Source organism: Streptomyces sp. Ag109_O5-1, assembly GCF_003814875.1.
GTDB classification, from domain to species: Bacteria; Actinomycetota; Actinomycetes; order Streptomycetales; family Streptomycetaceae; genus Streptomyces; species Streptomyces sasae.
Genome location: NZ_RKQF01000001.1, coordinates 851856 through 908627 on the forward strand (window position 1 = coordinate 851856; position 56772 = coordinate 908627).

Annotated in this window: 50 protein-coding genes and 2 pseudogenes (1 of these 52 cut by a window edge); 23 read left to right on the forward strand and 29 right to left on the reverse strand. The window is 70.9% G+C overall.

Features of this window, described 5'->3' with window-relative positions; all coding sequences use genetic code 11:
- A protein-coding gene (glpK, locus tag EDD90_RS03865) for a glycerol kinase GlpK (protein ID WP_123971746.1) crosses the window boundary here: on the reverse strand, positions 1–999 show its 5' portion. The gene continues 522 nt to the left of window position 1, outside the view; the window shows 999 of its 1521 coding nt (coding positions 1–999); it begins with the start codon at positions 997–999; its stop codon lies off the left edge, out of view.
- Between the two features lie 60 nt (positions 1000–1059).
- Entirely contained in the window at positions 1060–1827 is a 768-nt protein-coding gene (locus tag EDD90_RS03870) for an IclR family transcriptional regulator (protein WP_123971747.1), read from the reverse strand.
- A 199-nt stretch (positions 1828–2026) separates the two neighbouring features.
- On the opposite strand from EDD90_RS03870, the gene EDD90_RS03875 reads away from it, so the two are divergent.
- Entirely contained in the window at positions 2027–2452 is a 426-nt protein-coding gene (locus tag EDD90_RS03875; protein WP_123971748.1) for an ATP-binding protein, read from the forward strand.
- A 62-nt stretch (positions 2453–2514) separates the two neighbouring features.
- Here the strand turns inward: EDD90_RS03875 and EDD90_RS03880 are convergent, their stop codons facing one another.
- Both EDD90_RS03880 and EDD90_RS03885 read right to left on the reverse strand, forming a co-directional pair.
- On the reverse strand, positions 2515–3843 hold the full coding sequence (locus EDD90_RS03880) for a PP2C family protein-serine/threonine phosphatase (protein WP_123971749.1): 1329 nt from the start codon (positions 3841–3843) through the stop codon (positions 2515–2517).
- A gap of 100 nt (positions 3844–3943) precedes the next feature.
- A complete protein-coding gene (locus tag EDD90_RS03885; RefSeq protein WP_123971750.1) occupies positions 3944–4702 on the reverse strand; it encodes an IclR family transcriptional regulator in 759 nt (252 codons plus the stop codon).
- A 327-nt stretch (positions 4703–5029) separates the two neighbouring features.
- On the opposite strand from EDD90_RS03885, the gene EDD90_RS03890 reads away from it, so the two are divergent.
- The 12 genes from EDD90_RS03890 (at position 5030) to EDD90_RS03945 (ending at position 17452) form a co-directional block, all read left to right on the forward strand.
- The gene (locus EDD90_RS03890; RefSeq protein WP_123971751.1) at positions 5030–6097 is read left to right on the forward strand and encodes a glucose-1-phosphate thymidylyltransferase; all 1068 of its coding nucleotides are present in this window, start codon (positions 5030–5032) and stop codon (positions 6095–6097) included.
- A 72-nt stretch (positions 6098–6169) separates the two neighbouring features.
- Positions 6170–6769 carry an acyltransferase gene (locus tag EDD90_RS03895; protein WP_123971752.1) on the forward strand — a complete coding sequence of 200 codons (600 nt, stop codon included), beginning with the start codon at positions 6170–6172 and terminating at the stop codon, positions 6767–6769.
- Positions 6770–7045: 276 nt separating this feature from the next.
- A complete protein-coding gene (locus tag EDD90_RS03900; RefSeq protein ID WP_123971753.1) occupies positions 7046–8215 on the forward strand; it encodes a hypothetical protein in 1170 nt (389 codons plus the stop codon).
- Positions 8212–9003 carry a WecB/TagA/CpsF family glycosyltransferase gene (locus tag EDD90_RS03905; protein ID WP_123971754.1) on the forward strand — a complete coding sequence of 264 codons (792 nt, stop codon included), beginning with the start codon at positions 8212–8214 and terminating at the stop codon, positions 9001–9003. Before EDD90_RS03900 ends, EDD90_RS03905 begins: the two co-directional genes overlap by 4 nt.
- A complete protein-coding gene (locus EDD90_RS03910) occupies positions 9003–10262 on the forward strand; it encodes a nucleotide sugar dehydrogenase (protein ID WP_123971755.1) in 1260 nt (419 codons plus the stop codon). The genes EDD90_RS03905 and EDD90_RS03910 overlap by 1 nt, the downstream gene beginning before the upstream one ends.
- Before the next feature lie 3 nt (positions 10263–10265).
- A complete protein-coding gene (gene wecB, locus EDD90_RS03915; protein WP_123971756.1) occupies positions 10266–11417 on the forward strand; it encodes a non-hydrolyzing UDP-N-acetylglucosamine 2-epimerase in 1152 nt (383 codons plus the stop codon).
- A gap of 51 nt (positions 11418–11468) precedes the next feature.
- The gene (locus EDD90_RS03920) at positions 11469–12350 is read left to right on the forward strand and encodes a chain length determinant protein (RefSeq protein ID WP_123971757.1); all 882 of its coding nucleotides are present in this window, start codon (positions 11469–11471) and stop codon (positions 12348–12350) included.
- The gene (locus EDD90_RS03925; RefSeq protein WP_123971758.1) at positions 12313–13830 is read left to right on the forward strand and encodes an oligosaccharide flippase family protein; all 1518 of its coding nucleotides are present in this window, start codon (positions 12313–12315) and stop codon (positions 13828–13830) included. Before EDD90_RS03920 ends, EDD90_RS03925 begins: the two co-directional genes overlap by 38 nt.
- A 5-nt stretch (positions 13831–13835) precedes the next feature.
- Positions 13836–14945 carry a hypothetical protein gene (locus EDD90_RS03930; protein ID WP_260327613.1) on the forward strand — a complete coding sequence of 370 codons (1110 nt, stop codon included), beginning with the start codon at positions 13836–13838 and terminating at the stop codon, positions 14943–14945.
- Positions 14946–14953: 8 nt separating this feature from the next.
- Positions 14954–15754 carry a glycosyltransferase family 2 protein gene (locus EDD90_RS03935; protein ID WP_123971760.1) on the forward strand — a complete coding sequence of 267 codons (801 nt, stop codon included), beginning with the start codon at positions 14954–14956 and terminating at the stop codon, positions 15752–15754.
- Between the two features lie 43 nt (positions 15755–15797).
- Positions 15798–16475, forward strand: a complete 678-nt coding sequence (locus EDD90_RS03940) for a class I SAM-dependent methyltransferase (RefSeq protein ID WP_123971761.1) — start codon at positions 15798–15800, stop codon at positions 16473–16475.
- On the forward strand, positions 16469–17452 hold the full coding sequence (locus EDD90_RS03945) for a class I SAM-dependent methyltransferase (protein WP_123971762.1): 984 nt from the start codon (positions 16469–16471) through the stop codon (positions 17450–17452). Before EDD90_RS03940 ends, EDD90_RS03945 begins: the two co-directional genes overlap by 7 nt.
- Before the next feature lie 107 nt (positions 17453–17559).
- On the opposite strand, the gene EDD90_RS03950 is transcribed toward EDD90_RS03945, so the two are convergent.
- Together EDD90_RS03950 and EDD90_RS03955 are read right to left on the reverse strand one after the other, a co-directional pair.
- On the reverse strand, positions 17560–18459 hold the full coding sequence (locus EDD90_RS03950; RefSeq protein WP_123971763.1) for a glycosyltransferase family 2 protein: 900 nt from the start codon (positions 18457–18459) through the stop codon (positions 17560–17562).
- A complete protein-coding gene (locus tag EDD90_RS03955) occupies positions 18456–20480 on the reverse strand; it encodes an O-antigen ligase family protein (RefSeq protein ID WP_123971764.1) in 2025 nt (674 codons plus the stop codon). Before EDD90_RS03955 ends, EDD90_RS03950 begins: the two co-directional genes overlap by 4 nt.
- Positions 20481–20548: 68 nt before the next feature.
- Between EDD90_RS03955 and EDD90_RS03960 the strand changes: the two genes are divergently transcribed.
- On the forward strand, positions 20549–21229 hold the full coding sequence (locus EDD90_RS03960; RefSeq protein WP_123971765.1) for a hypothetical protein: 681 nt from the start codon (positions 20549–20551) through the stop codon (positions 21227–21229).
- A 20-nt stretch (positions 21230–21249) separates the two neighbouring features.
- On the opposite strand, the gene EDD90_RS03965 is transcribed toward EDD90_RS03960, so the two are convergent.
- The 8 genes from EDD90_RS03965 to EDD90_RS04000 form a co-directional block, all read right to left on the reverse strand.
- Positions 21250–22296 carry a glycosyltransferase gene (locus EDD90_RS03965; RefSeq protein ID WP_123971766.1) on the reverse strand — a complete coding sequence of 349 codons (1047 nt, stop codon included), beginning with the start codon at positions 22294–22296 and terminating at the stop codon, positions 21250–21252.
- Positions 22297–22369: 73 nt separating this feature from the next.
- On the reverse strand, positions 22370–25843 hold the full coding sequence (locus EDD90_RS03970) for a DUF4082 domain-containing protein (protein WP_260327619.1): 3474 nt from the start codon (positions 25841–25843) through the stop codon (positions 22370–22372).
- Between the two features lie 213 nt (positions 25844–26056).
- Positions 26057–27175, reverse strand: coding sequence for a DegT/DnrJ/EryC1/StrS aminotransferase family protein (locus EDD90_RS03975; protein ID WP_123971768.1), 1119 nt, complete (start codon positions 27173–27175; stop codon positions 26057–26059).
- Entirely contained in the window at positions 27172–27861 is a 690-nt protein-coding gene (locus EDD90_RS03980; RefSeq protein ID WP_123971769.1) for an acetyltransferase, read from the reverse strand. Before EDD90_RS03980 ends, EDD90_RS03975 begins: the two co-directional genes overlap by 4 nt.
- Positions 27858–28997, reverse strand: a complete 1140-nt coding sequence (locus tag EDD90_RS03985) for a DegT/DnrJ/EryC1/StrS aminotransferase family protein (RefSeq protein WP_123971770.1) — start codon at positions 28995–28997, stop codon at positions 27858–27860. Before EDD90_RS03985 ends, EDD90_RS03980 begins: the two co-directional genes overlap by 4 nt.
- Entirely contained in the window at positions 28994–29968 is a 975-nt protein-coding gene (locus EDD90_RS03990; protein WP_123971771.1) for an SDR family NAD(P)-dependent oxidoreductase, read from the reverse strand. Before EDD90_RS03990 ends, EDD90_RS03985 begins: the two co-directional genes overlap by 4 nt.
- 29 nt (positions 29969–29997) lie before the next feature.
- The gene (locus EDD90_RS03995) at positions 29998–31047 is read right to left on the reverse strand and encodes a Gfo/Idh/MocA family protein (protein ID WP_260327620.1); all 1050 of its coding nucleotides are present in this window, start codon (positions 31045–31047) and stop codon (positions 29998–30000) included.
- A 23-nt stretch (positions 31048–31070) separates the two neighbouring features.
- Positions 31071–32510, reverse strand: a complete 1440-nt coding sequence (locus tag EDD90_RS04000; protein WP_123971773.1) for an exopolysaccharide biosynthesis polyprenyl glycosylphosphotransferase — start codon at positions 32508–32510, stop codon at positions 31071–31073.
- 296 nt (positions 32511–32806) lie between these two features.
- Here EDD90_RS04000 and EDD90_RS04005 point away from each other — a divergent pair, with 296 nt between their 5' ends.
- The 4 genes from EDD90_RS04005 to EDD90_RS04020 all read left to right on the forward strand — a co-directional run bounded on the left by EDD90_RS04005 (position 32807) and on the right by EDD90_RS04020 (position 36440).
- Positions 32807–33682, forward strand: coding sequence for a glycosyltransferase family 2 protein (locus EDD90_RS04005; RefSeq protein WP_123971774.1), 876 nt, complete (start codon positions 32807–32809; stop codon positions 33680–33682).
- 25 nt (positions 33683–33707) lie between these two features.
- Positions 33708–35000 (forward strand): MFS transporter, encoded by a 1293-nt coding sequence (locus EDD90_RS04010; protein ID WP_185148906.1) that lies wholly within the window; start codon positions 33708–33710, stop codon positions 34998–35000.
- A gap of 68 nt (positions 35001–35068) precedes the next feature.
- On the forward strand, positions 35069–36091 hold the full coding sequence (locus tag EDD90_RS04015) for a TolB-like translocation protein (RefSeq protein ID WP_123980852.1): 1023 nt from the start codon (positions 35069–35071) through the stop codon (positions 36089–36091).
- Between the two features lie 91 nt (positions 36092–36182).
- Entirely contained in the window at positions 36183–36440 is a 258-nt protein-coding gene (locus tag EDD90_RS04020) for a hypothetical protein (protein WP_260328679.1), read from the forward strand.
- Between the two features lie 86 nt (positions 36441–36526).
- Here the strand turns inward: EDD90_RS04020 and EDD90_RS04025 are convergent, their stop codons facing one another.
- From EDD90_RS04025 to EDD90_RS58500, 6 genes and pseudogenes are all read right to left on the reverse strand, one after another.
- Positions 36527–36796, reverse strand: coding sequence for a hypothetical protein (locus EDD90_RS04025; protein ID WP_123971776.1), 270 nt, complete (start codon positions 36794–36796; stop codon positions 36527–36529).
- 112 nt (positions 36797–36908) lie between these two features.
- Positions 36909–37616, reverse strand: coding sequence for a lytic transglycosylase domain-containing protein (locus EDD90_RS04030; RefSeq protein ID WP_123971777.1), 708 nt, complete (start codon positions 37614–37616; stop codon positions 36909–36911).
- A 94-nt stretch (positions 37617–37710) separates the two neighbouring features.
- Positions 37711–38739 (reverse strand): annotated as a pseudogene (locus EDD90_RS04035) (HAD-IC family P-type ATPase); the annotation flags it as partial.
- Positions 38740–38747: 8 nt separating this feature from the next.
- Positions 38748–39077 carry a cation-transporting P-type ATPase gene (locus EDD90_RS04040; protein WP_123971778.1) on the reverse strand — a complete coding sequence of 110 codons (330 nt, stop codon included), beginning with the start codon at positions 39075–39077 and terminating at the stop codon, positions 38748–38750.
- A complete protein-coding gene (locus EDD90_RS04045) occupies positions 39070–39432 on the reverse strand; it encodes a metalloregulator ArsR/SmtB family transcription factor (protein WP_123971779.1) in 363 nt (120 codons plus the stop codon). The genes EDD90_RS04040 and EDD90_RS04045 overlap by 8 nt, the downstream gene beginning before the upstream one ends.
- 77 nt (positions 39433–39509) lie before the next feature.
- Positions 39510–40577 (reverse strand): TerD family protein, encoded by a 1068-nt coding sequence (locus EDD90_RS58500; protein ID WP_123971780.1) that lies wholly within the window; start codon positions 40575–40577, stop codon positions 39510–39512.
- 291 nt (positions 40578–40868) lie between these two features.
- On the opposite strand from EDD90_RS58500, the gene EDD90_RS04055 reads away from it, so the two are divergent.
- Positions 40869–41252: a BlaI/MecI/CopY family transcriptional regulator gene (locus tag EDD90_RS04055; RefSeq protein WP_185148908.1), complete on the forward strand. Its 384-nt coding sequence runs from the start codon at positions 40869–40871 to the stop codon at positions 41250–41252.
- 8 nt (positions 41253–41260) lie between these two features.
- The gene (locus tag EDD90_RS04060; RefSeq protein ID WP_123971782.1) at positions 41261–42193 is read left to right on the forward strand and encodes a M56 family metallopeptidase; all 933 of its coding nucleotides are present in this window, start codon (positions 41261–41263) and stop codon (positions 42191–42193) included.
- Between the two features lie 43 nt (positions 42194–42236).
- Here the strand turns inward: EDD90_RS04060 and EDD90_RS04065 are convergent, their stop codons facing one another.
- The 4 genes from EDD90_RS04065 to EDD90_RS04080 all read right to left on the reverse strand — a co-directional run bounded on the left by EDD90_RS04065 (position 42237) and on the right by EDD90_RS04080 (position 47542).
- Positions 42237–42860, reverse strand: coding sequence for a hypothetical protein (locus tag EDD90_RS04065; protein ID WP_123971783.1), 624 nt, complete (start codon positions 42858–42860; stop codon positions 42237–42239).
- A gap of 162 nt (positions 42861–43022) precedes the next feature.
- A complete protein-coding gene (locus EDD90_RS04070; protein ID WP_123971784.1) occupies positions 43023–43994 on the reverse strand; it encodes an antibiotic biosynthesis monooxygenase in 972 nt (323 codons plus the stop codon).
- A gap of 6 nt (positions 43995–44000) precedes the next feature.
- Positions 44001–46718 carry a molybdopterin-dependent oxidoreductase gene (locus EDD90_RS04075; RefSeq protein WP_123971785.1) on the reverse strand — a complete coding sequence of 906 codons (2718 nt, stop codon included), beginning with the start codon at positions 46716–46718 and terminating at the stop codon, positions 44001–44003.
- Positions 46715–47542, reverse strand: a complete 828-nt coding sequence (locus EDD90_RS04080; protein ID WP_123971786.1) for an FAD binding domain-containing protein — start codon at positions 47540–47542, stop codon at positions 46715–46717. The genes EDD90_RS04075 and EDD90_RS04080 overlap by 4 nt, the downstream gene beginning before the upstream one ends.
- A gap of 364 nt (positions 47543–47906) precedes the next feature.
- Between EDD90_RS04080 and EDD90_RS04085 the strand changes: the two genes are divergently transcribed.
- Complete coding sequence (locus EDD90_RS04085; RefSeq protein ID WP_123971787.1) at positions 47907–50093, forward strand: SpoIIE family protein phosphatase; 2187 nt, start codon at positions 47907–47909, stop codon at positions 50091–50093.
- 86 nt (positions 50094–50179) lie between these two features.
- On the opposite strand, the gene EDD90_RS04090 is transcribed toward EDD90_RS04085, so the two are convergent.
- Both EDD90_RS04090 and EDD90_RS04095 read right to left on the reverse strand, forming a co-directional pair.
- Positions 50180–51364, reverse strand: a complete 1185-nt coding sequence (locus EDD90_RS04090; protein ID WP_123971788.1) for a type III polyketide synthase — start codon at positions 51362–51364, stop codon at positions 50180–50182.
- A 256-nt stretch (positions 51365–51620) separates the two neighbouring features.
- Positions 51621–52217, reverse strand: a complete 597-nt coding sequence (locus EDD90_RS04095) for a TetR/AcrR family transcriptional regulator (RefSeq protein ID WP_123971789.1) — start codon at positions 52215–52217, stop codon at positions 51621–51623.
- Between the two features lie 108 nt (positions 52218–52325).
- Between EDD90_RS04095 and EDD90_RS04100 the strand changes: the two genes are divergently transcribed.
- Positions 52326–53123 carry an acetoacetate decarboxylase family protein gene (locus EDD90_RS04100; RefSeq protein WP_123971790.1) on the forward strand — a complete coding sequence of 266 codons (798 nt, stop codon included), beginning with the start codon at positions 52326–52328 and terminating at the stop codon, positions 53121–53123.
- A 413-nt stretch (positions 53124–53536) separates the two neighbouring features.
- On the opposite strand, the gene EDD90_RS55085 is transcribed toward EDD90_RS04100, so the two are convergent.
- From EDD90_RS55085 to EDD90_RS04115, 3 genes and pseudogenes are all read right to left on the reverse strand, one after another.
- Entirely contained in the window at positions 53537–53743 is a 207-nt protein-coding gene (locus EDD90_RS55085; RefSeq protein WP_185148910.1) for a hypothetical protein, read from the reverse strand.
- Positions 53744–54485: 742 nt separating this feature from the next.
- Positions 54486–54602 (reverse strand): annotated as a pseudogene (locus EDD90_RS58505) (hypothetical protein); the annotation flags it as partial.
- Positions 54603–55028: 426 nt separating this feature from the next.
- Positions 55029–56039 (reverse strand): NADP-dependent oxidoreductase, encoded by a 1011-nt coding sequence (locus EDD90_RS04115; protein ID WP_185148912.1) that lies wholly within the window; start codon positions 56037–56039, stop codon positions 55029–55031.
- Positions 56040–56178: 139 nt separating this feature from the next.
- Here EDD90_RS04115 and EDD90_RS04120 point away from each other — a divergent pair, with 139 nt between their 5' ends.
- Positions 56179–56724, forward strand: coding sequence for a TetR/AcrR family transcriptional regulator (locus tag EDD90_RS04120; protein WP_123971792.1), 546 nt, complete (start codon positions 56179–56181; stop codon positions 56722–56724).
- Positions 56725–56772 lie beyond the last annotated feature (48 nt).

A 56772-nucleotide genomic window follows, 5' to 3' on the forward strand; every position in this document is an offset into this window, starting at 1 on the left:
CTCGATCTCCGGCGCGCTGTTGATCAGCCCCAGCCGGTCGCGGAACCACTGGACCAGTGCGCCGGTGACGGCTATCGACCCCTCCAGGGCGTAGACCGGGTCCCGGTCGCCGATCTTGTAGGCGACCGTGGTGAGCAGTCCGTGCCGGGACCGTACGACGTCGGTGCCGGTGTTGAGCAGCAGAAAGCTGCCCGTTCCGTACGTGCACTTGGCCTCGCCCGGGGAGAAGCAGGTCTGGCCGAAGAGGGCCGCCTGCTGGTCGCCGAGTGCGGCGGTGATGGGTACGCCGGGGAGCACCGCGCGGGCCTCGCCGTAGGTCTCCGCGTTGGACCTGATCTCGGGGAGCATCGGACGGGGGACGCCGAAGAACGCCAGGAGTTCCTCGTCCCAGGTGAGCGTGTGGATGTTCATCAGCATGGTGCGGCTGGCGTTGGTGGCGTCGGTCATGTGCAGACCGCCGTCCGCACCACCGGTGAGGTTCCAGATCAGCCAGCTCTCCATCGTGCCGAACAGCACCTCGCCGTCCCGAGCGCGCTGTTCCAGGCCTTTGACGTGGTCGAACAGCCAGCGGATCCGCAGGGCCGAGAAGTAGGTGGAGGGCGGCAGACCGCAGCGGTCGAGAAAGAACTCCTCTCCGGGCCGCTGTCTGAGCTCCTCGACCAGGGGCGCCGTGCGGATGTCCTGCCAGACGAGCGCCCGGCCCAGCGGGGTGCCGGTACGCGGGTCCCAGAGCACCGTCGTCTCCCGCTGGTTGGCCAGGCCGATGGCGGCGACCTGCCCCGTGTCGACGGCCGCACCGGCTCCGGACAGGGCCTCGGCCACGACGCGCCGCAGGTTCTGCCAGATCTCGACGGCGTCGTGTTCGACCCAGCCGGGCCTGGGGAAGTGCTGCTGGTGCTCCCGCTGCGCGACGGACACCAGCCGCCCACCCCGGTCGAACAGGATGCATCGGGTGGAATTGGTGCCCTGATCGATGGACATCACATACCGTTCCACCATGATCGGGTCCGCCTTCCGATGGGTCGCGAAGCGAGCACGGGGGCCGGGGGCCGGGGCGATTTACCAACGGGCGGCGCCCAGGTCTCGGGAGATCGCCCGTGCGGCCTCGCGTATCAGCGTGATCAGGGTGGGCCGGGGCCGGCCCTGGCTGTCGCAGACCCGCTCGACCGGCCCGGACAGCCCGATGGCACCGACGACAAGGCCGCCATGTCCTCGGATCGGCACCGCGAGCCCGGCCTCGCCCATGCTCATCTCCTGTACCTCGGCGGCCCAGCCCTGTTCCCGCACCTCGGCGAGCGCCCGGGTGAGCTGCTCGCGGGTGACCAGGGTGTGCCGGGTGTACTCGTCGAGGCCCGCTTCCAGCGCGGGCTCCAGCGGCGCGGTCCCGTAGGCGAGCAGCACCTTGCCCAGAGAGGAGGCGTGCAGGGGCAGCAGCGAACCCACGTCCAGGGTCTGGAGGGAGTCGTCCGGCCGGAACACGTGGTGGACGACCAGGACCATGCCTTCCAGGGGGGTGCCCAGGCGCACCGCCTCCCCGCTGCGGGCGGCCAGGGCGTCGGCCCAGTTGATGGACCGGGACCGCAGTTCGTTGACGTCGAGATAGCTCGTGCCGAGATGCAGCAGGGCGGCTCCGAGCTGGTACTTCCCGGTGGTCGCGTCCTGCTCCACGAAATCCACGTGCTGGAGCGTGCGCAGAATGCCGTGGGCCGTTCCCTTGGCCAGCCCGAGGGAGGCCGCCACCTCCCCGAGCCCGAGTCGGCGAGGCCCACCGGCGAGCAGGCGCAGAATCGCGGCCGCCCGTTCGATCGACTGGACCGGACCGGCCATGAAGCGAGCTTATTACCCCTGGAGACGGTTCGCCGTGCGAGGTGAACGGTGGGACACGCGGGGCGGGACAGCAGCGTTCGGTAATGCCGACCTACGTTCATTGACCGACCCGATACGGCTCCTTAGCGTGCTACGTGGTCCGGCAGTGCGCCGCGGCGCATGATGCGGGGCCGATAACGCTCACCCCTGGAGACACGAGATGACGGTAGAGCTCAACACCCTGGTGCGGGAGGCATACGAACACGTCTTCCCGATGCCGCCCGTTGCCGGTGCCGTCTCGGACGTGCGTCGACGGGCGGGCGCGGCCCTGGCCGCCTGGAAGGTGTCCCCGGAGATCGTCGAGGACGCTCTGCTGGTGGTGTCGGAGCTGCTCACGAACGCGATCGTGCATGCCCTGCCCCCCGCGGTGCTGCGGCTTTCGTGGATCCGGGACGCCGGTTTCGGCACCCTGCACATCGAGGTCACCGACGCGGGTCCCGCACGTACCGCGGGGCAGGCGCCCGAGGGTATCGACCCCGACGAGCACGGCCGGGGCGAGGAGATCGTCCACGCGCTGGCGACTCGGCACGGCATACGCGTCCGCCCCGGCGGCTTCACCCGGTGGGCCGACCTCGTCGCGGTATGAGTCGCGAGGTGAAACGGCGGGCTGCTGGACGGCCGGCTGATGCGCGGCGTGAAACGGGCGGGCTACTGGACTGCGGGCTGATGAGGCGACGGGAACGCGACGCCGTTCCGCTCGGCTGACCGCCTGCCACCCTCCGGGCCGCCCGCGGCGGACCGGGAGCGCGACACCACGGGGACGGAACCCCGGTCGGCACGGCTCCCCGAATCCCGCGGCACCGATTCGATCCCGACCGACTCGGACGCGACCGCTTCGTCCGTGGCCTGCATACGAAGCAGGAGCAGCGCCGCGTCGTCGTGCAGCCGGCCTCCCACATGCGCCAGCAGTTCGTCATGGACGGCGGAGAGGACGTGTTCCGGCTCGTCGGACACATGGCGTGCCACGCCGTCGGCCAGCGGGTAGAACTCGCGGGCCCGGTCGCGGGCCTCGGTGACACCGTCGGTGTAGAGCAGCAGCTGATCGCCGTCGGAGAACGGCAGGATCTCCAGGCAGGGGGGCTCGCCGACGAGGGCGCGCAGGCCCAGCGGCGGAGCCGGACGGGTGGGTTCGACCGCGGCGACGTCTCCCGAGGCGGATATCAGCAGGGGAGCCGCGTGTCCGCAGTTGACCACTTCCAGCTCCCCCGCACGCGGGTGTCCGACGACCACCGCGGTGACGAAGTCGTCGGGACCGAGGTTGCGCGCCAGGCTCCGCTCGATCCTGCCGACGACGGCGAGGAGGTCGGGCTCGTCGTAGACGGCCTCACGGAAGACACCGAGGACGAGTGCAGTGGTCCCCACGGCCGTCAGTCCCTTGCCGCGCACGTCGCCGACGATCAGCCGCACCCCGTGCGGGGTGGGCACCAGGGCGTAGAAGTCACCGCCGATCCGGGCCTCCGCCGCCGCGGCGCTGTAGCGGACCGCCACCCGGAAGGGGCCCACGGTCTGCGGGATGGGCTTCAGAACCGCGTGCTGGGCGGCTTCGGCGACCGAGCGGACGGCGGCGAGCACGCGTTCCCGGCGGGAGCGCAGTGCGCTGGCCAGGGCGCTCGCCAGCGTGACGGCCAGCAGGGACGAGAGGACGACCGCCAGCTGGCGCCCCGGCACCCCGTGCCTGGTGCCCAGCGTCGCGCCCAGCACCGCGGCCAGGAAGCCGACGCACAGGACACCCCGGGCGCCGTTGGTGCTGGCGGCCAGGGCCGGCCCGGCCGCCAGCAACGGCAGCCAGAACATCCCCGAGCCGCCCAGGGCGTCCACGATCACGACGCCGGAGACGACCAGGACGGGCACCACGGGAACTCCGGCGGCCAGCTGGGCGGCGGCGCGCCGGGAGGCCGACGCTCCCCGGCCTGCCGCTCGCTTCGTGAACGGCCACAACGGCCAGTGGTCGCCACCGTGGTCTCGGGCCTGGCTCATCATTACTGTCCGCAATCCTCGCCTGTACGGGGGGTACTCCCGACTTGTCCGTTTCATCCAGGAAACGGGGTTCGGTCAGTACGCCACAAGGAGCGGATTTTCAGATAGTGAGCGAGAGGCCTCTGGTGACGCGGTCGGCGGTGGGGATCAGCCGGTCCCGGATCTCCTGGAGCCGGGAGATCCGTTCCACCGGGAGGGAGACACCCAGCGAGCCGAGGACGTCACCGCGGTAGATGGGCACGGCGACGCACACCGTGCCGAGCGAGTACTCCTCGAGGTCCGTGACCGCCGGGGCCAGCGGGGAGGAGTCGAGCCTGCGGAGCAGTTCCTGGAGGTTGGTGATGGTCCGTGGCGTCAGGTCGGCGAGGTGGTGCCGGGAGAGGTAGTCGCGGCGGGCGTCCTCGTCCAGTTCGCGCAGCACGGACTTGCCGAGCGCGGTGGCGTGTCCCGCGTCCTCGAATCCCACCCAGAGGTCGACCCGGGGCGTACGGGGGCCGTCGACGATCTCGGCGACGCTGATCTCGCCCCCCTCGTAGAAGGTGAGGTAGGTGGCGGTGGCCAGCTCGTCGCGCAGTGCGACGAGGGTGGGCCGGACCCGGCTGAGCAGCGCCTGTGCCTGGCCCGCGGTGTGCAGCGTCTGCAGCTTATCGCCGAGGACGAAGCCGCCGTCGTCCAGTTTCCGCAGGTATCCGTCGTGGACCAGCGTCCGCAGCAGGTGGTAGGCGGTCGCCAGGGGCAGCCCGGTCTCACGGGCGAGCAGCTTCGCCGGCGCGCCGTTCTCGTGCGCGCTCACCGCCTCCAGCAGACGGAAGGCACGCTGCACGGACATGATGAGCGTGGGGCTCTCGTGAACGCTCATGCCACCAGCGTGCGCCGGACATCCGGTACGGGCAAGACGCACGGCTCGTACGTCTCCCCGGAAGGCGCATCCGCGGCCCCCGGGCAAAACCTCCTCACCGCCTCACCCTGCCCCCTCTTCACCTCGTGGCCACAGTGGCGATTTTCTCCGCTCGCCTCATTTCCACCGGTCCGTCATTCCTTTCCACCGGTCCGACGTTCCTTTCCACCGGTCCGACGTTCCTTTCCACCGGTCCGCCGTGGCCGCCCACGACAGACAGGGCAGGCCGACCGTCCCGGTCCACGGAATCGGCCCGCCTGTGCGTCCGGCATAAGTAGGGTGATGCGCATGAAGGCACTTTTGTTGTCTGGTGGCTCAGGTACCCGATTGCGCCCCATAACCCATACCTCGGCGAAGCAACTCGTACCCGTCGCGAACAAGCCGGTGCTGTTCTACGGTCTGGAGGCGATCGCCGAGGCGGGCGTCACCGAGGTCGGGATCGTCGTCGGGGACACCGCCGGGGAGATCCGGGAGGCGGTCGGCGACGGTTCCGCGTTCGGTCTCGACGTCACCTACATTTCGCAGGCAGCACCTCTGGGGCTGGCCCATGCGGTGCTGATCGCCCGTGAGTTCCTGGGCGACGACGACTTCGTGATGTACCTCGGTGACAACTTCGTCGTCGGTGGCATCACGGCGCTGGTCGACGCGTTCCGCTCCGAACGGCCGCACGCCCGGATCCTGTTGACCAAGGTGCCGAACCCGACCGCGTTCGGCGTGGCCGAACTGGACACGGCGGGCCGGGTGATCGGCCTGGAGGAGAAGCCCGCCCGCCCCAAGAGCGAACTGGCGCTGGTGGGCGTGTATCTGTTCAGCCCGGTCATCCATGAGGCCGTACGCGCGATCGAGCCGTCCGGGCGTGGTGAGCTGGAGATCACGGACGCCATCCAGTGGCTGATCGACGCCGGACGCGATGTGCGGTCCACGACGATCTCCGGGTACTGGAAGGACACCGGGAACGTCACCGACATGCTGGAGGTCAACCGCTCGGTGCTGGAGTCCCTGGAGCGCCGGATCGACGGCACGGTGGACGACGACAGCGAGATCATCGGCCGAGTACGGATCGAGCCCGGGGCGAAGGTGACCGGCAGCCGGATCGTCGGTCCGGTGGTCGTCGGCGCCAACACCGTGATCACCGACTCGTACGTCGGCCCGTTCACGTCGATCGCCGGCGACTGCCGTATCGAGGACAGCGAGATCGAGTACTCGATCATGTTGCGCGACTCCTCGATGAGCGGTGTCCGGCGGGTGGAGGCCTCCCTCATCGGCCGCAACGTCGAGGTCACTCCCGCGCCCCGCAAGCCCGCCGCCCACCGGTTCGTCCTCGGCGACCACAGCAAGGTGCAGATCGCGTCATGAGGAAACGTGCGGCGCACTGATCGTGGGGCACGACACGGACGGGACGAATGACGAGAAGAAAGGTTTCACACGGTGAACTTCAAGGTGCAGCCGACCGCCCAGGTCGACGGGACGGCCACGATCGGTGACGGTACGACGGTCTGGGACCTGGCCCAGATCCGGGAGGACGCCCGGCTCGGCAGCGCCTGCATCGTGGGCCGGGGAGCCTATGTCGGCCCGGGGGTGCGGATCGGCGACAACGTCAAGCTCCAGAACTACGCTCTGGTCTACGAACCCGCGGTGCTCGGTGACGGGGTGTTCGTCGGCCCGGCGGCGGTACTCACCAACGACTACTTCCCGCGCTCGGTGGATCCGCAGGGCAAGCTGAAGCGCGGCGGCGACTGGGAGGCCGTGGCCGTGGTGGTCGCCGAGGGTGCCTCGCTGGGCGCCCGTTCGGTGTGTGTGGCGCCGGTGCGCGTCGGCCGCTGGGCGCTGGTCGCCGCGGGTGCCGTGGTGACCCGGGACGTGCCGGACTTCGCGCTCGTGGCCGGTGTGCCGGCGCGCCGGATCGGCTGGGTGGGGCGGGCCGGCGTACGCCTGGTCGAGCGGGAGGGCGAGCCGGGCGCGTGGGAGTGCCCCGAGACGGGCGCGCTGTACGACGAGAAGGACGGGGAACTCACCGAACACGCATGACAGCTGTTTTCAGCTGTTTCCCTCAAAAGGCAATTCCTCGAACATCTGCAGGCATAACATGTGCGCGAACTGTGCAGACCAAGCACAATGAGCACACAAGCCATGAGTGCCCAGGGGGGGTTACGGGTGGTGGGGACACCTATGCCTGCAGCCAGGAGCGACACCCGCTCCGACGGCTGACTTCTGCCTTGATCTGTTCCGCCCGGCCGTCGGCGCCGCGGCGCTCTCAAGTCTGCGCACGAAAAGGACCCACAGGGGGGTTGGTGTGCCCAAACGATGACCACCACACGTCTGGCGGCGCTCGGTCATGAGGACCCGCCGCTGTTCGCGCTGGCCCAACGGCTCCTCGCGGTAGCCGAGTCGGGGCTGCCGTCGATGCTGCTCCCGGGTGGCGAGGCCTTCGCCTTCACCATGGCCGGGCACCAGGAACCCGACGGCTCCTGGACCCTGGAGCGGCGCGGGATCAGCACCCGCTACGCGGCCATCACCGTGCTGGGCGCCCAGTACCTGCCCGAGGACCGCCAGCGCGCGGTGCTCGGCGGGCACACGGCACAGGAGTTCGCGGGACTCCTGGTCGAGTCGCTGCCCGCGGTGACCAACCTCGGGGACGCGGCGCTGATCGCCTGGGCCGCCGCCGAGACCGAACACCCCAAACTCTCCGACGCCCTCGGACGGGTCGAGGCGCTGGACGTGCCGGGCCGGCCGCAGTACACGGTCGAGGCCGCCTGGGTGCTGTCCGCCCTTGCGGCGGCCCGCTCCACGGTCGATGTGGAGAGACGTTTCACCGCAGCGCGCGACCGGCTTCTGCGGGCCCGGATCGGCGACAGCCCGCTGTTCCCGCACGCGACCGGACCGGGCCTGGTGTCCTGGTACCGGGCCCATGTCAGCTGCTTCGCCGACCAGACGTACCCGCTCCAGGCCCTGGCCCGCGCCCATGCCAGCGGCGACGGTGAGGGCGATCCGGAGGCGCTGGCCGCGGCGGAGGCGTGCGCGGCCCGCATCTGCGAGCTGCAGGGCGACGGCGGGCAGTGGTGGTGGCACTACGACGCGCGCACCGGCGGTGTCGTGGAGGGCTACCCCGTCTACAGCGTCCACCAGCACGCGATGGCGCCGACCGCCCTGTTCGACCTCGCCGACGCCGGCGGCAGCGGCTTCGGCGCGGCGATCCGCCGGGGCCTGCGCTGGATGACGGACGTACCCGAACTGGCGGGCTCGGAGCACCGCGAACCGATGGTCCTCGACGAACTCGGCGCCACCTGGCGCAAGGTCTACCGGGGCGACCCGAAGAAGGCCGTACGCGCCGCCCGGGGTCTGTCCACCCGGGTCGCGCCGGGCCTGCGGCTGACGGCCCTGGACCGGGTGTACCGCCCGCTGTCCGTGGACCGCGAATGCCGGCCGTACGAGTTCGGCTGGATGCTCTACGCCTGGCAGGGGGGCCGGAAATGACCGGAAGACAGACGCTGTTCGGGGTCGAGCTGGACCCGCTGACCATGGACGAGACCGTGGCGCGCTGCCTGGCGGCGGTGCGGGACGGCAGCCCGCTGGAGATCGGTGTGGTCAACGCCGCGAAGCTGGTGAACATGCGGCGGGACGACCGGCTCGCCAAGGCCGTGTCCGGCTGTGATCTGGTCCTCGCCGACGGGCAGGCCGTGGTCTGGGCGGGCCGCGTGCTGCGCGCCCCGCTGCCGGAACGGGTCGCGGGGATCGACCTGTTCCTGCGGCTGCTGGCCGAGGCGGAGACCTCCGGCATCCCGGTGTACTTCCTCGGCGCCGAGGAGGAGGTGCTGGAGCGGATGCTGCTGCGGGTGGCCGACCGCTTCCCCGGTCTGAAGGTGGCCGGCAGCCGGAACGGCTACTTCGACGACTCCGAGCAGGCGGAGATCGCCGACGGTATCGCCCGGAGCGGCGCGCAGATGCTGTTCCTCGGCATGACCTCGCCGAAGAAGGAGATCTTCACCGCCGCCTACGGCACCCGCACCGGCGCCTCGGTCGTGCACGGCGTCGGCGGCTCCTTCGACATCCTGGCCGGTGTCACCAAGCGGGCCCCCGAATCCTGGCAGCGGCTGGGTCTGGAGTGGCTCTACCGCGCGCTGCAGGAGCCGCGCCGCCTGGGCCGCCGTTACCTCACCACCAACGCCTCCTTCCTTCTCATGACGGCGCGCGAGTTCGTCCGGCCCACCCCGTCGGCCGCCGCTTCCTCTGCGTCGACCGCTTCCACGAACAGGAGCCGCTGATGCGCGTCGTCGTGGTCGGACAGGGATATGTCGGCCTGCCGCTGGCGATTCGCGCCGCCGAGGTCGGGCACGAGGTGATCGGCTACGACGTCGACACCCGGCGGATCAAGAGCCTCGCCGCCGGTGAGTCCTTCGTCGAGGACGTCTCCTCCGAGCGGATCCGGGCGGCGCTGGACAACGGCTCGTACCGCCCGACCGAATCGGCCCGCGACTGCGGCGGTTTCGACGTGGCCGTGGTGACCGTCCCCACCCCGCTGCACGAGGGCACCCCCGACCTCCGCTACATCAGGGAGTCGGCGGTCACCCTCGCCCGCTACCTGCGCCCGGGAGCCACGGTCGTCCTGGAGTCGACGACCTATCCCGGCACCACCCAGGAGCTGTTCGCGCCGATCCTGGAAGAGGGCTCGGGCCTCACCGCGGGCTCGGACTTCCACCTCGGCTACAGCCCGGAGCGGATCGACCCGGGCAACACGGTGTGGGGCTTCAAGGAGACCCCGAAGGTCGTCTCCGGCGTCAACGAGGCCTCCCTGAAGGCCGTTCAGAGCTTCTACGCCCAACTCGTCGACACCACCGTGCCGGTGAGCTCGCCCAAGGAGGCCGAGCTCGCCAAGCTGCTGGAGAACACCTTCCGGCATGTGAACATCGCGCTGGTCAACGAGATCGCGATGTTCGCCCACCACCTGGACATCGACGTCTGGCAGGCCATCGACGCCGCCTCCTCCAAGCCCTTCGGCTTCATGAAGTTCACGCCCGGACCGGGCGTCGGCGGCCACTGCCTGCCGATCGACCCCTCGTACCTGTCCTGGCGGGTGCAGCGCGAACTCGGCCAGAGCTTCCGGTTCGTGGAGCTGGCCAACGACATCAACAGCCACATGCCCGAGTACGTGACACGCCGGATCAGCGACCTGTTCAACGAGCGGCGCCGTTCCGTGAACGGCTCCCGGATCCTGCTGCTCGGTCTGGCGTACAAGAAGAACACCGGCGACGCCCGTGAGTCGCCCGCCCTGCGCATCTCCCAACTGCTGCTCGACATGGGCGCCCAGGTCAGGGCGGCCGACCCGCACGTCGTCGAGAGCCTGCCGGTGGACTCCCGGCTGGTGCGGGTCGAACCGACGCAGCGGGAGCTGGCGGACGCCGACGTGGTGGTCCTGCTCACCGACCACGACGGCTTCGACTACGAACTCGTCGCCGAACACGCCCCCTTCGTCCTGGACTGCCGCCGCCGGCTGCCGTCCGGACCCACCATCGAGGTGCTCTGAACCATGCGAGTCGTCTGTGTGGCCGGGGCACGCCCCAACTACATGAAGATCAAACCGGTGATGGACGCCCTGGAGCGCCGCGGCGCCGAGGTGCTCCTCGTCCACACCGGCCAGCACTACGACCCGGCGATGAACGACGTGTTCTTCGCCGACCTCGGCATCCGCCCGCCGGACCGCTTCCTCGGGGTCGGCTCCGGCAGCCACGCCGAGCAGACCGGACGCGTGATGACCGCGTTCGAGCCGCTCCTCGACGAGGTGTCCCCGGACGTGGTGGTCGTGGTCGGCGACATCAACTCCACGCTGGCCTGCGCCCTGGTGACCGCCAAGGCCGGGCCGCTGCTGGCCCATGTGGAGGCCGGGCTGCGCAGCCGCGACTGGAGCATGCCGGAGGAGGTCAACCGGGTCGCCACCGACCGGGTCAGCGACTATCTGCTGGCCCCCTCCCCCGACGCCGTCGACAACCTGCGCGCGGAGGGGTACCGGGAGGACCAGATCCACCTGGTCGGCAACGTCATGATCGACACGCTGCTGGCCAACCTGGAGCGGGCCCGGGCCTCGGACGTCCTGGGCCGATTCGGCCTGGCCAAGGGCGAGTTCGGTCTGGTCACGCTGCACCGGCCCGCCAACGTGGACGACCCGGAGGTCCTCACCGGACTGCTCAAGGCCCTGGGCGAGATCGCCGGCCGCCTTCCGCTCGTGCTGCCCGTGCATCCGCGCGCGGCCGGACGGCTGGCCGAGATCGGCGTCCCCGGGGGCGTCCGGCTCGTACCGCCCGCAGGTTATCTGGACTTCATCGCCCTGCAGGACTCCGCGCGCGTCGTGCTCACCGACTCCGGCGGGGTGCAGGAGGAGACCACCGCGCTGGGCGTGCCGTGCGTGACCCTGCGGGACAACACCGAACGGCCCGTCACCGTGGAGCAGGGCACGAACGTGCTGGCGGGGCGGGATCCGGCGCGGATCACCGCCACCGTGAACGCGGTACTGGACCGGCCGCCCGCCCCACGCCGGCCCGACCTCTGGGACGGCCGCGCGAGCGACCGTATCGCCGAGGTGCTGCTGGCGGGAGGCACCGCGAGCACCCGGCCGAGACCGACCGACCAGCCCACGGACCAGTCCACCACTCAGCCCACCGAGGACCGAACGTTCCCCATATGATCCGCTTGCAACTTATGCTCGTCGAACGTTTGGTCGCGAGGGGGGACCGTCATGGATCTCGCTGAGATCTTCCGGGTCATGCGCAGGCGCTGGTACGTGCTGTTGCCGGGACTGCTGCTGACCGCCGGCCTGATCGCCGCCGTGATCGTGCTGGTCCCGGTCACCTACCAGTCGCAGAGCACGGTGGTGCTGCTGAACTCCCAGAAGGCCACCCAGGCTTACGACGGCAATCCCTTCCTCAGCACCCAGACCTCGCTCACCGGCATGGCCGACAGCCTGGCCCGCAACCTGAACTCGGACGACTCGCTGCGGGATCTCAAGGCCCGTGGCGCCAAGGGCACGTTCGCGGCCAAGCTCGCCGACAACGCGCAGGGGCCGCTGATGTGGCTCACCGTCACCGGCACCGACAAGGCCTCCGTCCTGTCCTCGGACAAGACCCTGACCGCGTACGCCAAGGAACGGCTGGACCAGTTCCAGAAGGAGCAGTCCGTCGCACCGAAGGCCATGATCCGGATGACGACGATCGTGCCGCCGCAGAACCCGGTGGCACAGACCAAGACCCGGCTCGAGTACATGATCATGGCGGGGGGCCTCGGGCTGGTGCTCACCCTGGCCGCGGCCTTCTACGTCGAGGCCCGCAAGAGGTCCGCGCACACGCCCGAGCCGGCCGCCGGGCCCGCCGGACCGGCGGAGGAGGCCGAGGCGGAGCCGGCAGAGGCGGCCGGCCCCGTCCGCTCGGCCGGGGAATCGGTCGTGGAGGAGACGCTCGCCCTCCGGCAGCCGCCCCGCTGGTCGCAGTCCTCCGGGGCCGGGGCCGCCGCCGCAGAGCCCGACGCACCACGGCACGCCATGGCCGTGGCATCCGCCGCAGAGCCGCTCGACGAGGAGTCGACTCATGGACATCGCCCGCGCACCGGACAGCGGGACCGGTGAGACGAGCGACGCACCCGCTCCTCCCGACCCCGTAGTACCTCCCGCTGCTCCCTCCTCCCTCGGCCGCAAGGTGCGTTCCGCGGCCCGGTGGAGTCTGATCAACACCGTCGTCCTGCGCCTGGGCAACTTCGCGACCGGCATCGTGCTGGCGCGTTTCGCCCTGGGCCCCGCGGAATGGGGCGTGTACGGCATCGCCCAGACCGTGCTGCTCGTCCTGCTGTCCGCGAACGAGCTGGGCGTGGGCCTGGCCATCGTGCGCTGGGAGGGGGACGCACGGCGGTTCGCGCCGACCGTGCTGACCCTCAGCACCCTCTCCAGCGGTCTGCTGTACGTGGCGCTGTTCGCTGCCGCGCCGACGGTGGCCGGCCTGCTCGGCTCGCCCGACGCCGCGAACGTCCTGCGGGTGATGTGTCTGTGCGTGGTGATCGACGGGGTGGCGCAGGTCCCCGGCGGCTTTCTCACCCGTGAGTTCGCCCAGGGCAGGCGGATGGTCATCGACGGGCTCAACTTCGTGCTCGGCACGGCGGTGACGCTGGTACTGGCCTTCGAGGGCCGGGGCGCGATGAGCTTCGCCTGGGGCGCGGTCGTCGGGAACGTCGTCACGCTGATCGGCTGCGCGCTGGCGGCCCCGGGCACCCTGAAGTTCGGCTGGGACCCCGGGCAGGCCCGGGCGCTGCTGAGGTTCGGGCTGCCGCTGGCGGGGGCGAGCATGCTGGCCCTCGCGGTGGTCAACGTCGACACGATGGTGGTGGGCGCGACGCTCGGCAACGTCGCGCTGGGGTTCTACGTGCTCGCCTTCAACATCTCCGGCTGGCCCGTGCGGATCATCTCCGAGGCCGCCCGCCGGGTCTCCTTCGCCGGGTTCTCCCGGCTGGCCGCCTCACCGCAGGCGCTCGCCCAGGGTTTCAGCCGTGCCCTGGGTGTGGTGATCACCGGCACCGTCCCGCTGTGCGTGCTGCTGGCCGGTCTCGCGGAGCCGGCCATCCGGCTGATCTACGGCAGCCAGTGGACCCCCGCCGCCGCGGCGCTGCCCTGGCTGATGGCTCTCGGCCTGATCCGGATCGGCAGTGAACTCGCCTACGACTGCCTGGTCGCGGTAGGACAGCGCCGCTCGCTCTTCCTGGTGCAGGGCCTGTGGCTGGTGGCCCTGGTCCCGGTGCTTCTCCTCGCCGCCCGTCTGAACGGGATCGTGGGAGTGTCCCAGGGCCATGTCCTGGTCGCCGGCGGTCTGGTGGTGCCGGTCTTCCTGATCGCCCTCCGCCGTGGCGGCATCGGCCTCGGCCGGATCGCACGGGCCTGCGCGTGGCCGTTCCTCGGCGGGGCCGTGATGGCCGTCGTCATCCTCGGTATGGAGCGCCTGCTCGGCGACGGGCGGCTCGCGCTCCTCGCCATCACCACCGTGGCCCTGGCCGGATACGTGGTGTGCGTGCTGCCCAGCCTCGACTTCCTGCGGGGCGTCGGCCGACAGGACATGAGGTGAGCCCGATGTCACGGCGTACCGGCCGGAGCGCGCTCGTGTGGCCGCTGCTCGCCGCCCTGCTGGCGGTCCTGGGGACGGCCTGCTCGGGGTCGGACAAGTCCGCGCTGCCGGACTGCCCGGACTCCGCGCTGACCTGCCCCGCGAGCGGGTCCTCGGCGCCCACGGGCAGCGATCCGCCGACCACGCCCGGCGAGACGACGGCGACCCCCTCCGCCACCTCGTCCACGACGGCGCAGCCCACCGCGACGGCCGGCGGCACGAGCAGCACGTCCGGGAAACCCTCGTCCCGGGCCGCCTGCACCTCGCCCGGCGCCTGCGGCTTCCCCGACACCCGCACCACCGGCCCCCGTATCCCGCTCAAGCCCCACAAGACCGGCTACCTGGCCGTCCGTACCGACGGGACGGTCATCCGGGGCTGGGACATCACCGGCTCGCTCGACATCTACGCGAACGACGTCACCGTGATCGACACGAAGATCACCTCGGACAGCTGGTGGGGCGTCAACCTGCGCGCCGGCTACCACGGGCTGCGGGTCCTGCACTCCACCATCACCGCCGTGCCCGGCAAGGGACCGGACAACGGCGGGGTGGACTACGCGGTGTCGAACATGGGGGGCAGTTCCGTCGAGGTGGGCTGGTGCGACGTCTCCGTGTTCGGCGACGCCCTGTCCATGGGCCAGGGGATCATCCACGACAACTACGTCCACGACATCGTCCCGTTCGTCAACCAGGGCGGCGAGTGGCAGCACACCAACGCGGTGATCAGCGGCGGCGGCAACACCGGGCAGCTGATCATCCGCCACAACACGCTGCTGAACCCGACGAGCCTCAAGCAGGGGGCCTCGGGAAGCATCGGCCTGTTCGCGGACACCGGTGTCGTCCGCAACGTCACCGTCGACGGCAACTGGATAGCCGGCGGCGCCTACGCCCTCTACGGCGGTGACACGGGCGCCACCGACATCAAGGTCACGAACAACGTCTTCTCGTCGCAGTACCACCCCGCCTCCGGCGGCTACGGCGTGGTCGCCCACTGGAACGCCGGGGGCGCCGGGAACGAGTGGCGGAACAACCGGATGTCCGACGGCCGCCCGATCACCCCGGAGCCGTCCTCGTGAGCGGCGGCATGACGCGCCGTGTCGCGCGGGCGCCCTGGACGGTGCTCAAGGCGTTGTTCGGCTGGCTGGTGCTCTTCGAGGCCAGGAACAAGGTCCTGCTGGCCCCGACGGCGGTGCGGCTGCGCCGGACCGAGAACGCCGAGGCCCGACGGCTGGCCGCCGGCCTGAAGTCGCCACCCACGGCGCTGGTCGCCACGGTGATCGCCACTCACCGGCGTCCCGAGGCGCTGTGTGCCGCGGTGCGCTCGGCCCTGGACCAGACCGTCCGCGACCAGGTCGTCATCGTGGTCGACGACGGCGCCGGACTGCCCGGACTCCCCGCCGACCCGCGGCTGTTCGCCGTCTCGCTCGCGAGCAACACCGGTGTGGCGGGCGTCGTGCGCAACGTGGGCATCCGCCTCACCCGCTCGACGTACGTGGCGTTCCTGGACGACGACAACCTGTGGGAACCCGACCATCTGGCACGGGCGTTGGCGGTCCTGGAGTCCCCCGGCGGACCCGACGGCGTCTACACGGCGCTGCGCCGCGTCCTGCCCGACGGCAGCGAGAACGACGTCCTGTCGGTGCCCTACGACCGGCGCCGCGCCGCCCGCGAAGCCTTCCTGGACACCAACGCCTTCGTCGCCCGCCGTACCCGCTCCCTGCACTTCAGCCGTCTGCGCCGGACCCCGGAGGTGCTGCCCCGGGAGGACTGGGAGCTGATCCGCCGGTATGGCCGCACGCACCGGGTGCTGCACGTGCCGCACCCCACGGTCCGGTACCTGATGAACCCGGCCAGCTTCTACACCCAATGGCGACAGCCCAGTTGAGGGCTCAGCTTCCCTTCCGCTCCGACCACAGGTGGTTGATCCCGTGCCACGATCCCGCGCCCTCAGGAACAAATTCGTCGACGCTCCGGGCTCGCTCGGCGAACGACTCCGCATCGCCCGCTGGGAACGGTTCCGGCGCTGCTTCCCCGGCATCGAGAACATGAGCGTGGTGGACCTGGGCGGCACGGCCGAGATGTGGCTGCGGGCGCCGGTGCGCGCCAAACACGTCCACCTGATCAACCTGGAGGCACACCCCGCCGAGCTGCCCGACTGGATCACCGCGGAGAACGCCGACGTCACCGACCCGGCGGTCGCCGCCGAACTGAGCGCCAAGGGCGGCTACGACCTGGTGTTCTCCAACTCGACCATCGAGCACGTGGGCGGCCACAGCCAGCGGCAGAAGTTCGTCGCCGCCGTGGAGCAACTGGCGCCGCTGCACTGGATCCAGACGCCGTACCGCTACTTCCCCGTCGAGCCGCACTTCGTGGCACCCGGCTTCCAGTTCCTGCCCCTGTCCGCGAGGGCACGCCTGGTACAGCACTGGCCACTCGTGCACAGCCGCCCGGACAGCCCGGAGTCGGCGATGAACGCCGTGATCAACATCGAGCTGCTGACCCGCACCGAGATGCGCTACCTGTTCCCCCGGTCGGAGCTCCTCAGCGAGCGGTTCCTCGGTGCCCCGAAATCGCTCATCGCCGTGAGAACGGAGTCGGCATGCTGAACAACCTGGTCAACAGACATGACGCGGACCGGCTGCTGCGCAAGGTGCGGAAGCTGGACCTCGACCCGGTGCTGGCCAAGCTGCGGGTGCGGGGCGGTGCGCGCGTGGTCCAGCACTGGTCCCAGGTCGACCCGTCGCTGACCGAGTGGTGGGCGATCCCGGCGGTCATCAAGCGCTGGAACCTGTTGATGACCGGCGATGCGGACACGTCGTTCCCGCAGTACGTGGCCGCCAAGCACTTCGCGCCGCGCACCGATCTGCGCGGTCTGTCGCTGGGGTGCGGCACCGGCGGCAACGAGTTGCTCTGGGCGAAGACCGGCGCGTTCTCCCTCCTGGAGGGCGTGGACGTCGCGCCGGAGCGGATCGACTTCGCCACCCGCGCCGCCGCGGAGGACGGGCTCGCCGACGTCCTGCGCTTCCGGGTCACCGACGTCAACCGGATGACCGCCGACGGTGAGCGCTTCGACGTACTGCTGGGGCTGCAGTCACTGCACCACTTCGACAACCTCGACGAGACGCTGCCGCGGCTCGCCCAACTGATCGAGCCCGGCGGGACGTTCGTGATCGACGAGTTCGTCGGCCCCACCCGGTTCCAGTGGACCGACGCCCAACTGGACGCGGCGAACATGCTGCTCGCCCAGCTCCCCGAGGAGCGGCGGCGGCTGGCCGACGGCCGGATCAAGCACCGCGTCGTGCGGCCCAGCAGGTTGTCGATGGTGCTGGACGACCCGTCGGAGGCGGTCGACGCGGCGGCGCTGCTGCCGGGGCTGCGGCGCGAGTTCGACGTCGTCGAGGAACGACCGTACGGGGGGACGGTGTTGCACATCGCGTTCTCCGGGATCGCGCACAACTTCCGTGACCAGGAGCCGGAGACGCTGGCGCTCCTGGAGCGGTGCTTCGCTGTGGAGGACGCTGCCTTGCCGGAGGTGGGGCACGACTTCGTTGCCATGGTGTGCAGGCCGCGGAGTTCGGACTAAGGGGGTGCCGCGATCTGCCGCCGACCGGCTGCGGCTGCGTCGTGGCTGGTCGCGCCCACGCGGCGGAGCCGCATATCGATACAGCCCCGCGCCCCTGAAGGGGCGCTTCAGGGGCCCGGCGTCGTGAGCAACCGGCCCGGTCGGGCCAAGGCTGCCGCTGCCGCTCTGCTGGCCGGGCGGCCCAGTGCTGCTCGTGAGGTTTCGCGGAGCAGAACGGCCGTGCGGAAGGCGGCCGTTGCCAGGGGGCCGTGGCGGCGGCGGTAGAGGCGGACGCGGTTGAGGGTGAGGAGGGTCCAGAGGCGGGGGGACACCTGGGAGTCGCCTCCCAGGTGGACGGCCTCGGCCGTGGGCTCCAGCTGGGTGGCGTAGCCCCGGTCCCGGGCGCGCAGGCAGTACTCGGTCTCCTCCGAGTAGAGGAAGAAGGACTCGTCCCACGGGCCGCAGGCGGCCAGGCAGTCCCCCGATACGGCCATCAGCGCGCCGGTCGCCCAGTCGGCGCGGGTGGGCCGCCGGTAGGCGGCGGGGTCGGTGACGAGTTCACTCAGGGCCGGGAAGCGCCCGGCCCTGGTGTTGCCGATGACGGCCTCGCCGAGTGCCCGCAGGACGCTCGACTCGCGGCGCAGTGAGTGGTGGGGTGTGTCACTGCCCTCTTCGTAGAGGAGAGGTACGGCGATCCCGACTCCGTCCCCGAGGCTGTCGACCAGGCGTTTGGCGCAGCCCTGCCGCATCCGGATGTCGGGATTGCAGATCAGCACGGTTTCGCAGCCCTCGGTCGCGGCCAGTGCCGCGTTGATCCCGGCCGCGTACCCGGCGTTGTGGCCGGTCTCGACGACGGTGGCGGCCGGGGCCAGCGTCCGGAGCAGCTCGACGGTGTCGTCGGCGGAGTCGTTGTCCGCGACGACCAGTCGGTAGTCGAGACCTGCCATGCCGTCGGGCAGCGCGGCGAGGAACCCGGCGAGCACCGAGGCGCTGTTCCAGGTGACGACGATGACGGCGACGGTGCTCATCGGGACTCCACGAGTTCGGGCGACTTCTTGTCTTCGGTTGCCTGGCGAGGGGCCGGGACAGGGGCGGCGGCCTCGCGGCGGATGAAGCCGAGGTAGCTGCCGCCTGCGCCCAGGGTCAGGAAGAACATCCCGGCGTACATGGGGAAGCTGAGGGCGTCGAAGGTGGCGCTGATGACCAGGGCGACCAGGGCCGAGGCGAGGAAGGCCTGCCCGAGTTCCCGGTCCGACTCGGTGCGGGCGAGCCGGCGGATGGCACCGCCCTGGTGGATCCCGGTGACGAACAGGGCGAGCAGCGCGACCATGCCCGCGGCGCCCATCTCCGCCAGGGTCAGCATGTACTGGTTGTCCGTGAAGAAGTACAGGTCGGGGGTGAAGGTGCCGAACCCCCGCCCGAACCATGGGTGTTCGCTGAGGTAGGGGACGATCGCGCTGTACTTCACGGTGCGGGCCTGGGTGCTGCTGTCGGAGTTGGACAGGAAGGTGGCGAACAGGTTGGTGATGGTTCCGATCAGCCCCGGGATGATCACCTTGAAGCCGGCCACCGAGCCCAGGACGATGCCGATCGCGGCCCAGCGCCGCTGCGGCTTCCAGCGGGGCACCATCACCAGGATCACGATGAAGGCGCCGATGATGGACGTCCGGGACACCGTCAGCGGCAGCGCGCCCGCCATGATCGCCACCGGCCCCCAGCGGCGCAGCGCGCCGGCGTGCCGGCGTACCGGGTCGAAGGCCTGGTGGACGGCGAAGGGGACCAGGATGGCGAGCATCCCGCCGAACTCCAGCGGGTGTGCGGTGGTGGAGCGCGGCCGGGTGAACGAGCCGCGGTCCATGGCGCTGATCCCGGCGGTGCTCGACTGCAGTCCGGGGATGTGGATGGAGTCGGCGATGTTGGTCGCGGCGAAGAAGTCGTAGTAGCCGATCAGGGCGACCACCGTGCCCAGGACGACGAGCCGGCGCATCAGGGTGTCCAGCCGGCTGCGCTCCTGGATGCCGGCCGATGTCAGCACGACGAGCGCCACCCACACGCCGAGCCCGATGAGACCCCGGTCGGCCCCGAGGACCTCCTCGTGCGAGCTCTCCCGGGTCGCGTCCGCGAGGTAGGACAGCAGGACCGCCGCGGCGAGCACGCACATCACCACGCGCGGCAGCCTGGTGCCCTCGGCCGGCAGGACGCGGCCGCCCAGCCAGGTCGCGAGGTACCAGAGCAGTCCCAGCAGGGCGAAGACGTTGGCGGGGGTGCCGACTCCGCCCAGCGCGGGCAGGGTGAGGTTCGACGGGATGAAGTAGGCCAGCACCAGATAGCCGGTGAGGATCGTCGTGGCGTCCAGCCGGCGCACCAGCAGGCCCTTGGGCCGCTCAGGGGGGTCGGCGCGGTGGCGCCGGGGCACGTATCCGGCGACGGCGCGGCCCCGGCGGCGGACCACCGCGACGCCCTCGGCGAGGATGGACAGCAGGAACGCGCTGACCATCCCGGCGATGAGGACCGCGGCGACGTTCTGGTACCGGCTCTTCGACTGCGAGACCGGGGTCTGCGGCAGGACGACCGGCGCCGTCTGCACCACGTACCCCTTCGGCACCTTGGAGGCGGCCTGCAGTGCCTTCAGCTGCTCCCCGGCGAAGTCGGTGAGGGTGGTGGTCTCCCGGAGGACGTTCTCCCGGTCGGTGCCGGTGACGCTCAGGGAGAGCAGCGGGCTGTCCGCCTGCGGCGCGAATCCGACCGTGTACTGGTCCGTGACGCCGCGGGAGCTCAGTTCCTTGGCCGAGTCGCTCGACTGGAGCGTTCTGATCAGCACGTCGGCCGTGACGACCAGCGAACCGCCCGCGTTCGACAGGGGGTTGCCGAAGGTCGGCGCCATGTCGGCGATCGCGGTGGAGTCGAGGAGCGTGACGGAGCTCTGCGACTGGTAGGACACCGGGATGGTGCGGTACAGGTATCCGCCCGCGAGCAGACTGAGCAGGGTGAGGGGCACCATGAAGTACCAACGCCTGCGCATGATCGCCAAAATGTCGGCGAGGCTCATGAGAACTCCCTTTTGGTGGCGGTTCGCCCCGGCGCCTGCGAGGATCGACGAAGACGGAAGGAATCCCTGTGTCGCCTCGTGACGTCGCCGAAGCGCTGCTCCGCCGCTGGTACGTACTGCTGCTCGCGCTCGCGCTGACGGCCGCCGGAGCCTACAAGGTGCTGCATCCCGCCCCGCAGTTCCTGAGTTCGGCGGTGGTCGTCCTCAAACCGCCGGTGACGGGGAACCAGCCGAACCAGCTGACGAACCTCCAGCCGCCGCTCGCCACCCTCTCGTACGGGGTCATCCAGCAACTGGAGTCGCCCGCCGGGCGCAGGGAACTGGACGCCGTCGGCGTGCACGGGACATACCAGCTGATCCCGCGCAACAGCGGAACGAGCGCGACGCCGCGCTATCTGATCCCCTCGGTGCAGGTGCAGGCACAGCGGGGCGACGCCGTGGCGGCCGACACCGCGGTCGGCCGGGTCGTCGAGGTCTACACCAAGCATGTGACGGACCTGCAGGACGCCGAGGGGATCGCCCCCGGATCGCGGATCAGCGCATCCGTCCTGGTCGCGCCGAGCGCCGCCCCGGTGCAGGGCACCAGAACCCGCGCCCTGGCCGGTACGGCGCTGCTGGGGGCCCTCGCCGGGATCCTGGGCGCGCTCTGGTTCGACCAGTACGCGCTGCGCCGCGGGAGGAGGAAAGACCCCCTGGCCGGCCTTTCGGACCCGGTCCGCCACGCCGACGGGGTCGCGGTGGCGGGCTGAGCCGCTGAACTGATCACGCATCAGATGCCGCGGCGCTTCCAGGACTCCCACCACAGCCACTCCCGGCCGCGCTCGGCCACGGCCGACCACACCAGGGGCTGCAGATACGGCATCGTCCTCGGCCCGATCCGTCTGCGCAGCCGTAGCGCGCGGTACTCGGGCAGCGTCGCACAGCCCGGCAGGCACTCCTCGGCGAACGCCACGCATTCGTCGACCGGGACGACTCCGGTACGGCCCCGGTCGTAGGCCCGGTAGGCCCGGCGCAGGGCGTAGCGGGCCAGGCGGGTGTGGACCTGCTCGGCCAGGCGGTCGGCGTGGGGCAGCCGGTCCCCGCACTTGGCGAGCACCGAGTCGAAGGCGACCAGGCGCTGGCGCAGGTCGTCGAGCTGGCCGCCGAAGTCGACGGTGGACATGTTGTTGCCGTGGACGCGGTAGAAGGCCTGGTCTGCGCCGCGGATGTAGCCGACGTCGGCGTGGGCGGCGAGCCGCATCCACATCTCGATGTCGCCGGCGTGCGGCAGGGCGGGGTCGTAGCCGCCGACCTTGCGCTGGAGGTCGGTGCGGACGACGACCTCGGGTGAGGTGATACAGCCGGTGCCCTCGCGGAAGCGGCGCTCCAGCCACCACTGGCCGGGGTAGACGACCGAACCGGTGCTCTGCGTGCGGGCCTTGGGCAGCGGGCCGCCGTGCTGGAAGCGCAGCGGGCGCCCGTAGGCGAACCCGGCCTCGGGGTGGGCGTCCAGGAGTTCGGCCGCCCGGACCAGGGCGCCCGGGACCAGCCGGTCGTCGGCGGACAGGAGGGCCACGTAGTCGCCGTCGGCCCATTCCAGGAGGCCTTCGTTGTAGGTGGCGATATGGCCCTTGTTGGTCTCGTGGACGAGGACCTCGATCCGCGGGTCGGCGGCGGCCAGCTTGAGTGCGGCCTCCGCCGAGTTGTCGGGCGAGGCGTCGTCGATGATGAGGACCCGGACGTCAACGCCGTCCTGCTCGTCCAGGACGCTGCTCACGCAGTCGGCGAGGAAATGGCCGTACTTGTAGCAGGGGATCACAACACTGACGCTGGACATCGGTGGGGAAGCCAATCCCCGTCGGTGGTCCGCGCCCGCCTGGGCGCGGACCACCGACGGTGTGTGGGACGGATCAGTTCTTTTTCTTCTTCTTGAAGGTGGTCTTGCTGGTCAGGGTCCAGCTGTCGGACTTCACCGTGTCGCGGTGCTTGTCCTTCGCCGTGACCGTGACCTTGAACCGGGTGCCGTCCGGCAACGGGGCGGACAGGTGCACGGTGGCCCTGTGGGTCGCCCGGTTGTAGGAGACGACGGCCGTGACATGGAGCTTCCTGGCGGCCTGGGATCCGTCCAGGACGGTCACGGTCGCATCCACGGACGCCACCGCGGCCTTGGCGGGCACGTCCAGGACGAGGGCGCTCGCCGCGTCGGCGGTGTGCGCCACCGAGGACGCGGTCACCTCCGAGGCGGCGACCGACGCCGCCAGGGACGCGCTCGGGTCGTCGGCGGTGAAGACGGGGCCCACCCAGTAGTTCGAGGATCCGTAGGAACCGTTGGGGAAGGCCGAGCCGCTGCCGTACTTGTAGAGCCCGTTGTGGTGCGTGGTGGTGTCGGCCGTGGCGGTGAGCGGATAGGACTTGTGGGCCGCCGCGAAGTAGCCGCCGTCCACCGCGTAGTTGCCGTTCGGCGCGTGGTAGGAGACGACGTAGGCGGTGTCGGCGGTGATCGCCACCGGGGTGGCGAAGGTCAGCGTCTGCCAGCCGGAGGCCGTCTCGTTGGTGAAGGTGCCGCTGGCGAGCAGTGTGCCGTCGTCGGTCCACAGGCTGCCGGTGTGGGTGCCCGTGTTGCCGGTGCCCTTGTAGAAGGTGACTCCGGTGACCCAGCCGGCCGCCGAGGACGTGAACCGGGTGCCCAGCTCCACGGAGTTGGGGTCGGCGGTCATGTCGGTCGTGGCGGGTGTGGTGGAGGAACCCCACAGCGAGCACGGGCAGGTGACCGCGGGCGGTGTGGAACTGGTGGTGAACGACCAGGTCACCGGGGCCGTCATGGCGTTGCCCCACACGTCGGAGGCCTGGACGGACGCCGTGTACGTGGTGTGCAGGTCCAGTTCCGTCGACGGTGTGAAGGTCGCCTTGTTCGACGCGGGGAAGGTCACGGCTCCGGGCACGGTGTTGCCGTCCGCGTCCTTCACGGTGAACGTCACGCTGTCGGTGTCGAGGGCCGAGCTGAAGGTGGCCGACACCGGCGCCGTGATCGACGCGTCGGTCGCCCCGGACGTCGGGGAGAGCGAGGAGACGGTGGGCGGGGTCGTGCTGGCCGCCGAGGTGTCGAGCACCACGTCGACCCAGTAGTTGCTGCCCGAGGACTGCGAGGACGGGAAGGCGCTGGTCGAACCGTAGTGGTAGACGCCGTTGCCGCCGTCGACACCGGTCTGGAGCGCGGTCAGCGGGGCCAGGCCGGCTCCGCTGGAGGCGAGGGTGGTGTCGTAGGAGTATCCGCCGTTGGGGGCGAAGTACGAGGCGACATAGGTGGTGTTGGCCTTGACGGTCACCGGGGTGGCGAAGTTCAGCTGCTGCCAGCCGGAGGCCGTCTCGTCGGTGAAGGTGCCGGTGGCCAGTCGGGTACCGGAGGCGGTCCACAGGCTGCCGGTGTGTGTGCCGGTGTTGGCGGGCGACTTGTAGAAGCGCACGCCGGTGACCGAACCGGCCACGGTGGTACGGAACTTGACGCCGAGCTCCAGCGAGCCGCCGTCGCCGGCGTTGACGGTGCCGGGCACGGCCGAGGCCGGCCAGATGGTGCACGGGCAGGCCTGGGGGCCGACGGTCACCGGGACGGTGGTGACGGCGCCGATGTTGACGCTGTCGTCGACCGCGCGGACCTTGATGGACGCCGAGCCCGGGGTGGTCGGGGTCCAGCTGTAGCTCCAGGACGTCAGACCGGTGGCGGCGTTCCAGGTCGTACCGCCGTCCGTGGACACCTCGACGCGGGCGACCACCCCGCCGGAGTCGGTGGCGGTGCCCTTGATGGTGACCGCCTTCAGCGCCGGGACGGTGACCCCGGAGGCCGGGCTCGTCACGGTGATCGTCGGTCCGGTGGTGTCGGTGGAGGCCGAGGCGGCGACGAGGTTGCTCTGCAGGGTCAGCGGCTGGACGCCCATGTCGGCGAGGATGTTCACCGTCGCCTGCTGCATGCGGGAGTCCTCGGTGACCACCGTGTCGTCGGGGTTGTAGGTGGGGACGTTGGTCAGGCCCCACGACCACTGCACTGTCCCCGACCCGAACACCAGGGCCCCGGAGTCCTGGTCGCGGAACTCGACGAGGTTGTGGGTCGCCGTGCCGTTGCCGTAGATGTTGCCCCAGTCCTGGCGGAGCTTGCCGTCCTCGATGTCGACCGTCGTGGACGACACGTCGATGGCTCCGGCGGGTCTGGTGCTGTTGTCGATGTCGCTGTCCCACTCGTAGCCGAGCGTGCCCGTCGGGAAGGTCGCGGTCTGGCTGGAGCCGAGGCTCGCGATGGAGGTGTTGCGCCAGATGCGGTTCTTGCCGTACGAGCCGGGGACCGTGATGGCGTCGCTGCGGTAGCCGTTCACCGTGAACATGGAGCCCGTGAGGGTGTTCGGCGGCTGGTAGGACTGGCCGTAGTTGGTGCTGGCCGGGTCCATCCAGGTGCCGGTCCAGACGCCGCTGGGGTCGGCGATGCCGTTGCCCTGCGCCATCTTGGTCATCTTGTAGCAGACCAGGGTGCGGTCGGCCGTGCTGGTGCCGTCGATGCTCGGGGCGAGCCGGGTCTTCCAGAAGACCTCGTTGCCGCTGAAGAAGGCCTCCCGTACGCCGGCCTTCCTGGCCGCCAGGACGTTGGAGTACTGGCTCTGCGTCCAGTACTCGTCATGCCCGGACGACATGTACACCTTGTGCTTCTCCAGCTGGGTGGCGCCGCTCGACGACGACACGTCCACGCCGGACGTGTAGGTGACGTCGTAGCCGTTGCGCTCCAGCCAGGACAGCATCATGTACTCGGAGCCGTAGATGCCATTGTCGCCGCCGATGTCCAGCGGCCGGTTGTAGCTGACCTCGTAGGCACGGCCGTCGGGCGCGGGTCCGGTGCCTCCGTACAGGTCCTGGCCGCCGTAGTCGTTGTACGCCTGCCACGTCTGGTCGCTGGTCTGTACGACGATGTTGGCCGTGCTGGAGTCGTTGCGGACGACGAACGGGTACGGCATCAGGCCGTCGCCGTCGGTCTGCGTGAGGTTCGCGATGTACAGGCCGGACACGGCGTCGCTGGGCACGGTCCAGGTCGCGGTCACCGGCCAGTTGCCGCAGTCGACCAGGCCGGTCGTGCTCTTGGTCGTACAACTGGCGGGCTTGGAGTTGTAGTTGGCCGGATACGTCACGGCCGCCTGGGCCGCGGTCGACATCTGGCGGGCGCCGTCGCCGCCGTACCAGCCGAGCCGGTAGATCTGGATGTTGTACGAGACCGGCGACTGGACCTTGAACTGGACGGTGTCCCCGGCCCGGACGCTCTCCTTGGTGGTGAAGCCCTTGATGTCACCGTAGGCGTTGGGCGAGAACCAGTCGGTCTTGGGGCTGCCTGTCTTGGAGTTCTCGCACACGATCGGGTTCGAACCCGACCCGCACGGATCGGACGCCGCCTGCGCGGACCCGGCCAGCGGGAGCACCGCCAATATCAATGCCACTACGACGGCGAGGCGCCCGCCCCGGATCCGTCTGCTCCATTTTCTCATGAGTACCTCTCAGCGGTGCTGTGCAGGGCCGACCCGTGGGGTCGAGGTGATGCGGGGGGTGGCGCTTGAAGCGGGTGTCGATCAGCCGCGGATCGCGTCGGCAAGCGTGTTCACGACGCGCTGCTGCTGGTCAGGGGTGATCTGCGGGTAGAGCGGCAGCGACAGGATCCGGTCCGTCGCCTTCTCGGCGTTCGGGAAGTCGCCCCGGCCGTACCCGAGTTGGCGGTAGGCCGGTGTCAGGTGGACCGGGGCGGGATAGTGCACCCCGGCGCCGATTCCCTCGGCGTTGAGTTTGCCGACGATGTCGTCCCGGTCGGCACCGGCGACCTGGACGACGTACAGGTGCCAGACGTGGACGTTGCCGGGTGCCGTGGCCGGGAGCACGACCCGGCCCGCGGTCGCCAGGTCGGCGAGCATCGCGTCGTAGCGGGCCGCGGCCGCCCGGCGGGCCGCGTTGCCGTCCGCGAGCCGCGACAGCTTCGCCCGCAGGACGACGGCCTGCAGGCCGTCCAGGCGGCTGTTGAACCCGGGCACGTCGTGGCGGTACTTGGCGACCCCGCCGTGGTTGGCGATCGCGCGCACCAGGCCGGCGCGTTCCTCGTCGTCGGTGAGCACCGCGCCCGCGTCGCCGTAGGCGCCGAGGTTCTTGCCCGGGTAGAAACTGGTGGCCGCGATGGAGCCGCTGCCGGGGGTACGGCCGTCGCGGGTCGCGCCCTGGCACTGCGCGGCGTCCTCGACGACCCGTACCCGGTCCGGGAGTCGGTCGGTCAGCGCCGTGACGTCGGCCAACTGCCCGTAGAGGTGGACGGGGACGACCGCGCGGGTGGCCGGGCCGACCGCGTCCAGTGCGGCCTGCGGGTCGAGCAGGTGGCTGTCAGGCAGGCAGTCCGCGAGGACCGGGCGCGCCCCGATCCTGGCCACCGCGCCGACCGTGGCGATGAAGGTGTTGGCGGGCACCACGACCTCGTCGCCGACCCCGACCCCGCTCGCGCGCAGGGCGAGTTCGACGGCGTCGGTGCCGTTGGCGACGCCCACGCAGTGCGCGACACCGCCGAACTGCGCGTACTCGCGCTCGAAGCAGCGCACTTCCTCGCCGCCGACGAACGCGGTGTCGGCCAGGATCCTTTCGAATCCGGCCCGTACCTCGTCGGCGACCTCCTCGTGGGCCGCCTTGAGGTCCACGAGTGGAATCCGGTTCATGTCAGCGGTCCCCCCACTGTTCGTGTCGCCAGTTGTTCCAGCGCGGGCTCGTCCGCCGCGCGCAGCCGTCGGGCCGGGCTCCCCACCCAGACCTCGCCCGGCGGTACATCGCCGAGCACGGCGCTCCCCATCCCGACCAGCGACCAGGCGCCGACCGTCGTACCTTCCCTGACCAGCGCCCCGGAGCCGACGTAGGCGCCCTGTGCCAGCCGCGCTCCCCCGCCCAGGCGGACGCCGGAGGCGAGGGTGGCGTAGTCCTCGACCACGTCGTCATGGGTGAGGACCACATGCGGCATCACGGCGACATGCGCGCCGACCCGCACGGCGGCGGTCAGCACACAGTGCGCGAGCAGGACCGAGCCGGGACCGACCTCCGATGTCCGCGAGGCCGAGGCCGTCGGGTGGATCACGGTGGCGTAGCGCTCCGCGGGAAGGCCGAACCTGTGGACCAGACGGGCGCGGGCCGCGTAGTCCCGGGGGTTGCCCACACAGATCACCACGCCGGCGTCGGTCAGCTCGTGGACCAGGTCGCAGCCGCCGAGGACCGGCACGCCGTCCACCTCGGTGCCGTGCAGGTCAGGTTTGTCGTCGAGGTGCCCGAGCAGCTTGAACTCGCCCGCGTCCTGGACCGCCTGTGCCGTCTCCCTGGCGAAGCCGCCGGCGCCGATGATCACAAGTTCGTTCATCTTCGGGCCTGTTCGCGCAGTGCCGTCACGACGCGGTCCTGCTGCGCCTCGGTCATCGTGTGGAACAGGGGCAGGATCAGCGAGTCGCGGGTGAGGCGCTCGGTGACCGGGAGCGGTGCGTGGGGGTGGTCCGCGTAGGCGGGTTCGAGGTGCGCGGCCATGATCCCGCGCCGGGCGGAGACGCCCGCCTCGGAGAGCGCGGCGAGCAGGTCGTCCCGGCCGACCGGGAAGTCCTCGTCCAGCAGCACCCAGTACGACTGGAAGTTGCTCTGCCCGTGCGCGGGGTCGCCGACGGGGGTGAGGCCGGAAACGTCCCGCAGCAACGCGTCGTAGCGGGCCGCCAGTTCGCGGCGACGGGCGATCATCGCGTCGAGCTTGCCGAGCTGGACCAGGCCGATGGCGGCCTGGACATCCGTCATCCGGTAGTTGAAGCCGACTTCCAAGTAGCTCTCCAGGACCGGCTTGTTGCTGGCGTGGCGGTCCGCGGCCGAGGCGTTCATACCGTGCTCGCGCAGCCGGCGCAGCCGGGCCGCCCACTCGGCGTCGTCGGTGGTGATCATGCCGCCCTCGCCCGTGGTGACGAGCTTGCGGGGGTGGAAGGACCAGGCGGCGAGCAGCGCGCCGTGGCCGACCGGCTTGCCGCCGACCGTGGAGCCGATGGCGCAGGCCGCATCCTCGACCAGAGACAGGTCCCAGTCGGCGCAGGCGGCCCGGAGGGCGTGCACATCGGCCGGGACACCGCCCTGGTGGACGGCGAGCACGGCCTCGGTGCGGGCGGTGCGGACCGCGTCCACCGTGGCCGGGGTCAGGTTGCCGGTGGCCGGGTCGACATCGGCGAACACCGGCTCGGCACCGACGTACCGTACGGCGTTGGCGGTGGCGATGAACGACAGCGAGGGCACCACCACCTCGTCGCCGGGGCCGATGCCCAGCGCGACCAGGGACAGGTGCAGGGCGGTGGTGCAGGAGCTGACGGCGACGGCGTGCTCGGCGCCCACCCGCTCGGCGAAGGCCTTCTCGAAGGCGGCGACCCTGGGGCCCTGGGCGACCCACCCGGACAGGACGGCGTCGGAGGCGGCCTGGGCCTCCTCCTCGCCGAGCCAGGGGATCATCACCGGGATGCGGTCGGTGCTCACTTGGCCGCCTCCCGCTCCGCGCGCCACCACTCGACCAGGTCGCGCAGTCCGGTGCGCAGGTCGATCTCGGCCGTGAAGCCGAGCCGTTCGGCGGCCTGCGAGGTGTCCGCGAGCCGGCGGACCACCGCGTTCACGGTGCGGGCGGGCCCGTGCTCGGGTTCCAGCCCTTCGGCACCCATCGCCTCCAGCAGGCCCTCGGCGAGCTCCTTGAGGGAGGTCTCCGTACCGCTGGCGATGTTGAACACCTCGTCGGTGAGGTCCGATTCGGCGGCCAGGACGTTGGCCCTGGCGATGTCGCGGACGTCGACGAAGTCCATGGTCTGGGTGCCGTCGCCGAGGATCAGCGGCGGCTCGCCCGCCTCGATGCGCTCCATCCAGCGGATGAGCACCTCGGTGTACAGGCCGTGGATGTCCATCCGGGGGCCGTAGACATTGAAGTAGCGCAGGGCCACGTAGTCCAGGCCGTACATGGCGTGGAAGCTGCGCAGCATGCCCTCGTTGAAGGCCTTCGCGGCACCGTAGAAGGTGTCGTTGTTGTACGGGTGGTGGCGCTCGGTCGTCGGGAAGACCTCGGCCATGCCGTAGACGGACGCCGAGGACGAGGCGACCACCTTGGCGACCCCGGCCGCGGCCGCCGCCTCCAGGACGTTGAAGGTGCCGTCGACCAGGACCTCGTTGGCGAGCCGGGGCTCCTCGGCGCACTGGGTGATGCGGATCGCGGCGAGGTGGAACACCAGGTCGGCGCCCTCGGTGACCTTCCGTACCGTGTCGGCGTCCCGGACGTCGCCCTCGACGATCTCCACGGCACCGCTGGGCAGGGCCTGGGCGAGGTTGGCCCGCCGCCCGCGCACGAAGTTGTCGAGTACGACGATCTCGCGGGCGCCGCCCTCGGCCAGGAGGTCGACCAGATTGGAGCCGATGGTGCCGGCTCCCCCGGTGACCAGGATCTTCTTTCCTCGTACGCTGCTCAACTGCTGTGCCCTCTCAGTGGTTTGGTTGCTCAACGGCCGGCGCGCAGGCCGACGACCGCGCCCTTGAACTCAAGGCTTCGCGACGCCGCCTCAAGGATGTCCAGGACCCTGAGGCCCGCGCGGCCGTCGGTGAGCGGCGCCCGGCCCTGTCCGATCGCGTCGCCGAATTCGTCGACCATGCTGCGCAGCGCTTCCTTCTCGCCGATCGCGGGCGCGACCATGTCCCCGGAGCGGTACGAGATGAGCATCTCCCGGCGCTCGTCGGCGCCGATCTCCTGCGGTGCGGCCATGTCCACGCCCCGGTCGTAGACCGAGACCCGCTGCAGGGGGTTGAGGTCGTCCCAGAGCAGGGTGCGCTTGGAGCCGCCCACCATGGTGGTCCGCACCTTGGTCGGGGAGAGCCAGTTGACGTGCACGTGAGCGATGGCACCGGTGTTGAGCTGCAGCGTCAGATAGGCGATGCAGGCCTGTCCGGCGCCGATCGGGTCGGCTCCGTGGGCGGCGACGGCGACCGGTTCGACGCCCGCCGGGAGGATGAAGTCGAGGATCGACAGGTCGTGCGGGGCGAGGTCCCACAGCACGTCGATGTCCTTCTGGACGAGCCCGAGGTTGATGCGGACCGAGTCGACGAAGTGGACCTCGCCGAGTTCGCCGGAGCGGACCAGCTCGCGGATCCGGCCCACCGCGGGGGTGTAGCAGTAGGTGTGGTCGCACATCAGGGTGAGGCCGCGCTCCTCGGCCTCGGTGACCAGGCGCATCCCGTCGGCGTAGGTCGCCGCGAGGGGTTTCTCCACGAGGACGTGCTTTCCGGCGCGCAGGGCGGCCAGGGCGATGTCGAGGTGGGTGCCGGCGGGCGTGGCCACGGCGACGGCGGCGACGGTCGGGTCGGCGAGGACGGCCGCGTAGTCCGCGGTGGCCTCGACCGTCGAGTAGCCGCCGAGGACCCGCCGGGCCCGGTCCACGTCGAGGTCGCACAGCCAGCGCAGCCGGAAGCGGTCGCTGGCCTGGAAGTTGCGTACGAGGTTGGGACCCCAGTAACCGGCCCCGACGACCGCGACTCCCAACGGCTCCTGCGTCACTGTCTTCCTCTTCCTGTGGTCCATCAGTAGGCCCCCGTTCCGCGCACCACCACGGCCCCGGTGCGCGCCAGGATCGACAGGTCAAGGCCCATCGACCAGTTGTCCACGTATCCGAGATCGAGCCGGACCGCCTCGTCCCAGGGCAGGTCGGAGCGTCCGCTGACCTGCCACAGTCCGGTGAGGCCGGGCTTGACCAGCAGCCGGCGCTTGATGTCCGGCGTGTACTCCTCGACCTCCTCGGGCAGCGGCGGGCGAGGGCCGACGAGCGACATGTGTCCCTTGACGACGTTGAAGAGCTGCGGGAGTTCGTCGAGCGAGCTGCGGCGCAGGAACGCGCCGACCCGGGTGATCCGCGGGTCCTCCTTCACCTTGAACAGCAGACCGTCGCTGTTCTGGTTGAGGTGCTCCAACTCCGCGCGCAGGGCCTCGGAGTCGGGCCGCATGGTGCGGAACTTCAGCATGGTGAAGTGGTCGCCGTACCGGCCCACCCGCTGCTGCCGGAACAGGGCCGGGCCGCTGCTGTCCAGCCGGACGACCAGGGCGATCAGCAGCATAGGCAGCGCCAGGAGGAGGAGCAGCAGCGCCGCGAGGCAACGATCCAGCAGTTCCTTGGGCAGCCGCGAGACCCGGGAGAGGTTCGGCGGCTTGATCCGCACCAGCGGCACCCCGTTGGTGGGCCGTACCGCCAGCCGGGCGGCGGCGACATCGGTCAGCACGGGGGCCAGCAGGAAGTCGACGCCCTGCACGGCCGCGGTCCAGGACATCCGGCGCAGGACGGAGGCGTCGAACTCGGGCGCGGGCAGCACCACCACGGTGTTGATGCCGAGGGCCCGGACGACGTCGTTCATGCCGCCGACGCCACCGAGAGCGGGGAGCCCCAACTTGCGTATCTGCGGGGCGTTCTCGGGGTCGGTCAGGCACACTCCGGCGGCCTGGAGTTTCGGGGTGCCGCCGCGTCTGAGCACCGCGACCAGCTCCACGATGCCGTGCGACGGCCCGACCAGGAGCGTCGCGCTCCCGTCCCGGCTGCGGGCCCAGCGCCGGTGCAGCCGGCGGCGCAGCGTGTACCGGATCGCGAGGGCTATCACGGCAGCGGGCGCAGCCGCCATGATCATGTCATGGAGGAGGTCCGAATCCCGGGTGAACAGCCAGTACGCGAGGGCGGCCAGCGCCGGCAGCGCGACGGCCCCACGGAGCACCCGCCGGTACTCCTCGGTCCCCAGCCCCAGCGTGCTGCGGTCGTAGGAACGGTGGACCAGCATGGCCACGATCCAGGTCGGGGGCAGCACCAGGGCCACCGCCCAGCGGCCGTACGCCGCGTGGATCAGGAAGGCCGCGGCGACGGCGGCGAGGCCGTCCGCGACCAGTAGGACGATGCGGTACTTCCGTTCCCAACGTCTTCGGCGGCCATGGGGATTTCTGCGTTCCACAACCGATTGCTCATGCGTGACCTCAATGGTCATGCGCCCCCCACCACATGCGCGGCTAGCCCTGACCGAGGTGCCCTGTCACAGCGGCACTGGAAAGCGAGGGAGCTTCAGCGGTTCCCCAACCGCCTCATGCCCCCCGGCATGCTGGTACGTACTGGTTCTTCCGATTGTTCAGATCCGTTCAACTGCCGGTCCGTGACGTGCAGTCAAGAACGAGTTCCCCACCCAAACCGGTCCGGCGGCCATCAATCTAGACCACCCGGCGCAGTCTCGGGAACAGTTGGACGAAACACATGTCGCAATAGTGACGCCGACGGCATACTGCCCCCGTGACCAGCATCGTGATCCCGGCCCACAACGAGGCCCGAGTCATCGGCCGGCTCCTCGACTCACTGTTGGCCGATTCCGCTCCCGGGGACCACGAGGACCCCGCGGACGACACCGGCACCGACATCGTGGTGGTGTGCAACGGCTGCACGGACGACACCGCCCGGATCGCGGCCGCCCGCGGCCCGCGCGTGCGCGTGGTGGAGATACCCGTGCCCTCCAAGCACGCCGCGCTGCGGGCCGGTGACGATCACGCGCACGGCTTCCCGCGCCTCTATGTGGACGCCGACGTCGTGATCACGAACGCCGACGTGCGGGCCCTGACGGAGCCCCTGGACGACGAGACCTCGGGCGTCCTCGCCACCGCCCCCGAACGGCGGATCCCGCTGGCCGCCTGCTCCTGGCGGGTGCGCGCCTACTATCAGGTCTGGCAGCGGCTGCCCGCCGTACGCGAAGGGCTGTTCGGCCGGGGTGTCATCGCGGTCTCCAAGGCCGGGCACGCCCGGATCGCCGCGCTGCCGCCGCTGATGGCGGACGACCTCGCCGCGTCCCTCGCGTTCACGCCGGAGGAACGCCGCGTGGTCGACACGGCCCGCGTGGAGATCCAACCGCCCCGCACCTGGCAGGACTTGATCAAACGCAGGGTGAGGGCCGCGGTCTCCACCGCTCAGGTCGAGCAGCACCAGGGGCCGGAAGGCGCCTCGGCGCGCACCGGCAAGGCCGACCTGAAGGCGATGCTCCGCGGCGAACCGAAGCTCTTGGTGCCTCTCGTGGTCTTCGTCGCGGCGGCGCTCGCCGCTCGCAGAAAGGCCGAAAAGGCCATCCGCGCACAGGACTTCGGCACCTGGCTACGGGACGAGAGCAGCCGGCAGAACTGACCGCACCGCACCTGGAGTTCCTGTCTTGTATCTCACCGACCGCTCCCAGCCCGCCCAGGCGGACCCCGGCCAGGCCCGAAGACGCGGGCCGGGGCGCGGGGTCGCCCCGGTCGTGCTGGTGCTGGGCACGGTCAGCCTGATCACCGACATCTCCTCGGAGATGGTCACCGCCGTCCTGCCGCTCTACCTCGTCACCACGCTCGGCTTCAGCCCGCTGGGCTTCGGCACCCTCGACGGCGTCTACAACGGCGTCAGCGCCCTGGTCCAGCTCACCGGCGGCCACCTCGCCGACCGCATCCGCAATCACAAGCTGCTGGCCGGGCTCGGCTACGGCCTGTCCGCGCTGTGCAAGCCGCTGCTCCTGTTCGCCGGCAGCATCGGCACGCTCGGTACGGTCCTCGCCCTGGAGCGGACCGGCAAGGGCCTGCGCACCGCCCCGCGCGACGCGATGATCTCCCTGTCCACCCCGGCCGGGAACCAGGGCCGCGCCTTCGGCGTGCACCGCGCGATGGACACCACCGGCGCGATGCTCGGCCCCCTCGCGGCCTTCCTCATCCTGCGCGCGGCGGCCGACGGTTACGACGCGGTGTTCGGCGTGAGCGCGTGTGTCGCCGCGCTGGGCGTCCTGGTGCTGGTGCTGTTCGTGCCCGGCAAGGCGAAGGAGAACCGGGCCGCGGAGAAGGAGTCCCGGGCCGAGGAAGAGATCGGGCCGGACGCCAAACCGCCCGTCCGCCTGCGCGAAGCGCTCGCGCTGCTGCGCATCCCCCGGCTGCGCGCGCTCGCCGGCTGTGCCGCGCTGCTCGGCCTGACCACCGTCAGCGACGCCTTCGTCTATCTGCTCCTGCAGCGGCGGGCCGGCGTCGGCGAGCAGTGGTTCACGCTGCTGCCGCTGGGCACCGCGGTGGTGTTCCTGCTGCTGGCCGTGCCCGTCGGCTCGCTCGCCGACCGCATCGGACGGCGCACAGTGTTCCTCGCCGGACACGCGGCGCTGCTCACCGCCTACGCCCTCCTCCTGTGGGCGCCCGCGGTTCCGGCGGCCGTCCCCCTCGTCCTCGCCCTGCACGGCACGTTCTACGCGGCGACCGACGGGGTGCTCCCGGCCGCCCTCTCCGCCGTCGTGCCCGAGCAGCTGCGCGCCAGCGGTCTCGCGATCGTCGGCACCAGCCAGGCGCTGGCCAGGTTCTGCTGCTCGCTGGCCTTCGGCGCCGCTTGGACGATGTGGGGCGACGGACCGGCGCTGGCCGGTTCGGCGGTCGGCCTGCTCTGCTGCGCGGCCGTCGCGGGCATGGTGCTGCGCCCGGCGGGCGGGCACCGATGACCACCACGCCCACACCGGACGCCGGGCCGAAGGCCACACCGCACACCACGGGGAACCAGGGGAACCAGATGACATCCATGCGCCGCCGTCTGCTCGTACTCGTCGCGGCGGTCCTGGTGCTCGCGGGCGTGGGCACCGGCGTGGTCCTGCACGCCGCCGACCGGGCGGACCGGGCGAACCAGCCGCACGCGGGCTACCCCACGGTCAGCGCGGGCAGGCTTTCGCTCGGCCAGAAGAGCCGCGTGATGTTCGTCAACGCGGCCCCCGGCCCGCACCGCACCGCGGTCGCCTCGGTCCCGTCGACGGACCCGGACGGCTCGCGCACCGCCTCGTCCCTGAAGTGCGCCCGCTTCTACGCGGCGGCCGGCACCGGCGTCTGTCTCCAGTCCAACCCCGGAGTCCTCAAGCAGAGCAACCGTGCCCTGCTCCTCGACGCCGACCTGCGCACCAAGCGCACCTTCCCGCTCGCGGGCACTCCCAGCCGGGCCCGGGTCTCGCCCAGCGGCCGGTTCGTCGCCTGGACCGTCTTCGTCTCCGGCGAGTCCTACTCCTCGGCCTTCTTCTCCACCCGCACCTCGATCCTGGACACCCGCACCATGCGGTTGACGCCGAGCCTGGAGACCTTCTCCGTCATCAAGGACGGCGAGTCCTACCACGCCTCGGACATCAACTTCTGGGGCGTCACCTTCGCCTCCGACGACGACACCTTCTACGCCACCCTCAACACCGCCGACAAGACCTATCTGGTGCGGGGTTCACTGTCCCGGCGCACCGTCACCACGCGGGTGGAGAACGTGGAGTGCCCCTCGCTCTCCCCCGACGGGACCCGGGTCGCCTTCAAGAAGCGGGTGCTGTCCCGTACCGACCTCTGGCACGAGTACGTCCTCGACCTGCGCACCCTGCGCGAGACACCGCTGGCCGAACGCCACAGCGTCGACGACCAGGCCACGTGGCTCGACAACCGCACGGTCGCCTACGCTCTGCCGACCAGTGGCAACGTCAAGACCACCGACCTGTGGAGCGTCCCCGCCGACGGCACCGGAAATCCCCGCCTGCTGATAGCGGGCGCATCCTCACCGGCCCCGCTGTAGGTTCACCGGCACCCTCGGGCGCGACCCCCTCCGCCCCGGGACATGGCCCCGGCGAACCTCATGGTCCTTACAATTGCGCAACCTCTAAAGTATTGAGGAGTCCAGACAACCATCGAACGAGGAGACGGCCGACGTGACGGGATGGGAGACCGCGGTGCTCGACGGAGGCCCTGCGGACGGCCTGCGGATGAAGGTCCTCGACCGGCCGCGGGTGATCCAGGTGACGTACCCCTGCCGGCTGGAGACCGCACCGGACGGAGTGCGGGCGGAAGCGGTGTACGTGTACCGCCGCGACTACGCGGTGGACAGCGAGCCACTGCGGTACGGCTTCGACATCGCCAGCCCCTGACGGTCCCGCCGGCGGGTCAGTGCGCCTGGCGGCCGTGACGGGGGCGGGGCGGGCGGAGGCGAACCCTCCGAACGCCCCCTCAGGCCTCAGCGCGTCTCACGCCCGTATCTCGCGGTGATCCACGCCGCGCCGCGTTCGGCCAGAACCCGGCGCCGACCCCAGCGCGAACGCCGCCCCGAGCCACCCTCGGGCCGCGCCTTCGACACCGCGGCCAGTTCGGCGAGCCGGCCGGCGGCCCGTGACAGTTCCGCCTGGAGCTGTCGGCGGCGCCGGGATGACGCCGTTCTCAGCAGCGCCGAATAGAGTCCCTCGACCTCGGCCAGAGCGGCACCCAGCCGCAGATTCGTGTCACGCACTCGCCTCATGTCCCCGTGCGGCATGCACGCCTTCCTCCCCCGACCTCAGAACCCTGCCCCACTCACTTCCATTATTGCGCAATATCGCAAGTCCCAGTGGGCGCATACTCGGTCAGGCCGCCCCCACGGCCCTCCCGGCCCTGGCCCAGTCGGCGTGCAGTTCGTCGAGGTAGGTCCGGGCCTGGCTGCCGGGGGTGGCGCCGCGGGCGAAGGCGAGCATGTTGGCCGGGCCCGTGTTGTAGCCGAGGGCCAGCAGGTCGTTCCTGGTGTACGAGGCGGGCCAGGTGGCGGGAAGTTGTGCGGACAGGTCGTGCAGGTACCAGGCTTCGGCCTCGATGGCCAGGCCCCGGTCCTCGGGCAGGTCCTCCCAGCTCCGGTTCGCGAAGTCCCGCCCCTTCCTGACCTCGTCGAAGGTGGCTCGGTGCATGTTGGCGATGCCGAAGGCCGCGTCCGGCTTGAGCTTCTGCCAGGCCCGTTCGAAGGCTGGATCGTGCGGTTTGTACGCCTCGTTGTAGAGGATCGCCATCAGCAGCCGGGCGCTGACGCCGGCCTGCCGCGCCCGGGTGCGCACCTGGGCGGCGTAGTCGGCGGGATCGTACGAAGGGGCCGGGGAGGCGGACGGGGCGGGCGCTCCGGTGGCCCGGGAGGCGGCGGAGGTCGAGGCGTCGGCCGACGGGGACGGAGTGGCCGTCGGGGCCCCGGCCGGAGGAGGAGCGGCGCCCTGCTGGGAGTGCACCGCCCGGACGATGACGTACAGCGCGAGGGCGAGGACCGCCACGGAGAGCCAGCGCCGGTGTTTCGATGTCCGGGAATCGGACATTTATCGCCCTTTCTCCCACCCTGATCCTGCTCTCTTCTACCGCACCCGGACTAAGAACTGTGTGAGGCGGCCTTGTGTCCGAGTGGACTCCGGCTCACCAGCTGGCCTCCCGGCGCCCTCGGCATGCCCGGGCGGCCAGGAGCCCGGCGGTGTAGAGCGCGAGCACGGCCGTGAGCAACGGGTAGTAGACCGCGGGCAGCGCCGTCAGACCGAGCGGCGGCCCGAGCGGGGACGGCGGCAGCAGCAGCCCGATCACGGCCAGCGCCGCCGCGGCCTGGGCCACGGGACCGGGCCGACGGCCCTCCGCGCCGGTCCGGCCGAGCCGCAGCAGGAGCATCACCAGGGCCTGGGTGAGCAGGTTCTCCGTGAACCAGCCGGAGTGGAACGCCGGCTCCGCGGCCGTCCCCAGACCGTGCAGGGCGAGCGCCAGGACCCCGAAAGTGGCCAGGTCCGCCGCGGCGTTGAGAACACCGAAACCGGTGATGAAGCGCAGCAGATCACCAGGTCTGAGCACCGTGGGCCGACGCAGCACCGACGGGTGCGGACGGTCATGGGCGAAGGCGAGCTGGGCCGCGTCGAAGCACAGGTTCTGGGTGAGGACCTGGGCCGGCAGCATCGGCAGGAGCAGGCCCGTGCAGAGCATGGCGATGACATTGCCCAGGTTGGAGGAGAGGGTGATGCGCAGATAGGTGGCGATGTTGCCGCTCGCGTGCCGGCCGGCGGCGACGGCGTGGGCGATCGCGGTGAGGTCCTTCTCCGCCAGCACCACGTCGGCGGCTTCGCGGGCCACGTCGGCGGCCTCGCGCGGGGCGATGCCCACGTCGGCGGCGCGCAGGGCGGGCAGGTCGTTGACGCCGTCGCCGAGGAAGCCGACGGTGTGCCCGTCGGATTGCAGGGCCCGGGTGATCCGGGCCTTGTGTTCGGGGGTGCAGCGGGCGAAGACGGCCGTACGGCGGGCCAGGGCGGTGAGTTCGGCGTCGGTGAGGCCGTCGACGCGGCCGGCGGCGAGCACCTGGTCCCCGGCCACGGGGATGCCCAGATCACGGCAGGCCCGGGCGGCGGTCCCCGGATGGTCGCCGGTGAGCACCTTCACGGTGACGCCCCGCGCGGCGAAGACGGCCAGCAGCAGGATCACCGACGCCGTCCCCAGGCGGAGACCGCCGCCGACACCAGCCCGAGGCACCCCAGCACCGCGGTGAAGGGATCCCGTAGGCTGCGGACGAACAGTCTTGGCCAGGGCGCCTCGTGGGCGGCCGGCACCGTGTTCTCGCCGAAGCGGGCCAGCCGCTCCTCGGCCTGGGCCTCCGTCAGGCCGCGTGGACCGCTGTCCAGGCGTCGCAGCACCGCGAGCAGCGTCGGCACGCCGGCCCCCGGCCCTGTTCCGCGGGCTCCGGGGGCCGGTACGACCATGGGGCCGGGGTTCTCGGCACCCTGCCCCGAGGCCGCAGTGGTCTCAGCCACCGGTCCCGTGCAACCGGCGTGCCGGCGCCGGGACTTGATGCGAACGCGCGGTCAGCTGGCCGACCATGACCCGTACCACGGTCACGATGTCCGGGTCGTCGATGTAGTAGATCTGCCGCCGCCCTTCCCGGCGGGCCTGCACCAGTCCGGCGAGTTTCAGCTTGGCCAGGTGCTGGCTGATGGCGGGCAGCGCGCCGCCCACCCGGTCGGCCAGATGCGTGACATCGCTCTCGCCCTGGGCCAGCGCCCACATGAGGTGCAGCCGGGCCGAGGACGCGAGCAGTCCGAACACCGCTGCCGCGTCCGTCAGTACCTCTGCCGAGGGATCCTCGACGCCACCGGCCTTCCCCGCCACGGCCCGCCCCTCCCTCTGCTGTCACGGCGCGTCACGATCAACACCCGTACGGCGACCCAGTGTAGCCGCCCGGCCCGTCAGTCCTCGTAGTAGTTGTTGACGGTCACGTCGGGTTCGTCGTCGTCGAACGCCTCGTTCAGCAGCGCGCCGCCGATCAGACCGGCCGCGCCGGCACCGATCAGCGCACCGGCACCGAACCGGCGTCCGCCCTCCTGGTGTTGACCGTGGTCGTGGTGGTCCCCGTACGGCTGCCCGTAGCCGTACTGCTGGGGATAACCCTGCTGCGGATAGCCCTGCTGGGGCGGTGTATAGAACGGCGGCGGTGTGGTCTGCACCCGCTGGGCACATCCGGGGCAGGCCTGGACCGGGCGCGGCACACCCCACTGCGGGGACCAGGTGACGGTCGTCTGGCCGGGGCCGTGGGCCGGGTCGAAGAAACAGGTCATGGCGGGACTCCCGATGGACTCTGGTGCGGGGGCGAAGGCCGGCGGAAGCGGCGGTGGCGGGACGACGGTGAGGGCAGGGGGCACGGGTGGCACAGGAGCGGGAGCGCCGGGGTCGGCCGGGCCGGACCCCGTCCCGCGCAGGACGTCCACGCCGTAGTCGGCGGCGATGCCCGCGAGTCCGGAGGCATAGCCCTGGCCGACCGCGCGGAACTTCCACTCGGCGCCGTGCCGGTACAACTCGCCGAAGACCAGCGCGGTCTCGCCGGAGAGCCGGCCGGACGTGAGGTCGTAGCGGGCCAGTTCGGCTCCCGAGTCCCGGTCGAGGACGCGGATGTGGGCGCGGTGCACCTGTCCGAAACTCTGGCCGCGGGCAGCGCCCTCGTAGAGCGATACCGGGAAGACGATCTTCTCGACCTGGCCGGGGACCCGGTCGAGGTCGACCAGGATCTGCTGGTCGTCGCCGCCGACGGGGCTGCCGCCGGCGATACGGCGGACCGATCCCTCCGGGCTGCTCGGGTTGTTGAAGAAGACGAAGCAGTCGTCGGACGGCACCCTGCCGGAGGCATCGCACAGCAGGGCACTGGCGTCCAGGTCGTAGCCCGTGTCCGCCTGCCAGCCCAGCCCCACCGTCACGGCCGTCAGCCCGGGAGCCCGCCCGCTCAGTGAGACGTTGCCGCCCTTGGCCAGGGACGTGCTCATACGCGCCCTCCGCGACGGCTTTCCGTGTCTCTCGCGATCAATGCGGCCGAGCTCCTTCCAGTTCGCCGGCTGCCCGGGGGTTCTCGCCAACCCGCATGACTGTGCCTTGGGTTGCGCAAACAAGCAACTTACAACCTCGGGCGCTCGACGCGTGCCGCCGCGCCGGGACAGACCGCAGCGGCAAGGCACTCGTCGCCCTAATCGCCCAGGGCACGGACACCGCTTTGTACGATGTGGCACTCCCCGGCACGAGCAACGAGGCGGGGACCGGCCGGAAACGGGAGGGGGCGCGTGGTCGAGGTGGATCAGCGTGGTCGGCGCAGGGCGCAAGGTGCGCTGGAGACCCAGGTGCTGACCGCACTGCACACCGCCGGGGGTCCGGTGACCGCGGGCTGGGTGCGCGAGCGGCTGGCCGCCGACCTCGCCTACACCACCGTGATGACGGTGCTGGCCCGCCTGCTGGCGAAGGACGCCGTCACCCGCAGGCGGGAGGGCCGTTCGTGCCTCTGGACGCCGGCCGCGGACGGGGCGGGTCTCGCCGCGCTGAAGATGCGCCGGGTCCTGGACGGCGAACAGGACCGGCAGGCCGTGCTGGCCAGTTTCATCACGACCCTGCCGAAGGACGACGAGCAGTTGCTGCGCAGGCTGTTGCGCGACGCGGACGGGGAGGACTGAGCACGTCCGTGGGCATCTTCGTCCTTCTGCCGCTCGTCCTGCCCCTGACCGCGTGGCCGATCGCCCGCCTGGCCGAACAGCGTCTCCATCCGCGCACCGCGACCGTGCTGCTCACCACGGTCGCCACCGTCATGGCCCTGTGCAGCACGGTGTGCCTGGCCCTGCTGATGGTGGTGGGCACCGCACAACTGCCCGGCAACCCGCTCCCGGACGGCTGGTCGGACCCCGAAGTGCGCGAGAGCGTGCCGCGGCACGAGATCGCCGGGAAAGCGGCCATCCCGGCGCTCCTCGCGGTCCTGGCCGGCTGCGCACGCGCGCTGGCGCGCCACCGCCGGGTGCGGCGACGGGCCCATCAGGCCCTCGAAGGCCTGCCGCGTTCCCAGGTCGCGGTCCTGCCGGACGCCCAGCCCTACGCCTACGCGCTGCCCGGCGGCCCGCGCGACCGCATCGTGGTGTCCACGGCGATGCTCGCCCGCCTCACCTCCCGCGAGCGCCGCGCCCTGTTCGCACACGAGCGCGCCCATCTCACCGCCCGGCACCACCGCCATCTGCTGTCCGTCCGGCTCGCCGCCCGCGCCAACCCGTTCCTGCTGCCCCTGCGGACCGCCGTCGCCTACACCGCGGAACGCTGGGCGGACGAGGAGGCGGCACAGACCGTGGGCAGCCGCAGAACCGTCGCCCGGGCGATCGGCACGGCCGCCCTCGTCTCCCGCGGCACCCCCGCCCCCACACTCGCCGGCCTGGCCGCACCGGGGCCGCTCCCCCGCCGGGTCGCGGCCCTGCTCGGCCCGCCGCCCGCCCTGCGCGACTGGCCGTCCCCGTTCACCACCGCCGGACTCGCCCTGTGGACCGCCACCGCCGGCGCCGCACTGTCGGCCATGTTCTCCGCCAACTCGGCCGTCACCCTGCTGTTGCTCCTCCGCGCGGCCACACCGCTGTAACGACCGCCGTTTCCATCCGGACCGCCGTTTCCATCCGGAAGGACTAACGCGCGACGCGCTCGCCCCGTTGCACCATCCGTTCCTCCTCGATGCGCCCGAGGAGGAACGGGACCATCCCCCGCTCCAGCAGAGCCAGTTCCCAGGTCAGCCGGGCCCCGGTCGCATCCGGGGGCGTATCGCGCTCGGCTTCGGGGCGGCCCCGGGCCGCCGCCACCGAGACCCGCACGGCATCGCCGACGGCCGCTCCGACGGCGATCGCCTCGACCAGCAGCCCGGCGGCGACCAGGCCGACCCCGGCATGGGGGCGGCCGCCGTAGCAATGCGCGGCGAATCCGGACAGCAGCAGCACCAGCCCGGTCACCGCCGGCACCCGCCACCGGAGCACCGGGAGCGCGGACGGTTTCGCGGCCGCACCCGGCGGTCCGGTGGCCGGCGGCCCGCCCTCGCGGGCCGCGGCCAGGGTTTCGAGATAGGCGCGGTACTCGATGTCCGCGAACGCCACGATGGCCGCTCGCGCCCGCAGCGCCCGGTCTCGCAACTCCTCACAGCCGAGCGGACCGACGCCCCCGCCGATCGCCTCGGCGACCTGTTCGAGCCCCAGGGCCCGATCCAGCATCCGCTCGAACACCGCGTTCAACTCCGGCAGCGGCCGTCCAGGACCCGTCACGCATCCCCCGATGCTCGAAGGCCCGCCGTTCACGGTCCGTCACCGAGCGATGACGCTCGCGGCGGGGAGTCGCGAGTCTAACGGTTCCGGACTTGCGCAAACGACAGAGCAACGGCGGGCCACCGGCTCCTGGACATACTGGTTGCGGGTCGGTGTCGCCGGTCAGGGCAGGGTCCAGATTCGGACGGTGACGAAGTAGAAGACGACGGCCCAGCAGGCCAGTGCCGCCACGACGATGCCGAGGCCACGCAGGTTGGCCCTCGCGGGTTCCTCCGGCGGCGGCCGCAGCCACCGCCCGAGCAGCGGGTTCACGTAGTAGGGCATGGTCAGGAAACTCATGATGAAACTCGACAGCAGGTTGCCCACGAGCAGACCGATCCAGAGCGGCAGGTGCAGCGGGGACAGCGCGAGGGTCAGCAGGACGACGGTCGGGTAGAGGCCGACCCAGATGGCGAGGGAGGTCCTGGTCTCGGAGGGCGGCGGTGGTGTCTCCTTGCCGTTGCCCTCGAAGGCGAACCAGCTGCCGAACGAGTTGTCGATCGTACGCAGGTCGAAGTCGCTGAATTTCTTGCCCTCGGCCAGCACCTCCTGCCGTTGAGGCGATGTGAGCCAGGCGTCGAGGTGCTCGGCGCTGTCGTAGCGGTACAGCGTGGTCCACTCCTCCTGGAGTCCCTCGACGGGGCGGAAGAGCTCGGTCCCGCGAAACCCCTCGAACCTGCTCTCCTCCTCGACCATGCGGTGCTGCCAGTCGAGGAAGTCGTCGACCTGGTTCGGATGGACGCGGTGTGTGACCACCACGGTGACCAGCGGATCCAGTGACTGGGTGCCGCTGCTGACCACCTGCTGGGTCGCCGGACCGTCGAAATACCTGGCGCCGACGTCGAGATACGTCTGCCTGGTCGCGCTGTTGATCCACGCCTGCAGATGAGCCACCGAGTCGAACCGGTACACGACCACCCAGTCGGTCTGCAGCCGGGTCGGCGGGGAGACCTCGGCGCCGAGGAAACCGGGGTAGTAGGAGGCAGCGGTGTTGAGATCCTCCTGCCAGGACTCGAACTGCCGCTCCATCCCGGGCAGGACCTTCTGGCCGATGATCGCCGTCGCCGCGGCGGCGATGTTCCGTTCGGCGTTCATGATGGCTCAGCCTGCCGACACCGACTGCTCCGCGGGGAGCCGGCCGTAGATGCGTTCCGGGGTCAGCGGCAGGGCGCGGAAGCGGACGCCCGTCGCGTCATGCACCGCGTTCGCCAGCGCGGGGGCGACCGGGTTGATGCAGCACTCCGCCATCCCCTTCGCCCGCACGGGACCCACCGAGTCCGCCGAGCCCACCAGCAGCACCTCGGTGCGGGGGATGTCGGCGTAGGTGGGGATGCGGTAGTTGCGGAGGTTCGGGTTGACCATGACGCCGTTGCCGTCGACGTGGTGGTTCTCGGTCAGCGCGAAGCCGATCCCCTGGGCGACACCGCCCTCGATCTGTCCCCGGACCTGCGCCGGGTTGATGATCACTCCGGCGTCGGCCGCCTGCACGCTGTACAGGATCCGTATCTCACCGGTCACACGGTGCACGGCGACCCGGAACCCCTGGGTGTTTGAGGTGACGCTCCGGGGCGAGCCGTACGCCTTGCGCGCGGCAGTAAAACGGATGCCGCGCTTGCGGGCCGACGCGACGAGTTCGGCCAGCGACACCCGCCGGTCCCCGCAGCGGACACCGTCGTCGTCCATCGTGCACAGCACGACATGGACGCCGGTCTGTCTGGCGGCGAACTCCAGGATGCGGTCGCGTACGGCGCCCGCCGCCCGCTGGACCGCGTTGCCCGCCACGAAGAGGCCCGCGCTCGCGAAGGCGCCGGTGTCGAATCCCGTGCGGTCGGTGTCGGACTGCACCAGACGGATCCGGGACGGCGTCGTACCCAGCTGGTCGGCCGCGATCTGGACATGCGCGGTGGAGGTTCCCTCTCCGAACTCGACGGTCCCGACGGCGAGTTCGTAGATGAGATCGTCGCCCAGGGTGACCCAGGCCTCGGAGAGGTGTTCGGTCGGGGGCGCGGTCTCGTGCAGGGAACTCGCGACGCCGACACCGACGAGCCACTGGGGGCCCAGGGACGGCGGGCCGGCCGTACGGGCCAGGGCGTCGCCCACCAGGTCGATGCACTCGGCGAGCCCGTCCTCGGTGAAGACCACGTCGTCGGGGCCGTCGTGCAGGGCGACCAGGGGGTCGCCCGGCCGCACGATGTTGCGTCGGCGCAGTTCCAGCGGGTCGATGTGCAGGGCGCGGGCCAGTTCGTCCATCGCCGACTCCACGGCGAACGCCGGCTGTGTCATGCCGTAGCCGCGCAGCGCCCCGCTCGGCACGGTGTTCGTGTAGACGGAGTACGCGTCGTACTTCTTGTTGGGGCAGCGGTAGATCATGACGGCGGCGCCGCCCGCGTACAGCGTCTCGCCGCCGTGGTTGCCGTACGCGCCGGTGTTCGACACGTTGCGCATCTGGAACGCGGTGAGCGTTCCGTCGGCCTTCGCGCCGAGTCTGACGGTCAGGGTCATCGGATGCCGCGGGGAGGCCGTGGTGAACTCCTCCTCGCGGGTGTACTCCAGGCAGGCGGGCCGCCCGGTGTCCAGGGTGGCGAGCGCGACCAGGTCCTCCGCGATCACGTCCTGCTTCCCGCCGAATCCGCCGCCGACGCGCTTGCAGAACACCCTCACCTGGTCCGGGCGGAGCGCGAACAGGTACTCCAGTTTGACCTTCGCGATCGACGGTGACTGCGAACTGGTGCGGACGTTCAGCCGGCCGTCCTGCATCCAGGCGATGGCACCGTGGGTCTCCAGATGCGCGTGCTGCACCCGCGGGGAGAAGTACGTGCCTTCGTGGATCACGTCGGCCGCGGCGAACCCCTCGTCGACATCGCCGATGTGCGAGTGGAGTTCGATCAGGATGTTGTGGGCGGGGTCGCGGACGAACGGATCGTGGGAGCCGTGCAGTTGAGGTGCGCCGTCGGCCATCGCGGCCTCGGGGTCGAACACCGCCGGCAGCACGTCGTACTCGACGACGAGACGACGGCAGCCCTCCTCGGCCGCACCGACGGTGTCCGCCAGGACCGCGGCGACGCGCTGGCCGGCGAAGCGGACCGTGTCGTCGAGGATGCAGGTGTCGTCCGGGTCGACCAGGTGGTCGGTGTGGATCGCCGTGGTGAAGCGTCTGCGGGGTACGTCCTGCCAGGTGTAGACGCGGTGCACGCCGGGCACCGCGAGGGCGGCGCTCTTGTCGATCGAGCGGATCCGGGCGTGTGCGTGGGGCGAGTGCAGCACCTTGAGGTGCAGCATGCCGTCGATGTGGGTGTCCAGGGTGAACTCGGCATGCCCGGTGACCACGTCGTGGCCCGCAGGCGCGCCGACGCTCGTCCCGACGGCCTTGCCCGGTGCCGCCGTCTCCACCGCGCCGACCCCCTTCACGGCGTCCTCGATCGCCCGGTATCCGGTGCAGCGGCAGAGGTTGCCCTTCAACGCCCGTGGCAGGTCGGCCTTCTGTTCCTCGGTGAAGGTCGCCGACGTCATGATCATCCCTGCGGTGCAGAAACCGCACTGGAATCCGGGGGCGTCCTCGAACTGCCGTTGCATGGGATGCGGGGCGCCGGGCCGTCCGAGGCCCTCGATCGTGGTCACCTCACGGCCGTCGGCACGGAACGCGGGGGTGATGCAGCTGTGCACCGGTGCGCCGTCCAGCCACACTGTGCAGGCGCCGCAGTCGCCCGCGTCGCATCCCTTCTTGACGCCGAAGTGGCCGAGTTCGCGCAGGAAGGTGCGCAGGCACTGGCCGGGAGCCGGTTCCCGGTCGAATCCCCTGCCGTTCACGAGGTAGCTCATGCCAGGTCCCCAGCCGTGAGTTCGCGGCGGATCTCCTCGGCGAAGTGCCGGGTCAGATGGCGACGGTGGTCGGGGGTCCCGTTGGGATCGGCGAACCAGACGTCGTCGGGCACCGCGTCGATGTGCCGCCGCACGGTCCGGGCATCGGGCAGGCGGTCGAAGGCGATCCGGACCGGCCGTGTGGTGCCGGCGGTGACGGTGAGCAACAGGTCGCCCCCGCCCGGCCGTTGGGTGCCGACGAGGAACACCGTCGAACGGCCGAGCCGGGTCAGCGTGAAGCGACGGTGTGCGGTGCGTCTGCGCAGCGCGTGGCGCGGGACGACGATGCGCCGGAGGATCTCCCCGGGGGCGAGGATGTTGCGGTGGTCGCCCGTGACGAAGTCGAGGGCGTCGACGAAGCGTATGGAGCCGTCGGCCGCCCACAGTTCGTACCGCGCCTCCATCGCGACCGTCAGCGTGATCATCGGGCCGGCCGGCAGGGACATGCAGATGTTGCCGCCGACGGTCGCCGCGTTCCAGACCTTGAACGAGGACAGGAACGCCTCACAGCTCTGCCGGAAGAGAATCCCGGCGGTCCACTCCTGCGGCCAGGGGAAGGCGTACAGGTCATGGATGGTGCAGGTGGCGCCGATCTCCAGGGCCACCTCCGTCACGACCAGAGGCTCCCAGCGCAACGCCGTCAGGTCGATCAGCCGCCGCAGGTCCGGCTGCTCGGTGGAGTAGAGCCATGTTCCGCCGGCGAGCCAGGCGTCGCCCTCGCGCCATTCGGTGCCCGGTCGCCCGGGCGGTCGCCGGACCACTTCGGTGATGGTGTTGAGGTCCATGAGAACCGACCTACCGGCCACTGAAACTTTTGTCATAGTTTATCGCAGCATGCGGACAGCGGCCCGACCGAAGGAAACCGAAAGTGTTTGACTCGGCACGTTCAGTCACCACATATTCCTGCGGTCCGGCCCCCGGAAACCTACCGCCCCGCCCGACAACTCACGGCGCGTCACGTCTCCGATCCCGTGATCGAATGCAGGTGCAGACGTCATGGCCCACGCCGTTCCAGCAGCCTTCACCCCTTCGGCGAGCAGGGTATTTGTGCTACTCATGAGATGTGCGGTGAGGGATCTCGGGGCTCGACCGCATGAACTCGGGAACGTCTTCCGGCGCGCGCCGGAGTCAACGAACTGTGTGAGGCGCATGGATCCCACGCCCTCCTCTCCCTCCTCTTCCTCCGCTTCGCCGTACGACATGGTGAGCGGGGCCCTGGCGGATTACATCCCGAGGGCCGGAACGACGGCGGCCGCAGGCCGTGCCGCTCCGTCGGTGGGCTACCACGCGCGCCGGCCCTGGGGCGCCGGCGAGGAGAGCGAGGACGAGGAACAGATCCTCGGGGTGGTCAACCTCGACCGGGAGCTGAGGATCACCGGCTGCAACCTGGACGCCGCGCCTTTCGCGGGGGTGAGTGTCGCGCCCGGGTCCGCGTTCGTCGACCTGCTGCCGCCCGGGGACGTCCCGACGGTGACGCAACGGCTCCGGAGAGTTCTGGACACCGCAGAGGCGCACGTCGCCCGGGTCCAGAGCCTGCGGCGGGACGACGGCACCGAGCTGCTGGTCTCGATGAGCATCCTGCCCGCCGCGCCACCGCAGCAAGGCCTGACGGTCTCCCTGATCGCGATGGCCAAGCGGCTGCACCTGTACGCCTCCGCCACCGCGATCGGGATGTCGCTGGACATCGGGGAGACCGCGCAGTCCCTGGCCCAGTCCCTGCTGGCGTGGGGGGACGTGGCCGCCGTGGACCTCGACTACGCCGTGTGGACGGGCGAGGCGGTCACCGAACAGACGCACGAGCGCATCCGGCTGCGGCGCGCGGCCCTGGCGCCCGACCGGGCCTGGCCCGAGGGGTACCTGACCCCCGGGGACAACCTTCCCCGTGAGGCGAGCCGTCTGCTGGCCGGTGCGGTGATGCGTGACGACGTTCCCCGGGCCATTGTCATGTCCGACCGTGAGGCGATCGAGCAGACTCTCGCCGATCCGCACCTGGTGCGCGCGATGGTGCCCGGCGACCGGCCGGTGAGTGTCGCCTGCATCCCGCTGGTCGTGGAAGGGCCCGAAGGCGCACCGGGGGCCGTCGTCCTGGGCGTGACGGAGGTCTGGCGGCGGCCGGATCGCCTCTTCAGCGAAGGCGAGCTGCTCGACCTGCAGGAACTCGTGGCGAAGACCGCCCGTCATGTGGACCTGGCCCGCCAGCATCAGCGTGAGCACGCCCAGGTGCTGGCGCTGCAGCGCCGGCTGCTGCCTCGGGCGGGCAGCGACACCATCGAGGTCGCCAGCGTCTACGAGCCCACCACCCCCGACAGTGCGGGCGTCGGCGGTGACTGGGTGAACAGCTTTCCGCTGCCGGGTGACCGTACCGCGCTGGTGGTCGGTGACGTGGTGGGGCACGGTCTGGGGGCCGCGGCGGCCATGGGCCAGCTGAGCATGGAGGCCCGCGCGCTGCTGTCGGCGGGGCTGGGCCCCGGAGAGGTGCTGGAGCGTCTGGACGAGACGGTGACGCTGCTGGACGACACGGACGCGGGCCTGGCGGCCGGTTACAGCGCGCTGGGCTCGACGTGCTGCATCGCGGTCTACGATCCGGTCGACCACCGGGTGGCGATCTCCAACGCCGGGCATCTGCCCCCGGTCCTGGTCCATCCCGACGGGTCCGCCAAGACGGTCGCGGCGCAACCACACCCGGCGCTGGGAGCCGAGTTCGTCGTACGGGAGCCGTTCGACGTCCAGGAGTTCGCCGCCCCGCCCGGCTCGCTCCTCGTCCTCTACACCGACGGCCTGGTGGAGGATCCGGCGGCCTCGATCGACGAGGGCATCGGCCGGCTGACGGACGCGGTGCGCGAGGTGCATCCCTGGGACGATCTGCAACAGGCCGCGCGTCGCGTCGTCGCCGGTCTGACCCCGCCAGGGCATCTGCGGGACGATGTGACCCTGCTGCTCGCCCGGATGACAGGCCGCCGCGGCCGGGACACCGCCACCTGGCATCTGCCCGCCCGCGACGACACCGCCGCCCGCACCCGCGCCCTGGCCTCCCCCCTCCTGCAGCGCTGGCACATCGGCGGCCAGGCCCGGGACAGTGCGCTGCTGGTGATCAGCGAACTGGTCACCAACGCCGTCCGGTTCGGCGCCGGGCCGGTCACGGTGCGGCTGGTGAAGAGCGGGAGTCTGCTGTCGTGCGAGGTCGGCGACGCCGGCAACGGCCGGCCGCGCCTGCACCGCGGTGGGCTGCTCGACGACAGCGGGCGGGGTCTGCACGTCGTCCACAAGCTCACCATCCGCTGGGGGGTGCGGTGGACCGAGACCGGCAAGGCGGTGTGGGCGGAACTGGAGGCATGACGCCCGCGCCGCGACAAGACCGGAACAGAGCCCGGAGACGAGACCGGGACAGAGCCCGGATGCGCGGGGCGGTGGCGTGCTTCCGGTTACAGCCACTCCCCTTCCACGGCCGTGGCCGTCAGTCCGGGCGCGGCCGCGTACAGCAGGGTGCGGCTGCCCGACTTCTGGCCGGCGTCGTGCGCGCGCCGCAGGATGTCGAGCACGGCGGCGCCGCCGCGGTTGCCCGTGGCGTAGCTGTCCCGGCTGTAGTGCAGCAGCCCCGTGGGCCACGCGTCGGGCATCGTCTGTTCCATGTACTCCAGCACCCGCGTCCCACCGGGATGCGCGAGCAGCAGATCGGGATGCCAGGGGTGCCGGTCGTCCTGGTGGCGTACGCGCAGCCACTCCCACATCGCGGCGACCGTCTGCTGGACGGCACGCGGCCCACGACGGTCCATCACGAAGTGAGTGCCGTCGGCCCGGGTTTCCAGCCGGTGCAGGTCCGTGGTGCCGAGCAGTGTGTGGTGCCAGACCGCGTCCAGCCTCAGGACGGACTCCGTCCTCGGGTGCCCTGTGACCACCACGGCGACGGCGGTGTCCGCGAACAGCAGCCGGACGATCAGCGATTCCAGGGTGTCGTCGGCAGGCTGGTAGGTCGTGCTCAACGCCTCCGATATCACCACCAGCACCACCCGGTCCGGGTCCGCGGCGACCAGGTCGGCCGCCAGCGCCAGCGATCGGGTACCGGCGATACAGGCCCACTGGGTGGCGGGCAGCAGCAGCACGTCGTCACGGAGCGGAAGGCGGTTGAGCAGGGACAGGTCCAGCCCCGGCAGGGCCGGGGTGGTGGAGTGACTGGTGATCAGACAGTCGACGTCGGCGGTTTCCAGTCCGGCGGCTCGAAGGGCCCCACGCGCCGCATGCTCCCCGTACGTCTGCACGGCCGCCCAGGCCGGCGCGGTGCGCTCCTGGATGGTCTGCGGCGCCGGTATCGCCTCCAGTGCGGCGATCACGCGGTTCACCTCCTCGCCGGTGAACCCGCGGCCGGCCAGCGCCTCACGAGCCTGACCGGCGCCGGGAGTTCGCAGGCCGCTCCCGCTGCCGGGCGCGGCAGCCGTCTTCAGCGGCAGCATCCAGCCACGCGAGGCGATCCCCGTACTCGCGGCGATGCCGTCGATCCGCGACAGCCACGGTGCCTGTGGGTGCCGCCTCCGCACCTCCGCCAGGATCTGGCTTGTCTCCACGGCGTGTTCGCCGTGCAGTACGACCGGAGGACACAGGTAGGCGCCCATAGCACACAGCTTTCCCAGCAAGCCCACGGATGACGTGAAGTGTCTCAAACCTGCCTGATCCAGGAGGCTGCGGTCAAGACACCGTCATGGCCGTCTACTTGACATTCGTCCACTTTTCGCCCATACCGCGGGCGAACGACACGATGAGCGAGGCTCCGTTGTCGTCGGCACTGGCGGAAGACAACGGGAGTGCAACCTCGGGGAGGGGAGGCCATCGTGAACTCGGTGACACCGAGAGCTTCTTGAGGCGGCTCTTTCAGCCGCCGGCGCGCCGCGCAGGCTTGTCGGTGACGAGGCGGACGAGGTGTTCCGCGAGGTCGGCGTCGAGGGGGGAGCCGGTCATGAGCCGCCGGTAGAGGATGGTCCCGGCCCAGATGTCCTGGACGAGGTCCGTGTCGAGGTCGTCGGGCAGATCGCCCCGCCGGACGGCGCGGCGCAGCGCGACGGCGATGTTCTCGCGCTTGCGGAACAGGAAGGCCTCCCGGAACCGGCTCATGAGTTCGGGGTGGGGAAGAAGACCGGCGGCGAGTGCGGGCAGCGAGGCGGCGATGTCCTCGTTCGCATAGTTGTCGATGGTCATGTCGACGGCGTAGCGCAGCTCGGCATGGGTGTCGCCCAGGTCGGGGATGTCGTCGGCGCGGAAGACCTCGGCGAGCGCGTCGGCGACGAGCGCCTCCTTGTTCGGCCACCAGCGGTAGATGGTCGACTTGCCGACGCCCGCGGCCGCGGCGACGGCCTCGATGGTCAGCGCCGGATAGCCGTGCTCCGACAGCACGCCCCGTGCCGCGTCGAGGATCTTCGCGAGGGAGCGCGGCCCACCGGATGCCTGGGGCGAGGAAAAGACAGAAGCCATGAGCAAACGATACGTATCGTCTCGTTTCCGGGTCAAGGCGTGCTACGGTCAGAGCGTTGACGAAACGATACGTATCGTTTCCTTCCGTCTCTCCCCCAAGGACGTCACATGAAGGGCTACACCGTTCCCCTGTCTCCCCGTGGCACAGCGAACCTGGCGCCCACACCGCCCTGGCACTACGCCGGCACCGTGGTGGGTGTGGAGTTCTTCGCCGAGCCGTCGGCCGCTGCGGCGGCCCTGCCCGAGGGCCTGACCCCCGATCCGGACTCCGCCGGGCGCGGTGTCGCGATGTTCGTCGACTGGCAGTACTCCGCCACGGACCTCGAGTACCTGGACCCCGCGCGCTCGCAGTACCGCGAGTTCCTGGTCACCCTGGACGCCCGCTACAACGACACACCGGTGGCCTGGTGCCCGTACATCTACGTCGACAACGACTCCGCCATGGCGCGCGGCTGGGTCCAGGGCTTCCCCAAGAAGCTCGGCACCGTCCACCAGACGCGCGCCTACTCCGTCGGCGGACCCGGCACTCCTGTCCTCGGCCCGGGCGGGCAGTTCGGCGCCACCGCCTCCGCCGCCGGACAGCGCATCGCCGAAGCGAGGATCACCCTTCAGCAGCCGGTCCCCGACCCGGCCGTCCTGATGAACCGGCCGGTGGTCAACCTGCGGCACTTCCCCCGGCTGGCCGCCGGGCTGCACGACAAGCCCGCCGTCCACGAACTGGTCATGTCCGTCCTGGACAACACCGCGATCAGCGACGCCTGGGTCGGCACCGCCGACCTCGCCTTCCTCCCCGCCCGCGGCGAGGAACTGGCCGACCTGTCCATCCAGCGCGTGGGCAGGGGATTCCACTTCGACCTCGCCTACACCGTGACCGACCTCAAAACCCTCGCGGACCAGAGCAGCTGACCGCTCCCACCCGCCACTGGAGCCGCACCCCCGGCCGTCGAACCGGCCGGGGGCTCACCGGCCCTTACACCACGGTCCGTCCGCCAAAGGGCAACGTGGACTAGGAGGTCGAGCTCGCCGTCGTCATCGGCGCCACCGCGTCCCACGTGACCGAGGCCCCGGACAACGCGGCCGACGGGGCCGGCGGCCTTGCTGTTGGAGGACCGGTTGCCGTGCTCACCGCACCCCCCTTCTGGGTGGAGACATCGCGCACGCTCCCTTGTGAAGATCGTGCGCAGCTGGCTCCTCCAGACTCCCTCGCTCCGAATATGCGTTTGGTGGACGCCCAGGTCAGGCAGCCCAGTTGCGAAGACAAAGGGAGTGGACAGGCCGGCTGCAGCCGTGCATGTGGATCTGATGCCGGCCAACTGCCGTCACGGGTCCCGGTTCCAGATCAGGCACCAGTAGTTGCCGGCCCGTCCGGTGCCCACCGACGTGAGGCCGCTCGGGATCAGCGCCGGATCCGGCTGGCCGAAGGCCGACAGAGAGCAGGCGGAGTCACCGACCACCCCGGCGGCCGCCATGCGCCCGGCAGCAGCAGTGGCCGCCTGGCTCGTGTACCACCGTGTCGACGGTGCCAATGGCGGTGACGGTGTCGACAGTGTCGGCGGCGGTGACAGTGGCAATGGCGGCGCCGGTGGCTGTGTCGGTGACGGTGACGGTGACGGTGACGGTGTCGGTGTCGGTGTCGGTGTCGACGGTGGTCTGGGAGGGGCCGTCGAGGCTTGTGCCGACGGGGACGGTCTCGGAAGCGACGTCAGGGGCCGTGCCGACGGCGAGCTCGGAAGCGACGTCGGGGACTGTGCCGAGGGTGAACTCGGAGGCGAGCTCGATGTCACCGGGGGCACCGGGGGCACCGGGGGCACCGGTGTGGATGTCGGTGGGGTCATCGCCGGCGGCTTGGCTGCCGCGGACTGCGCCGGAGTCGGCTTCGGCTTCGGCCTCGGCTTCGGTGGGGGCGGCGAGGCCGCTGTCGTCGTGCCCTGTGTCGGCCGGGGTCGTTTGCTGGGCGGTGTCGGTTGCTGGGGAGGGCTGCTGGACGGTGTCGGGGTGGGCTGCGGCGTTCGGGGAGGCGTGGGCAGTGTGATGGCCGACGGCGTCGGCCGGGGCGTGCCGTGCTCATGCGTCACCAACGCCCAGATACCGATGCCGCCGAAGATGAGCACGGCTGCACCGCCCGCGATCCACGGGGCCCGCCGATGTGGGCGTCGGTGACGGTTCATGGTTCCTACTGTCCGAAAGCGACCGCAGTGCTGCCACTCGTGCTGCGTTCGGCTTTTCGGGTGACGGCCGCGCTCAACCCGCCCGGCACCGGGGCTCTGCTCACCCGGCACATGCCATCGCCGCCCGGGGCCACCCCCGCAACGCGCCCTTCTCCACCACGACCTCGTACCCGAGCGCCGTCAACTGCCTCACCGTGCCCGGTGTCGCCGCCACCCGGGTCTCCCCGGCGGGCTCCGCCCCTGCCCCGAGACGTGCCGCCGCAGGCGTTGCGTCGAGGTAGCTGCTTCCCCAACCGTCGGGCGCACATGTCGTCGTGTCGAACCTCGCGTGGTTCGGTTGTCGGGTGAAAGTCGGGGCGCGGTCGGTGGAAACGGCCGCGCAGCACTCGGTCGAGGGCGCAGCACATGCCGCTCATGTCAGGTACTCCGCCGTCGGGCGTCCGCGATGCGTCCGTCTCGGTGATTTCCTGCGGCGAACCGAGCCGAACCGCGCAACCGAAGGGGCCGGTTCGGCTCGCCGCTGCGGGGCGTCGCGGCCGCCTGGCCGCCGGAGGTGCCCTCAAGGTCTCCGCATGGACGTTCTGGCGGGCACTCGTACCCGAGGGGGACCGCCGGACGCGTAGGTGGAACGGGGCGTTCGTTCCTAGGCGACGGTGAGTACGATCTTGCCCTGGATGTGCCCACGGGAGGCGCGCTCGTGCGCTGCGCGGGCGTCCGCGAGCGGAAACGTGCTGTCGATCGCGACACGAACCGTGCCCGCGTCCAGCAGGCGGCCCACTTCGGCGAGCTGCGGGCCGTGCGAGTGGACCTGGGTGCCCGAGACCGTGACACCCAGCTTCGCGGTCTCCTCCTCGTCGTACTCACCGAAGAACACCGGGAACAGGGCACCGCCGCGCTTGAGCGTGCGCAGGAAACGGCTGCTCTCTCGGCCGCCGACGGCATCGAGGACCAGGTCCACGCCATTCACGAGTTCCTCGGGACGGCTCTCGGTGTAGTCGATGAACTCGTCGGCGCCCAGCTCGCGCAGGAACGCCTCGTGCGCGCCCGACGCCACCGCGATGACATGGGCGCCCTTCCACTTCGCCAGCTGCAGTGCGAAGTGCCCCACGCCGCCCGCGGCCCCGTTGACCAGCACCGTCGTACCGGCGTCGAGGGCCACCGGGCGGTGCCGCGCCTCCTGGAAGGGCGAGGGGTGATCGTGTCCGAGCTCGATCAGGAACTGCCACGCCGTCAGCAGGGACATGGGCGCCCCGGCGGCGTGCACATGATCGATACCGGCCGGCTTGCGTGCGAGGTCCGACGCGGGTGCGGCCACGTACTGCGCATACGCCCGGCCGTCGAAGCTGGGAAAGCGGAGGAGCCCGAAGACCTCGTCGCCGACCGAGAAGCCCTGCGCGTCCGCGGCGACGGCCTCGACGACGCCCGACACATCCGTCCCCGGGATGACGGGCAGGTCGAACTTCGGCCGCACCTCCGGGGGAATGTTGCTCAGCCCGTCGCGCAGGTACCAGTCCGGAGGATTGACGCCGACCGCGTGGACGCGGACGAGCACCTCACCCGGCCCCGGCTCCGGAACCGCCACCTCGTCGTAACCGAGAACCTCAGGGCCACCGTGCTCATGCAGCCGGATCGCCTTCATCGTGCGTGCTGGCATCGTTCTCTCCTGCCTCTGCCTGGAGGTACGCTTAGTGGATCAGCGATCCGGTTATCCGGACCACTGATCCGAATATATGAACCACTGATCCGGATCGTCAACCGAACCACCGCTCCGGATAGCCAGGAGTGAGGGGCAGATGCGGGCCGACGCAAGAAAGAACCGCGACCACCTGCTCGCAGTCGCGGGCACCGTGATCACCGAGCAGGGCACCGAGGCATCACTGCGCGACATCGCACGCAGGGCCGACATGGGACTCGCCACCCTGCTCCGCCACTTCCCCACCCGCGAGGCACTGCTCGACGCCCTGCTCCGCACGAGCTTCGACGAGCTGACGGCACGGGCGGGCGAACTCGAAGCGTCCCGCTCACCCGAAGACGCCCTCGTCTCCTGGCTGCACGACTGCGTCGCCGTCGCACACGAATACAGGGGCGTGACGGAGCTGATGGCGGCCGCCATCGAGGACCCCGAGTCCGCACTCCACGCCTCGTGCGTCACCATGCGCGCAGCCGGCACCTGCCTCCTCACCCGCGCCCAGACCGCCGGCACCGCACGGACCGACATCGACGGCACCGACCTGTTCGCGCTGATCGCGGCGCTCGCCTGGCTCGCCGACCAACCCTCCCTCGCACCACGCGCCGATCACCTCCTCGGAGTCGTCGCGAACGCGATCCTGACGAGCTGACGGGTTTTACGAGATGACGCCTCCTCGGCCTCGGGCGTCGGGTCGCGC

Excerpts from the sequence above, each read along its gene's own strand:
- EDD90_RS03905 (WP_123971754.1), top strand. The coding sequence starts at position 8,212 with ATGACCGGAAGACAGACGCTGTTCGGGGTCGAGCTGGACCCGCTGACC.
- EDD90_RS04075 (WP_123971785.1), bottom strand. The coding sequence starts at position 46,718 with ATGAGCTACCTCGTGAACGGCAGGGGATTCGACCGGGAACCGGCTCCC.
- EDD90_RS58500 (WP_123971780.1), bottom strand. The coding sequence starts at position 40,577 with ATGAGCACGTCCCTGGCCAAGGGCGGCAACGTCTCACTGAGCGGGCGG.
- EDD90_RS04085 (WP_123971787.1), top strand. The coding sequence starts at position 47,907 with ATGGATCCCACGCCCTCCTCTCCCTCCTCTTCCTCCGCTTCGCCGTAC.
- EDD90_RS04115 (WP_185148912.1), bottom strand. The coding sequence starts at position 56,039 with ATGCCAGCACGCACGATGAAGGCGATCCGGCTGCATGAGCACGGTGGC.
- EDD90_RS04080 (WP_123971786.1), bottom strand. The coding sequence starts at position 47,542 with ATGGACCTCAACACCATCACCGAAGTGGTCCGGCGACCGCCCGGGCGA.
- EDD90_RS04000 (WP_123971773.1), bottom strand. The coding sequence starts at position 32,510 with ATGACCATTGAGGTCACGCATGAGCAATCGGTTGTGGAACGCAGAAAT.
- EDD90_RS03875 (WP_123971748.1), top strand. The coding sequence starts at position 2,027 with ATGACGGTAGAGCTCAACACCCTGGTGCGGGAGGCATACGAACACGTC.
- EDD90_RS04015 (WP_123980852.1), top strand. The coding sequence starts at position 35,069 with ATGACATCCATGCGCCGCCGTCTGCTCGTACTCGTCGCGGCGGTCCTG.
- EDD90_RS03885 (WP_123971750.1), bottom strand. The coding sequence starts at position 4,702 with ATGAGCGTTCACGAGAGCCCCACGCTCATCATGTCCGTGCAGCGTGCC.
- EDD90_RS04030 (WP_123971777.1), bottom strand. The coding sequence starts at position 37,616 with ATGTCCGATTCCCGGACATCGAAACACCGGCGCTGGCTCTCCGTGGCG.
- EDD90_RS03890 (WP_123971751.1), top strand. The coding sequence starts at position 5,030 with ATGAAGGCACTTTTGTTGTCTGGTGGCTCAGGTACCCGATTGCGCCCC.
- EDD90_RS04090 (WP_123971788.1), bottom strand. The coding sequence starts at position 51,364 with ATGGGCGCCTACCTGTGTCCTCCGGTCGTACTGCACGGCGAACACGCC.
- EDD90_RS03920 (WP_123971757.1), top strand. The coding sequence starts at position 11,469 with ATGGATCTCGCTGAGATCTTCCGGGTCATGCGCAGGCGCTGGTACGTG.
- EDD90_RS03980 (WP_123971769.1), bottom strand. The coding sequence starts at position 27,861 with ATGAACGAACTTGTGATCATCGGCGCCGGCGGCTTCGCCAGGGAGACG.
- EDD90_RS03965 (WP_123971766.1), bottom strand. The coding sequence starts at position 22,296 with ATGTCCAGCGTCAGTGTTGTGATCCCCTGCTACAAGTACGGCCATTTC.
- EDD90_RS03975 (WP_123971768.1), bottom strand. The coding sequence starts at position 27,175 with ATGAACCGGATTCCACTCGTGGACCTCAAGGCGGCCCACGAGGAGGTC.
- EDD90_RS03955 (WP_123971764.1), bottom strand. The coding sequence starts at position 20,480 with ATGAGCCTCGCCGACATTTTGGCGATCATGCGCAGGCGTTGGTACTTC.
- EDD90_RS04095 (WP_123971789.1), bottom strand. The coding sequence starts at position 52,217 with ATGGCTTCTGTCTTTTCCTCGCCCCAGGCATCCGGTGGGCCGCGCTCC.
- EDD90_RS04120 (WP_123971792.1), top strand. The coding sequence starts at position 56,179 with ATGCGGGCCGACGCAAGAAAGAACCGCGACCACCTGCTCGCAGTCGCG.
- EDD90_RS03930 (WP_260327613.1), top strand. The coding sequence starts at position 13,836 with ATGTCACGGCGTACCGGCCGGAGCGCGCTCGTGTGGCCGCTGCTCGCC.
- EDD90_RS03910 (WP_123971755.1), top strand. The coding sequence starts at position 9,003 with ATGCGCGTCGTCGTGGTCGGACAGGGATATGTCGGCCTGCCGCTGGCG.
- EDD90_RS03945 (WP_123971762.1), top strand. The coding sequence starts at position 16,469 with ATGCTGAACAACCTGGTCAACAGACATGACGCGGACCGGCTGCTGCGC.
- wecB (WP_123971756.1), top strand. The coding sequence starts at position 10,266 with ATGCGAGTCGTCTGTGTGGCCGGGGCACGCCCCAACTACATGAAGATC.
- EDD90_RS03880 (WP_123971749.1), bottom strand. The coding sequence starts at position 3,843 with ATGAGCCAGGCCCGAGACCACGGTGGCGACCACTGGCCGTTGTGGCCG.
- EDD90_RS03950 (WP_123971763.1), bottom strand. The coding sequence starts at position 18,459 with ATGAGCACCGTCGCCGTCATCGTCGTCACCTGGAACAGCGCCTCGGTG.
- EDD90_RS03870 (WP_123971747.1), bottom strand. The coding sequence starts at position 1,827 with ATGGCCGGTCCGGTCCAGTCGATCGAACGGGCGGCCGCGATTCTGCGC.
- EDD90_RS04100 (WP_123971790.1), top strand. The coding sequence starts at position 52,326 with ATGAAGGGCTACACCGTTCCCCTGTCTCCCCGTGGCACAGCGAACCTG.
- EDD90_RS03935 (WP_123971760.1), top strand. The coding sequence starts at position 14,954 with ATGACGCGCCGTGTCGCGCGGGCGCCCTGGACGGTGCTCAAGGCGTTG.
- EDD90_RS03900 (WP_123971753.1), top strand. The coding sequence starts at position 7,046 with ATGACCACCACACGTCTGGCGGCGCTCGGTCATGAGGACCCGCCGCTG.
- EDD90_RS03925 (WP_123971758.1), top strand. The coding sequence starts at position 12,313 with ATGGACATCGCCCGCGCACCGGACAGCGGGACCGGTGAGACGAGCGAC.
- EDD90_RS04070 (WP_123971784.1), bottom strand. The coding sequence starts at position 43,994 with ATGAACGCCGAACGGAACATCGCCGCCGCGGCGACGGCGATCATCGGC.